This is a genomic window from Micromonospora sp. WMMA1998 (genome assembly GCF_027497375.1).
Lineage (GTDB): Bacteria > Actinomycetota > Actinomycetes > Mycobacteriales > Micromonosporaceae > Micromonospora > Micromonospora sediminicola.
The window spans coordinates 1,849,657-1,907,327 of sequence record NZ_CP114911.1 but is presented as its reverse complement, the minus strand read 5'-3'; the positions used below and the strand labels follow the sequence as shown (position 1 = coordinate 1,907,327).

Annotated in this window: 45 protein-coding genes, 1 tRNA gene and 1 pseudogene (2 of these 47 only partly in view); 20 read left to right on the top strand and 27 right to left on the bottom strand. The window is 73.4% G+C overall.

All coding sequences use genetic code 11. The features are described 5' to 3' along the window. Positions 1–2,314 carry the 3' portion of a glucosidase gene (locus O7600_RS08215; RefSeq protein WP_281593078.1) on the top strand. The gene continues 389 nt to the left of window position 1, outside the view, so 2,314 of the gene's 2,703 nt are visible here — the last part of the coding sequence; the start codon falls outside the window, past its left edge; its stop codon occupies positions 2,312–2,314. Between the two features lie 37 nt (positions 2,315–2,351). Here the strand turns inward: O7600_RS08215 and O7600_RS08210 are convergent, their stop codons facing one another. Beyond that, positions 2,352–3,683, bottom strand: a complete 1,332-nt coding sequence (locus tag O7600_RS08210; RefSeq protein ID WP_281593077.1) for a hypothetical protein — start codon at positions 3,681–3,683, stop codon at positions 2,352–2,354. 199 nt (positions 3,684–3,882) lie between these two features. Here O7600_RS08210 and O7600_RS08205 point away from each other — a divergent pair, with 199 nt between their 5' ends. The 3 genes from O7600_RS08205 to O7600_RS08195 all read left to right on the top strand — a co-directional run bounded on the left by O7600_RS08205 (position 3,883) and on the right by O7600_RS08195 (position 6,438). Further along, positions 3,883–4,557 (top strand): HAD family hydrolase, encoded by a 675-nt coding sequence (locus O7600_RS08205; protein ID WP_281594095.1) that lies wholly within the window; start codon positions 3,883–3,885, stop codon positions 4,555–4,557. 22 nt (positions 4,558–4,579) lie between these two features. Then, positions 4,580–5,365 carry a DUF4184 family protein gene (locus O7600_RS08200; protein WP_281593076.1) on the top strand — a complete coding sequence of 262 codons (786 nt, stop codon included), beginning with the start codon at positions 4,580–4,582 and terminating at the stop codon, positions 5,363–5,365. 377 nt (positions 5,366–5,742) lie between these two features. Then, the gene (locus O7600_RS08195) at positions 5,743–6,438 is read left to right on the top strand and encodes a hypothetical protein (protein ID WP_281593075.1); all 696 of its coding nucleotides are present in this window, start codon (positions 5,743–5,745) and stop codon (positions 6,436–6,438) included. Positions 6,439–6,460: 22 nt separating this feature from the next. Here the strand turns inward: O7600_RS08195 and O7600_RS08190 are convergent, their stop codons facing one another. The 4 genes from O7600_RS08190 to O7600_RS08175 form a co-directional block, all read right to left on the bottom strand. Continuing rightward, entirely contained in the window at positions 6,461–6,742 is a 282-nt protein-coding gene (locus O7600_RS08190) for a hypothetical protein (protein ID WP_281593074.1), read from the bottom strand. 74 nt (positions 6,743–6,816) lie between these two features. Then, complete coding sequence (locus tag O7600_RS08185; protein ID WP_091573520.1) at positions 6,817–7,092, bottom strand: hypothetical protein; 276 nt, start codon at positions 7,090–7,092, stop codon at positions 6,817–6,819. A gap of 47 nt (positions 7,093–7,139) precedes the next feature. Next, positions 7,140–7,571 (bottom strand): hypothetical protein, encoded by a 432-nt coding sequence (locus O7600_RS08180; RefSeq protein WP_091573521.1) that lies wholly within the window; start codon positions 7,569–7,571, stop codon positions 7,140–7,142. A gap of 204 nt (positions 7,572–7,775) precedes the next feature. After that, positions 7,776–8,354: a DsbA family protein gene (locus O7600_RS08175; protein ID WP_281593073.1), complete on the bottom strand. Its 579-nt coding sequence runs from the start codon at positions 8,352–8,354 to the stop codon at positions 7,776–7,778. 208 nt (positions 8,355–8,562) lie between these two features. Between O7600_RS08175 and O7600_RS08170 the strand changes: the two genes are divergently transcribed. From O7600_RS08170 to ugpC, 4 genes are read left to right on the top strand one after another with little or no spacing between them, the layout of a single operon-like run. Continuing rightward, entirely contained in the window at positions 8,563–9,846 is a 1,284-nt protein-coding gene (locus O7600_RS08170; RefSeq protein WP_281593072.1) for an ABC transporter substrate-binding protein, read from the top strand. Next, entirely contained in the window at positions 9,843–10,838 is a 996-nt protein-coding gene (locus O7600_RS08165; RefSeq protein WP_281593071.1) for a sugar ABC transporter permease, read from the top strand. The genes O7600_RS08170 and O7600_RS08165 overlap by 4 nt, the downstream gene beginning before the upstream one ends. Before the next feature lies 1 nt (position 10,839). Next, a complete protein-coding gene (locus tag O7600_RS08160) occupies positions 10,840–11,676 on the top strand; it encodes a carbohydrate ABC transporter permease (protein ID WP_281593070.1) in 837 nt (278 codons plus the stop codon). A gap of 9 nt (positions 11,677–11,685) precedes the next feature. Then, on the top strand, positions 11,686–12,894 hold the full coding sequence (gene ugpC, locus O7600_RS08155; RefSeq protein WP_281593069.1) for a sn-glycerol-3-phosphate ABC transporter ATP-binding protein UgpC: 1,209 nt from the start codon (positions 11,686–11,688) through the stop codon (positions 12,892–12,894). 57 nt (positions 12,895–12,951) lie between these two features. On the opposite strand, the gene O7600_RS08150 is transcribed toward ugpC, so the two are convergent. After that, positions 12,952–14,055, bottom strand: a complete 1,104-nt coding sequence (locus tag O7600_RS08150; RefSeq protein WP_281593068.1) for a winged helix DNA-binding domain-containing protein — start codon at positions 14,053–14,055, stop codon at positions 12,952–12,954. A 381-nt stretch (positions 14,056–14,436) separates the two neighbouring features. Between O7600_RS08150 and wrbA the strand changes: the two genes are divergently transcribed. Next, positions 14,437–15,054, top strand: a complete 618-nt coding sequence (gene wrbA, locus O7600_RS08145) for an NAD(P)H:quinone oxidoreductase (RefSeq protein WP_091573528.1) — start codon at positions 14,437–14,439, stop codon at positions 15,052–15,054. A gap of 72 nt (positions 15,055–15,126) precedes the next feature. On the opposite strand, the gene O7600_RS08140 is transcribed toward wrbA, so the two are convergent. Continuing rightward, entirely contained in the window at positions 15,127–17,046 is a 1,920-nt protein-coding gene (locus O7600_RS08140) for an anthranilate synthase family protein (protein ID WP_281593067.1), read from the bottom strand. 258 nt (positions 17,047–17,304) lie between these two features. On the opposite strand from O7600_RS08140, the gene O7600_RS08135 reads away from it, so the two are divergent. The 3 genes from O7600_RS08135 to O7600_RS08125 all read left to right on the top strand — a co-directional run bounded on the left by O7600_RS08135 (position 17,305) and on the right by O7600_RS08125 (position 21,793). Further along, positions 17,305–18,687 (top strand): FGGY family carbohydrate kinase, encoded by a 1,383-nt coding sequence (locus O7600_RS08135; protein ID WP_281593066.1) that lies wholly within the window; start codon positions 17,305–17,307, stop codon positions 18,685–18,687. 122 nt (positions 18,688–18,809) lie between these two features. After that, positions 18,810–21,374: an ATP-binding protein gene (locus O7600_RS08130; protein WP_281593065.1), complete on the top strand. Its 2,565-nt coding sequence runs from the start codon at positions 18,810–18,812 to the stop codon at positions 21,372–21,374. A 5-nt stretch (positions 21,375–21,379) separates the two neighbouring features. Next, entirely contained in the window at positions 21,380–21,793 is a 414-nt protein-coding gene (locus tag O7600_RS08125; protein ID WP_196806755.1) for a roadblock/LC7 domain-containing protein, read from the top strand. A 68-nt stretch (positions 21,794–21,861) separates the two neighbouring features. Here the strand turns inward: O7600_RS08125 and O7600_RS08120 are convergent, their stop codons facing one another. Beyond that, the gene (locus O7600_RS08120; protein ID WP_281593064.1) at positions 21,862–23,352 is read right to left on the bottom strand and encodes a GH1 family beta-glucosidase; all 1,491 of its coding nucleotides are present in this window, start codon (positions 23,350–23,352) and stop codon (positions 21,862–21,864) included. Positions 23,353–24,191: 839 nt separating this feature from the next. Here O7600_RS08120 and O7600_RS08115 point away from each other — a divergent pair. Beyond that, the gene (locus tag O7600_RS08115; protein ID WP_281594094.1) at positions 24,192–27,089 is read left to right on the top strand and encodes a glycoside hydrolase family 48 protein; all 2,898 of its coding nucleotides are present in this window, start codon (positions 24,192–24,194) and stop codon (positions 27,087–27,089) included. Positions 27,090–27,378: 289 nt separating this feature from the next. On the opposite strand, the gene O7600_RS08110 is transcribed toward O7600_RS08115, so the two are convergent. After that, positions 27,379–28,074, bottom strand: a complete 696-nt coding sequence (locus O7600_RS08110) for a DUF3159 domain-containing protein (protein WP_281593063.1) — start codon at positions 28,072–28,074, stop codon at positions 27,379–27,381. An 86-nt stretch (positions 28,075–28,160) separates the two neighbouring features. On the opposite strand from O7600_RS08110, the gene O7600_RS08105 reads away from it, so the two are divergent. Continuing rightward, a complete protein-coding gene (locus O7600_RS08105) occupies positions 28,161–29,048 on the top strand; it encodes a phosphatase PAP2 family protein (RefSeq protein WP_281593062.1) in 888 nt (295 codons plus the stop codon). An 8-nt stretch (positions 29,049–29,056) separates the two neighbouring features. Continuing rightward, positions 29,057–29,728, top strand: coding sequence for a maleylpyruvate isomerase N-terminal domain-containing protein (locus tag O7600_RS08100; protein WP_281594093.1), 672 nt, complete (start codon positions 29,057–29,059; stop codon positions 29,726–29,728). Between the two features lie 6 nt (positions 29,729–29,734). On the opposite strand, the gene O7600_RS08095 is transcribed toward O7600_RS08100, so the two are convergent. Both O7600_RS08095 and O7600_RS08090 read right to left on the bottom strand, forming a co-directional pair. Beyond that, on the bottom strand, positions 29,735–30,574 hold the full coding sequence (locus tag O7600_RS08095; RefSeq protein WP_281593061.1) for a DUF1028 domain-containing protein: 840 nt from the start codon (positions 30,572–30,574) through the stop codon (positions 29,735–29,737). A 63-nt stretch (positions 30,575–30,637) separates the two neighbouring features. Further along, positions 30,638–31,849 carry a low temperature requirement protein A gene (locus O7600_RS08090; protein ID WP_281593060.1) on the bottom strand — a complete coding sequence of 404 codons (1,212 nt, stop codon included), beginning with the start codon at positions 31,847–31,849 and terminating at the stop codon, positions 30,638–30,640. A gap of 143 nt (positions 31,850–31,992) precedes the next feature. Here O7600_RS08090 and O7600_RS08085 point away from each other — a divergent pair, with 143 nt between their 5' ends. Further along, positions 31,993–32,973: an LLM class F420-dependent oxidoreductase gene (locus O7600_RS08085; RefSeq protein WP_281594092.1), complete on the top strand. Its 981-nt coding sequence runs from the start codon at positions 31,993–31,995 to the stop codon at positions 32,971–32,973. A gap of 1 nt (position 32,974) precedes the next feature. Continuing rightward, positions 32,975–33,775, top strand: a complete 801-nt coding sequence (locus O7600_RS08080; RefSeq protein ID WP_281593059.1) for an SDR family oxidoreductase — start codon at positions 32,975–32,977, stop codon at positions 33,773–33,775. Positions 33,776–34,269: 494 nt separating this feature from the next. Here O7600_RS08080 and O7600_RS08075 read toward each other — a convergent pair whose 3' ends face one another. From O7600_RS08075 to O7600_RS08050, 6 genes and pseudogenes are all read right to left on the bottom strand, one after another. Then, positions 34,270–36,660 carry a DUF3488 and transglutaminase-like domain-containing protein gene (locus tag O7600_RS08075; protein WP_281593058.1) on the bottom strand — a complete coding sequence of 797 codons (2,391 nt, stop codon included), beginning with the start codon at positions 36,658–36,660 and terminating at the stop codon, positions 34,270–34,272. After that, positions 36,654–37,808, bottom strand: a complete 1,155-nt coding sequence (locus O7600_RS08070) for a DUF58 domain-containing protein (protein WP_281593057.1) — start codon at positions 37,806–37,808, stop codon at positions 36,654–36,656. The genes O7600_RS08075 and O7600_RS08070 overlap by 7 nt, the downstream gene beginning before the upstream one ends. 2 nt (positions 37,809–37,810) lie before the next feature. Continuing rightward, a complete protein-coding gene (locus O7600_RS08065) occupies positions 37,811–38,812 on the bottom strand; it encodes a MoxR family ATPase (RefSeq protein WP_281593056.1) in 1,002 nt (333 codons plus the stop codon). Positions 38,813–38,837: 25 nt separating this feature from the next. After that, positions 38,838–41,402, bottom strand: coding sequence for a fibronectin type III domain-containing protein (locus O7600_RS08060; protein WP_281594091.1), 2,565 nt, complete (start codon positions 41,400–41,402; stop codon positions 38,838–38,840). Between the two features lie 205 nt (positions 41,403–41,607). Beyond that, the gene (locus O7600_RS08055; protein WP_281594090.1) at positions 41,608–43,143 is read right to left on the bottom strand and encodes a fibronectin type III domain-containing protein; all 1,536 of its coding nucleotides are present in this window, start codon (positions 43,141–43,143) and stop codon (positions 41,608–41,610) included. Positions 43,144–44,712: 1,569 nt separating this feature from the next. Beyond that, positions 44,713–44,886, bottom strand: a pseudogene (locus O7600_RS08050) (hypothetical protein); the annotation flags it as partial. Between the two features lie 199 nt (positions 44,887–45,085). Between O7600_RS08050 and O7600_RS08045 the strand changes: the two are divergent. Beyond that, positions 45,086–45,169 (top strand) — tRNA-Leu (locus O7600_RS08045). A 612-nt stretch (positions 45,170–45,781) separates the two neighbouring features. Here the strand turns inward: O7600_RS08045 and O7600_RS08040 are convergent. The 9 genes from O7600_RS08040 to pucL form a co-directional block, all read right to left on the bottom strand. Next, the gene (locus O7600_RS08040; RefSeq protein WP_281593055.1) at positions 45,782–46,057 is read right to left on the bottom strand and encodes a hypothetical protein; all 276 of its coding nucleotides are present in this window, start codon (positions 46,055–46,057) and stop codon (positions 45,782–45,784) included. Between the two features lie 18 nt (positions 46,058–46,075). Next, positions 46,076–46,402, bottom strand: a complete 327-nt coding sequence (gene uraH, locus O7600_RS08035) for a hydroxyisourate hydrolase (protein ID WP_281593054.1) — start codon at positions 46,400–46,402, stop codon at positions 46,076–46,078. Then, positions 46,402–46,911, bottom strand: a complete 510-nt coding sequence (gene uraD / locus O7600_RS08030; RefSeq protein WP_281593052.1) for a 2-oxo-4-hydroxy-4-carboxy-5-ureidoimidazoline decarboxylase — start codon at positions 46,909–46,911, stop codon at positions 46,402–46,404. The genes uraH and uraD overlap by 1 nt, the downstream gene beginning before the upstream one ends. Beyond that, entirely contained in the window at positions 46,908–48,335 is a 1,428-nt protein-coding gene (locus O7600_RS08025; protein WP_281593051.1) for a guanine deaminase, read from the bottom strand. The genes uraD and O7600_RS08025 overlap by 4 nt, the downstream gene beginning before the upstream one ends. Beyond that, positions 48,332–49,183: a xanthine dehydrogenase accessory protein XdhC gene (xdhC, locus tag O7600_RS08020; RefSeq protein ID WP_281593050.1), complete on the bottom strand. Its 852-nt coding sequence runs from the start codon at positions 49,181–49,183 to the stop codon at positions 48,332–48,334. Before xdhC ends, O7600_RS08025 begins: the two co-directional genes overlap by 4 nt. After that, positions 49,176–51,569, bottom strand: a complete 2,394-nt coding sequence (gene xdhB, locus O7600_RS08015; RefSeq protein WP_281593049.1) for a xanthine dehydrogenase molybdopterin binding subunit — start codon at positions 51,567–51,569, stop codon at positions 49,176–49,178. Before xdhB ends, xdhC begins: the two co-directional genes overlap by 8 nt. 19 nt (positions 51,570–51,588) lie before the next feature. Beyond that, complete coding sequence (locus tag O7600_RS08010) at positions 51,589–53,148, bottom strand: FAD binding domain-containing protein (RefSeq protein ID WP_281593048.1); 1,560 nt, start codon at positions 53,146–53,148, stop codon at positions 51,589–51,591. A 65-nt stretch (positions 53,149–53,213) separates the two neighbouring features. Further along, positions 53,214–54,551 carry an allantoinase AllB gene (allB, locus tag O7600_RS08005; protein ID WP_091606516.1) on the bottom strand — a complete coding sequence of 446 codons (1,338 nt, stop codon included), beginning with the start codon at positions 54,549–54,551 and terminating at the stop codon, positions 53,214–53,216. An 87-nt stretch (positions 54,552–54,638) separates the two neighbouring features. Then, positions 54,639–55,544: a factor-independent urate hydroxylase gene (gene pucL, locus O7600_RS08000; RefSeq protein WP_091606513.1), complete on the bottom strand. Its 906-nt coding sequence runs from the start codon at positions 55,542–55,544 to the stop codon at positions 54,639–54,641. Positions 55,545–55,931: 387 nt separating this feature from the next. On the opposite strand from pucL, the gene O7600_RS07995 reads away from it, so the two are divergent. Further along, the gene (locus O7600_RS07995) at positions 55,932–56,582 is read left to right on the top strand and encodes a TIGR00730 family Rossman fold protein (RefSeq protein WP_091606509.1); all 651 of its coding nucleotides are present in this window, start codon (positions 55,932–55,934) and stop codon (positions 56,580–56,582) included. Positions 56,583–56,901: 319 nt separating this feature from the next. Here the strand turns inward: O7600_RS07995 and O7600_RS07990 are convergent, their stop codons facing one another. Continuing rightward, positions 56,902–57,546, bottom strand: coding sequence for a 4'-phosphopantetheinyl transferase superfamily protein (locus tag O7600_RS07990; protein WP_281593047.1), 645 nt, complete (start codon positions 57,544–57,546; stop codon positions 56,902–56,904). 122 nt (positions 57,547–57,668) lie between these two features. Here O7600_RS07990 and O7600_RS07985 point away from each other — a divergent pair, with 122 nt between their 5' ends. Beyond that, a protein-coding gene (locus O7600_RS07985; RefSeq protein ID WP_281593046.1) for a non-ribosomal peptide synthetase crosses the window boundary here: on the top strand, positions 57,669–57,671 show its start. 10,491 nt of this gene lie beyond the right edge of the window; 3 of the gene's 10,494 nt are visible here — the first part of the coding sequence; its start codon is at positions 57,669–57,671; its stop codon lies beyond the right edge, outside the window.

Sequence of the window (57,671 nt, the reverse complement as noted above, 5' to 3'; positions counted from 1 at the left end):
CGTCAAGGAGTACTGGTGGTACGAGGACTCCACGCCCACCCACTCCTTCATGCGGTGGCGCTACCACTACCCGCAGGCCGCCTTCCCGTACGACGAGCTGGTCGCGGTGAACGCGCTGCGCGGCCGGGACGACACCGAGTACGAGCTGGTGGACACCGGCATCTTCGACGACGACCGGTACTGGGCGGTCACCGTCGACTACGCCAAGGCGTCGCCGACCGACATGTGCCTCCTGGTCACCGTCGCGAACCGGGGCGACGAGGACGCCACCCTGCACGTGCTGCCCACGCTCTGGTTCCGCAACACCTGGGCCTGGGGGCTGCCCGGCGGCGAGCGGGTCCCGCAGCTGGTCGGGTCCGGCTCCCGGCTGGTCGGCGAGCACTGGGTGCTCGGCCAGCTGCTGCTGGAGGGCGACGGCGACCCGACCCCGCTGCTCTGCGACAACGAGACCAACGCCGAGCGGCTGTGGGGGCTGGCCGGGCGGTCCGCGTACCCGAAGGACGGCATCAACGACCACGTGGTGGCCGGCGCCGACACCGTCAACCCGGGGCGCACCGGCACCAAGGGCGCGCTGCACTACGTGCTCGACGTGCCGGCCGGCGGGCAGCGCCAGATCCGGCTGCGGCTGACCCGCACCGCGCCGCCGCCGGCCGGCGACCCGCCCGCCCCGGCCGACCTGGGCGACGGCTTCGACACCGTGCTCTGGGCCCGGCGGGCCGAGGCCAACCGGTTCTTCGACAGCGTGATCCCGGCCGCCGCCACCGCCGACGAGGCCCTGGTCGCCCGCCAGGCGATCGCCGGGCTGATGTGGGGCAAGCAGTTCTACCACTTCGACGTCAAGCGGTGGCTGGAGGGCGATCCCGGCTCGTCGCCGCCGCCGGCCGGCCGCCGGCACGGGCGCAACAGCGCCTGGTGGCACATGAACAGCTTCGACGTGATCTCCATGCCGGACCCGTGGGAGTACCCCTGGTACGCGGCCTGGGACCTGGCCTTCCACTGCGTGACCATCGCCCGGGTGGACCCGGCCTTCGCCAAGGAACAGCTGCTGCTCCTGCTCCGCGAGTGGTACCTGCACCCCAACGGCCAGATCCCGGCGTACGAGTGGGCGTTCGGGGACGTGAACCCGCCGGTGCACGCCTGGGCCGCGCTGAAGGTGTTCGAGATCGACGGCTCGCGGGACCACGAGTTCCTCGCCCGGGTGATGCACAAGCTGCTGCTCAACTTCACCTGGTGGGTGAACCGGAAGGACACCGGCGGCAACAACGTCTTCGAGGGCGGCTTCCTCGGGCTGGACAACGTCGGCCCGTTCGACCGCTCGGCCGCGCTGCCGGTGGCCGGGGTGCTGGAGCAGTCCGACGGCACCGGCTGGATGGGCATGTACGCGCTCAACCTGCTCGACATGGCGATCGTGCTGGCCGAGCACGACCGGGCCTACGTCGACACCGCGACGAAGTTCTTCGAGCACTTCGCGTACATCGCCGCGGCCGCGTACGACCAGGGGCTGTGGGACGCCGAGGACGCGTTCTTCTACGACGTGCTGCGGCTGGCCGACGGCACGCAGGTGCCGCTGAAGGTGCGCTCGGTGGTCGGGCTGCTGCCGCTGGCGGCGGTCACCCGGCTCACCGCCCGGACCATGCGGCGCCTGCCCGAGCTGGGCGCCCGGCTGCGCTGGTTCCTCACCAACCGTCCCGAGTACGCCGAGGTGATCGGCGCCCGCCGGCTCGGCCCGGACGGACGCCAGCAGCGTCTGCTGTCGATGGTCGGCCCGGAGCAGGTGGTGCGGTTGCTGGCCCGGATGCTCGACACCGACGAGTTCCTCTCCGAGTACGGCCTGCGCACGCTCTCCCGCGCCCACCTGGACAAGCCGTTCACGGTCACGCTCGGCGGGCAGGAGTTCAGCGTCGGCTACGAACCGGCCGAGTCCACCAGCGGGCTGTTCGGCGGCAACTCCAACTGGCGCGGCCCGATCTGGATGCCGACGAACTTCCTGCTGATCAGCGCGCTGCGCGACTACGCCGCGTTCTTCGGCGACGACCTCCAGGTGGAGTATCCGACCCGCTCCGGGGTCAAGCGCACCCTCGACGAGATCGCCGACGACCTGTCGGCCCGGCTGATCTCGCTGTTCACCCGCGACGGCTGGGGCCGACGGCCGATCTACGGCGCCGCGCAGCTGTTCCAGACCCACCCGGACTGGCGGGACCTGATCTGCTTCCCGGAGTACTTCCACGGTGACAACGGCGCCGGTCTGGGCGCGTGGCACCAGACCGGGTGGACGGCGTTGGTCGCCGACCTGATCCTCACGCTGCGCCGCTGAGCGCGGGACGCGCCGGGTCCGGCGCGCCCCGCACCGTCTACGGCAGCGGGAGGAACGCCACCCGGGCGTGGTACTCGCGGGCGAACGTCTCGGTGTCGCTGCCCACCCACAGGCCCCGGTCGGTGGCGTACAGCTCGGCGGTGCCGACGCCCCGCGCCTTGGTCGGGTTCCACGGCAACGCCCGGCCGGTGGTCGGGTGGATCGCGCCGATGCCGGGCCGGGACACCGCGCCCGGTCCGGCGGAGTTGCGGCCCAGGGGGTTGTCGAGCCAGCGCTGGTGCCCGCCCACGTAGACCGCGGCGCCGGTGACCGCCACCGAGAGCAGCGTGTCGCCGCCGGTGTAGTTGGCCCAGGTCGGCTGCTTGCCGGCGGTGGCGGCGCCGAACTCGAACCGGGCCGCCGTGTCGCAGAGCGTGCCGGGGAACGGCCCGCCGGTGGTGACCACCACGAACCAGCTGCCGTCCGGCGCGATGTCGACGCCGCGCAGGTAGGCGGGCATCGTCCTGGCGCACGGCGGCTGGTAGCGGTCGGTGGACCAGCCGGAGAGCGTGGCCCCGGCGGCGGTCAGGTCGGCCACCGCGAGCTGGTGCCGCGCCAGGCCCGCCACCGTGCTGAAGTTGCCGGCGAGGACCAGCTTCCGGCCGTCGGGGGAGACGTCCAGCGCCTCGACCTTGACCGGCGCGGTCGCCCCGGAGCTGGTCACCCGGGGTCCGGCCAGGCGCAGGTCCACCGACGGGTCCGCGGCGCCGGTGGTGGCGTCCACCGCCGCCAGGCCACGCCGGGTCACCCCGCCGACGGTCTGGAACGCGCCGCCGACGACCAGCCGGCCGCCGACCAGGCGTACGTCGTTGACCTGGTTGTTGAGGGCCGGCGGGGTGAACCCGGCGACCCGGGCGCCGGTCGCCGCGTCGATCCGGGCCAGCCGGGACGCGGCCACGCCGCCGACAGTGGTGAACGCGCCCCCGACGTAGAGCGAACGGCCGTCCGGGGCGGCGGCCAGCGCGCGCACCGCGCCGTTGACCCGCGGCCGGAAGGTGGTGTCGATCCGGCCGGTGGTCGCGTCGAGGGCCACCAGCCGGGGCATCGCCAGCTGGGCCGACTGCCCGGAGTTGCGGACCGTGGTGAAGGTGCCGGCGAGGTAGACCCGGTTGCCGACCTGCAGGATCCGGTTCACCGTGCCGTCGAGCGCGTGCGGGGTCCAGTCGACCGGGTCGGCGCCGACCACGGTGGCGTGCGCGGCGTTGACGGCGAGGGCCGGGGCCGTCGGGAGCGCGCCGCCCACGGCGGCGAGCGTGGCAGCCACGGCGACGACCGCGCGTCGCCGGCGACGGGTGCGGGACGGTGGTGCTGGGGCGGATGCGGTCGTCATCGCCGAAGCATCCCGCCCGGGCAGGCGTTCCGCAGTCGGGTAGCCGCCCCGGACCGGCCGCCGAACGGCCGGTCCGGGTGCCCGGCCGGTGGTGGGGCCGGGCCCCGCTCAACTCGGGTGTGGCCCGGGGAGGGCCGGAGTAGGGTGTGCGGGTCCACGAGGGGAGGGTGGTGTGACGCGACCGCGCCGGGAGGCCGCCGTGCTGGTCTTCGACGCCGACGACACGCTCTGGGAGAACAACGTCCTCTTCGAGCGGGTGATCGACGACTTCCTCACCTGGCTCGACCACCCCACCCTGGACCGGACGCAGCTCCGGGCGGTGCTCGACGACATCGAGCGGGCCAACGCCGTGGCGCACGGCTACGGCAGCAAGGTCTTCCTGCGCAGCCTGGGCGAGTGCCTGGAGAAGCTGCGCGAACGTCCGGCCACCGCGCCGGAACGCGCCGAGATCGAGCAGCTCGCGGCGGCGCTGGTCGGGCACCAGGTCGAGCTGATGCCGGGCGTGGCGGAGACGCTGGACGACCTGGCCACCCGCCACGACCTGCTGCTGCTGACCAAGGGGGAGCGGGAGGAGCAGCAGCGCAAGCTCGACGCCTGCGGGCTGCTGCACCACTTCCGGGCGGCGCACATCGTGGCCGAGAAGGACGCGGACACCTACCGGTGGCTGGCCCGCGAGCACGCGTTCGACCCGACGGCGGCGTGGATGATCGGCAACTCCCCGCGCTCGGACATCCTGCCCGCCCGCGCCGCCGGGATGAACGCCGTCTTCATCCCGAACGAGAACACCTGGGTGCTGGAGCACGAGGAACTCGACCCGACCGACCCCGGGGTGATTCGGCTGGCCGCGTTCGGAGACCTGGTCCGGCACTTCTGACCCGGCCGGTAACGTCCGACAGGTGCCGCTCACCTTCCCGTCGCACCTCGCGCCGGTGCTGCCGCTGAAGCGGTGGCGGCCGCACTGGTTCGACGGGGTGGCGCTGGCCACCGGCGCGGTGGCGCCGGACGTCGCCTACCTGTTCAGCGGCACCCGCCTCGACCTCGGCCTGCGCCCGCACACGCTCGGCGGGCTGCTCTGGTGGTGCCTGCCGGTCGCGCTCGCGTACGCCTGGATCGTGCGCCGGGTGGTCGCCGGCATCGCCGCGCACCTGCCCGCGCCGAAGTTCTTCGGCTGGCCGCAGTATGCCGCGTTGGCCGGCGTGCGGCATCCCTGGCAGGTCACCGTCTGCTCGGCCCTGATCGGCGCGTTCAGCCACGTCGCGTGGGACCGGATCAGCCACACCGAGCGCCTGCCCCGCCTGCTCGGCGTCGCGGACTTCCACGCCCTGACCGGGATGTACTGGTGGCAGTTCGCGGACGTGTTCGCCAGCCTCGGCGGCGGCCTGCTGGTGGTCGTCCTGGCGCTGCACGACGCGCGTCGCGGCGCGATCTTCGACGGCGTGCCCCCGCCCGCGCCGCCGACGAACCGGCTCGTGTTCTGGCGGGTGGCCCTGGCGGTCACCGGTCTGGGGGCGCTGCTGCTGCCCGGGCTGCCGGCGGCCACCGTCCCCGCCCCGGCCGGCGTCCGCGTGCTGCACCTGGGGGCGCTGGCCCTCGTCGCCGGCGCGGCGGCGGCCCGGTCCGCACCGCCGCGACGGGCCGATCGCGGTCGGCGTCTCGAAGACGAACAGCGCCCGGTCGGCTGACCCTGTTACGTCGACATGCCGCATTTCGGCATTGACATCAATCACAGCCGCGTGAGTGCGGTCGAAGCTTGTCCGACCTGCGCGGACCTGCCTAACCTGAGCCGGCGTCCACGCCTCGTCGGGGTGAGTCGGGGGCGCACCGGAGTCCGGTGGTGTGAGCACCGTGGAGCTGAGTGCGGGCAGACCGGCTCGCCGTGCGGAGCCCGGCGTGGGCGGCGTGCCACGCCCGTCGCGTTCCCACGGCGTAGACCGTTATCACGCCGGACGGCCGGGGTCAGGGCCGGGGAGTTGCGGACCCGGTCCTGACCCGTCCGGCCGAGCGGATTCCGGGCGGGACGCCTCTGGTGCGCGGGCCGGTCACGGAGCGACACTGAGTCATGACACCTCAGCGCGTACCGCTGCTCGCCGGGCTGGTCGTGCTGCTCGCGGCGGCCTGCACCTCGACCGGCCACGACGGCGCGACCCCGGCGACGTCCGCCGCGGCGCCGCCGGCCACGACCGCCGCCGCAACCCCGCCCGCGGCGACCACCCCGCCCGCCGCGACCGACCCGTCGGCGACCGCCGGTTCCTGGCGGGTGACCTGGGGCTGGGCGGTGCCCGCCTCGCCCGCCCGGGTGAGGCATCCGGTGCGTGTCCCGGTGACCCCGGCCCCGGGCGAACCGCTGCCCGTGCTGGTGTCGGTGCAGACCGGCGACCACCCCGCGGAGGGGTTCAGCCGGATCACCTTCGCCTTCCACGGGCCCACCCCGTCGTACCAGGTCGGCTACGTCCCGCAGGTGGTGACCGAGGGGCGTGGCGCGCCGGTCGCCCTGCCCGGCACGGCGTACCTGTCGGTGCGGTTCGACCCGGCGCAGGCGCACGACGCCCGGGGCGGTGGGACGGCCGACGTGCCGCCGGCGGCGATCGGCTACCCGACGCTGCTCGGGTGGGCGGCGGCCGGCGACTTCGAGGGGCACCTGAGCTTCGGGCTCGGCCTGCGGCCACCGGACGGTGGGCGGTTGCCGGTGCGGCTCGGCGAGTCGACCCGGCCGGACGGCACCCACGTCGTCTCCGTCGACGTCCGGCGGGCCTGACCGCCGGGACACGCGGGTCGGCTCAGGTCTCGATGACGGCGCCTTTCTCGTCGATGCCGTGGGTCCGCCAGTAGACGTCCCACTCGTCGTCGACGTGCCGCGGCACCTTGTCCGGCGGGAAGCGCACGTACGGGGCGGTCGGCTCCTCCCCGTCGGGGAGACAGGCCCGGCCGCCGCCCGGGCCGACCGCGATGACCGGGTACTCACCGTCGGCGCAGATGCTCTCCCGGTAGGAGCACCCGGTGCTGAGCATGAGCCCGCTCAGCCCGACGGTGGCGAGGACGACCACGATTCGAGTTCGCACGCGGAGAATTCTCGTCGCTCCGTGCGCGTCCGCCATCGGTACGCGTACTCACCTTCGCCGGCGGGACCGTCGGCTCAGCCGACCTCGCCCCGGACGATCGCCACCGCGACCCGACAGAACTCGTCCATGTCGGGCTGGAAGCCGGCGGCGATGTCCGGGTGCAGGCCGGCGCGGGTCTCGTCGAGCAACCGACGGCAGACGTCCTCGACCGGCTCGCCCGCGTAGCTGGCACGGACCCGGTCGGCGGCCGCCTGCAGGGCCGAGGTCAGCTGATCCTCCAGCGGGCCGCGCAGCTTCTGCTGCACAGGATCGAGCCCGCTCGGATCGAGCGTGACATGTGGCTCCGACATCGGCGCTCCCTTCGTCGGCGTCCGCGGTACCCCACCGCGGGCGTCGGTCAAACCATCGTCGGTACGGCCGCGACCCGGACCTGGTAGGAGAACTCCTCCGCCGGCTCCTCGGCGTACGACAGCCGGCGGATCTGCCGGTCGTCGGCCCAGAGGGCGACGTCGACCAGCACCCCGAGGTGGGCGAGGCCGATGTTGGCCACCCGCTTCTTGTCCTGCAGCACCGCGCACACCCCGCCGAGCAACGTGCTGGCGTCGGAGGTGCGGTGCCCGGGCGGGCAGCGCAGGGTCAGGTCCACCTCGATCGGACCGGCGAGCGGGGTCCACCCGGTGCGCTGGGCCGCCGTGCAGGCGGCCTGGAGCAGCGCGCGGACCCTCGTCGCCTGCCGGTGCCCGGCGGCGAAGATGGACAGGGCCTCGGTCTTGACCGGGGGCAGGCCGCTCACCTCGAACGTCAGGGCGAGAGCGCGGGTGTCCTGCACGACGGCACCTCCTCGGGGGAATCCTGCCCAACCGGTACGCGAGCGGACGGCAGTTCCCGCGAGAACCAACCGATCGGGCGGGCGGTGGGGGACGGCCGGCGGCGTATCGACATCGGCGGCGACGCGCTGGCTACGGAGCTAGGGAAACGCTAGTCGAGTCGACTGACGCTGGGTAGTCTCCCCGCTCACGGAGTGGGACGGGGGTCAGCGGCGCGCGCGCTTGAGTTCGTGGAACGTCTCCAGCCGCAGCAGCGGCAACATCGAGTCCCAGATCGTCACGGCGTCCTCGACGCCGGGGACCTCGGTCAGGATCGGGCCGTGGATGCCCCGGCGGGCGTCCGGCACCATCAGCACCGGCGAGCCGATGTCCGGGCCGGCCGAGGCGTACGCGAGGGCGTGCGACTCGTGGACCGCCTCGTCCCAGCTGTCGTCGTCGAGCGCCGGCGCCGCGTCGGCCAGGCCGGCCGCGTCCACCGCCGCCGCGACGACGCGGTCGCCGAGCGGGTCGCCGGCGTCGTGGCTGCGCGTGCCCAGCTCCGTGTACAGGCGGCCCGCGTCGTGGTGGCGGCCCTGCGCGCGCAGCGCCTCCACCAGCCGCAGCACCCGCCCGGAGGCCGCCATCGCCTCGGCGTACTCGGGGGCGACCTGTCCGTCGTTGAGGATGGCCAGGCTGAACGCCCGCCACTCGACACCCAGCCCGCGCGCCTCGGCGACGGCGACCAGCCAGCGCGAGGTGCGCCAGGTCCACGGGCAGACCGGATCGAAGAAGAAGGTGGCGTCCATCACCCCAACCTAGGCCGGGGAGCGGCGGGGCGCAGCGCGGCGGTCACCGTCACGTGACCGTGATGTTTCGCTTCGTCGCAGGTCGGGCACGTTCAGCCGCACGAAACGCCCGGGGCGTCGGGCGGCCAGGCCGGTGCCTCGACCGTCTCGCCGTGCGCCGGGGCACGGGTGACCTCCCCGGTTCTTCGCCGAAGAGAGGGGGAGGGTGATGACGACAGTCCCCGACACGGCCGCACGGCGGCCGGTGAGACGCGCGGCGGCTGCGGCCGCCGCGCTGGCGTTGGTGGCCCCGCTGGCCGCCTGCGGGTCCGGCGGCGACGGCGGCACGCCCACGATCAACCTGTACTACCCGCCCGAGCAGAACCTGCAGAAGGTGGTCGACGACTGCAACGCGCAGGCGCAGGGGCGGTACCGGATCTCCTACCGGGTGTTGCCGCGTCAGGCCGACGAGCAGCGGGTGCAGATGGTGCGCCGGCTCGCCGCGCAGGACACCGGCATGGACGTGCTCGGCCTGGACGTCACCTGGACCCAGGAGTTCGCCAGCGCCGAGTGGATCCGGGAGTGGACCGGCCAGGACAAGGCCGAGGTGGAGCAGGGCACGCTCGAGGGCCCGCTGGACACCGCCCGGTACGAGGACAAGCTCTACGCCGCGCCGAAGAACACCAACGTGCAGCTGCTCTGGTACCGGTCCGACCTGGTGTCGCAGCCGCCGAAGACCTGGGACGAGATGATCTCCGCGGCCCAGCAGCTGAAGCAGCAGGGCAAGCCGTACCAGGTGCTCACCATGGGCGCCCAGTACGAGGGGCTGGTCGTCCTCTACAACACGCTGGCCGAGAGCGCCGGCGGGAAGATCCTCAGCGACGACGGCAAGAAGGCGGTGATGGACGCCGGGACCGTGCGCGCGTTGGAGCAGCTCAAGACGTTCGCCACCTCCGGCGTGACCTCGGCGTCGTTCAGCAACGCGGTCGAGGACCCGGTGCGGCTGGAGTTCCAGTCCGGCGGCGGCGCCTTCCAGGTGAACTGGCCGTACGTGTATCCGGCCCTGCAGGAGGCCAACCCGGAGCTGGCGAAGAACGTCAAGTGGGCGCGGGTGCCGGGGATCGAGGCGGGCTCCCCGAGCAAGGTGACCATCGGCGGGATCAACCTGGCGGTCAGCACCTACTCGAAGCACCCGACCGAGTCGTTCGAGGTGGCCCGGTGCCTGCGCAACGCCGAGCACCAGAAGTTCTCCGCGGTCAACGACGGCGTGCCCCCGACCATCGAGGCGGTCTACGACGACCCGGAAATGGACGAGGCGTACCCGATGAAGGAAACCATCCTGGAGGAGCTGAAGGAGCCGGCGGTGCGACCGCTGACGCCCGCGTACCAGAGCATCTCCACGGTGATGTCGGCGATCCTGTCGCCGCCGTCGGCGATCCAGCCCGAGCAGACCGCCGACCGACTGCGCGGGGCGATCGCCGACGCGCTGGAGTCGAAGGGGGTTCTGCCATGAGCGTGAACGCGACCCCGGCCGGCGCCGAGGCCGCCGTCGAGGCGGAGGAGTCGACCGGCCGGCACGCCGCCGTACCGGCCCAGCGGGCCCGGCGCGGCTCCCGCGCCCCGTTGAGCGAGAACAAGCGGGCCGAGCGACGCCTCGGCTGGCTGCTGTGCGCGCCGGCCGCCCTGGTGATGGTGCTGGTCACCGCGTACCCGATCCTCTACTCGGTGTGGCTGTCGTTGCAGCGGTTCGACCTGCGGTTCCCCGACGAGCGGCAGTTCGTCGGCCTGGAGAACTACGTCACCGTGCTCACCAACGACTTCTGGTGGACCGCGTTCGGGGTGACCGCCCTGATCACGGTCGTCACGGTCGCGGTCGAACTGGTGCTCGGCATGGGCCTGGCCCTGATCATGCACCGGACGCTGGTCGGGCGGGGCATCGTGCGCACCGCGGCGCTGATCCCGTACGGCATCGTCACGGTGGTCGCGGCGTTCTCCTGGCGGTACGCCTGGACGCCCGGCACCGGTTACCTGGCGAACCTGTTCGACGGCAGCGCGCCGCTGACCGAGCGGGCCAGCTCGCTGGCGATCATCATGCTGGCGGAGATCTGGAAGACCACCCCGTTCATGGCGCTGCTGCTGATGGCCGGGCTGGCGCTGGTGCCGGAGGACCTGCTCAAGGCGGCCTCCACCGACGGCGCCACCGCGTGGCAGCGGTTCACCAAGGTGATGCTGCCGGTGATGAAGCCGGCGATCCTGGTGGCGCTGCTGTTCCGCACGCTCGACGCGTTCCGGGTCTTCGACAACATCTTCGTGCTCACCAGCGGCGGCAACGAGACCTCGTCGGTGTCGATGCTCGCCTACAACAACCTGATCCGGGGTTTGAACCTCGGTATCGGCTCCACGATGTCGGTGCTGATCTTCATCACCGTGGCGATCATCGCCTTCGTCTTCGTGAAGCTGTTCGGCACCGCTGCCCCCGGCAGCGACGATGGGGAGAGGCGCTGACATGGCCGTGGAAACCACCACACGGGCGAAGCTGCGCTGGGGCGTGCTGGACGTCGTGGTCGTCGTCTTCGCGCTGGTGCCGGTGCTCTGGATCGCCTCGCTGTCGTTCAAGACCCCGGCCACGCTCACCGACGGCAAGTTCTGGCCGCGGGAGTGGACGCTGGAGAACTACCGGACGATCTTCGACACCGACCAGTTCGTCCGGGCGCTGGTCAACTCGATCGGCATCGCGCTGATCGCCACCGTGATCGCGGTGGTGCTCGGCACGATGGCCGCGTACGCGATCTCCCGGCTGGACTTCCCGGGCAAGAAGCTGCTGGTCGGGGTGTCCCTGCTGATCGCGATGTTCCCGCAGGTGTCACTGGTGTCGCCGCTGTTCGAGATCGAGCGTCAACTCGGCCTCTTCGACACCTGGCCCGGCCTGATCCTGCCGTACATCACGTTCGCGCTGCCGCTGGCGATCTACACGCTGTCGGCGTTCTTCAAGCAGATCCCGTGGGACCTGGAGAAGGCGGCGAAGATGGACGGCGCCACCCAGGGGCAGGCGTTCCGGCGGGTGATCGCCCCGCTGGCCGCGCCGGGCGTGTTCACCACGGCCATCCTGGTCTTCATCTTCTGCTGGAACGACTTCCTGTTCGCGATCACGCTCACCTCGACCGAGCAGTCCCGCACGGTCCCGGTGGCGTTGTCGTTCTTCACCGGCGAGTCGCAGTTCGAGGACCCCGCCGGGGCGATCTGCGCGGCCGCCGTGGTGATCACCGTGCCGATCATCCTGTTCGTGCTCTTCTTCCAGCGCCGCATCGTCTCCGGTCTGACCTCCGGCGCAGTCAAGGGATAGGTGGTAACAGTGGCTGACATCGTGCTGGACAAGGTGAGCAAGCGGTTCCCGGACGGGACCACCGCGGTGCGGGACGTCGACCTGGAGATCGCCGACGGCGAGTTCGTCATCCTGGTCGGCCCCTCGGGCTGCGGAAAGTCGACCACCCTCAACATGATCGCCGGGCTGGAGGACATCAGCTCCGGTGAGCTGCGCATCGCGGGGCAGCGGGTCAACGACAAGGCGCCCCGGGACCGGGACATCGCCATGGTCTTCCAGTCGTACGCGCTCTACCCGAACATGACCGTGCGGGAGAACATGGCGTTCCCGCTGCGGTTGGCGAAGATGGACAAGGAGACCATCAACCAGAAGGTCGACGAGGCCGCCAAGGTGCTGGAGCTGACCGCGCTGCTGGACCGCAAGCCGGCCAACCTCTCCGGCGGCCAGCGGCAGCGGGTGGCGATGGGTCGGGCGATCGTCCGCCAGCCCAAGGCGTTCCTGATGGACGAGCCGCTGTCCAACCTGGACGCGAAGCTGCGGGTGCAGATGCGGACCGTCGTGTCCCGGCTGCAGAAGCAGCTCGGCACCACCACGGTCTACGTGACCCACGACCAGACCGAGGCGATGACCCTGGGCGACCGGGTGGTCATCATGCGCGGTGGCGCGGTGCAGCAGGTCGGCCCGCCGCAGGAGCTGTACGACAACCCGCGCAACCTCTTCGTCGCCGGGTTCATCGGCTCGCCGTCGATGAACTTCCTGCACGCCGCGGTGGAGGAGGGGCGGCTGCGCACCGCGTTGGGTGACGTGCCGATCGGCGAGCGGATCCGCCGCGAGCTGGAGGCCGGCGACGCGCCCCGCGAGCTGATCCTCGGCGTCCGGCCGGAGCACTTCGAGGACGCCGCGCTGGTCGACGACGAGACCCGGGCCCGGGGCCTGGAGTTCGAGGCGCCGGTCGACATCGTCGAGTCGATGGGGTCGGACAAGTACGTCTACTTCACCGTCGAGGGGGAGCGGGCCAGCGCCGCCGAGCTGGAGGAACTGGCCGCCGACGCGGGCGCCTCCGACTTCGCCGGGGCCGGGTCGAGCCTGGTGACCCGCCTGTCGGCGGAGTCGTCGGTGCGCGAGGGCGAGACCCGCCGGGTGTGGTTCAACCTGGAGAAGATCCACCTGTTCGACCCGGGCAGCGGCCGCAACCTGACCCTGCACGAGGGCCGGGCAGCCGGCGCGCTCGCCGACTGAGCACGCTCACGCGCACGGGCCGGTGGCGTACGCGCCGCCGGCCCGTGCGCTGCGCCGTCACCAGGAGTGGCGCAGGTCCAGCCCGAGGAAGCGGGCGTAGTCGGTCAGGGCCGCGTCGACCCGGGCGCGCAGCGCGGCGTCGAACGGCACGAGCTGCCGCACCGTCACGGTCACCGCGCTCCGGCCCAGCGTGCGCTTCCAGGTGCCGACCACCCGACCGCCGCGCACCACCGTGGACTGGAACATCCCGTTGTTGCCGGGCACCACGGCGTCGGCGTGCGCCGGGTCGAGCATCAGCGAGCGGTCCTTGAAGCCGAGCAGGTATTCGTCGAAGCCGGGCAGCGTGTGCACGTCGTCGACCGGGGCGCGGGGCGCGTCGAGCAGCGCGGCGTCGACCACCGCCGCCTCGCCGTCGACCTCGACCGGGGCGAGCCGGTCGCCGGCCAGCGCGACGGCCCGGGTGGCGTCGGTGACGGTGAGCCCGCTCCAGCGGGCCAGCTCGTGCCGGGTCACCGGACCGTGGCCGCGTACGTAGCGGTGGGCCAGCATCGCCAGCGCCTCGTCCCGCTCCGGGCGGTGCGGGTCGGGCACCCAGTCGTCGAGCAGCACGAACGTCTGCTCGGCGCCGACGTGCGGGGCGATGCAGGTGATGCCGCGCTGGCTGGCATACCAGAGCAGGTGGTAGCCCCGCTGGCCGGTGGTGTCCAGCCCGGCGTCGCGCAGCGCGGCCAGGCAGTCGGTGCGGCTGAGCCGACCGCCGCCGGACAGCGCCGCGCCGAGCACGTCGCCGGCCTCGTCGCCGTCGGCGACGGTGAGCCCGAGCTGACGCCACCGGCCGGCGACGGCGGCCAGCGCCCGCACGCCGGTCACCGCCAGCATCCAGTGGGCGTCGCGCGCCGGCACCAGGTGCACCGTGCCGCGCATCGGCCAGGTGCGCAGCGCCTCGCGTCGTTCCAGCGCCGCCCGCACGTCGTCCTGGTTGCGGCCGGGCAGGCGTACGCCGAGCGACCACAGCCCGCTGGCGGCGTCCTGCGCCTGCATGGCGCCGAACCACTCGACCACGTCGGCCACGCTCTTCGGCCGGGCGGTGGGGTGTGGGCGTAGCAGCAGGCTGGTCATCCGCAGGGCGAGCGCCTCGGCGCGGCTCAGGCGTAAGGGCACGGGTGGCCTCCCGTGGGCGGGTGGACGGTCAGCATAGGCCCGACGTCAGACAGCACCGGGTGAACCGGACCGCCCCTGATCGCGCTGCGCCGGCCACACTGCCGACACCAGCGCGATCCCCCGTTCAGGTTCCCGGCGCGGGGGCGGCGGTCGGCCGGCGCCGGTGCGACCAGGATCCCCGGTGCGCGCGGCTCGAAGGACGGTCGCCCCCGGAACTTGCGCAAATCTTGAGCCGGATCGCGCTCGGTCCGGACGCCGGTCCGGGTGACGGAGGCCTCCGGCCCGGCCGGTCGGTGGCGGGCGGCGCGGCACGCCCGGCGTTTGACACGACAAGTAACGGGTAGTCGCCGGAGCTGACCCGAATCGAGGAGGAAACGTCTGATGGATGGCCAGGTCAAGGTCGCGGTGATCTACTACAGCGCGACCGGCATCACCTACCAGATGGCGCAGTCGGCGGTCGAGGCGGCCGGGGAGGCCGGCGCCGAGGTGCGCCTGCGCAAGGTGCGTGAGCTGGCGCCCGACGAGGCGATCCGCTCCAACTCGGGCTGGCAGGCGCACCGCCTGGAGACGCAGGACGTGATGGAGGCGCAGCCGGACGACCTCTCCTGGGCGGACGTGGTGATCATGGGCTCCCCGACCCGGTACGGCATGATCGCCGCGCAGCTCAAGCAGTTCATCGACACCACCGGCCCGCTCTGGGCGCAGGGCGCGCTGGCGGACAAGGTGTACACCGGCTTCACCTCGACCGCGACCTCGCACGGCGGCCAGGAGGCGACGCTGCTGTCGCTGTACACGGTCTTCTACCACTGGGGCGGCATCGTGGTGACCCCCGGATACACCGACCCGAGCCAGTTCGTCGCCGGCAACCCCTACGGCGCCTCGCACACCAGCAACAACGGTGAGGTCGCCCCGGACCACGTGGCCCTGGCCGCCACCGCGCTGACCGCCAAGCGGGCCGTGCTGATGGGCGCCGCGCTGAAGAAGGGCATGGCCGGCTGACCGACCCGGGTGGGCGGCCGGTGGCCGGACGAGGGCTCTCGAACCCGTCCGGGCCACCGGCCGTCCTTCGCCCTACCCCCGATCGGCCGCCCCATGCGCGCTCAGCGCCGGCCGGTCCAGCAGATGCCCGAGCAGGTCCGCCAGGACCGCCGTGCCGTCCTGGCTGAGCACCGACTCCGGGTGGAACTGCACCCCGGCGAAGCCCGCGCCGCGCAGCGCGTGCACCGCGCCGTCGCCCGGGTCGCGGGACAGCTCGACCGGGCCGTACGGGCCGGACACCCGGTCGGCGTCGGCGCGGGCGGTGAAGCTGGCGTAGAACCCGACCCGTCGGGTCACCCCGAACACCGGCACGTCCTGCGGCAGCCCCTGGTAGGGCGCGTCCCGGCGGTGCAGCGGCAGCCCGAGCAGCCCGGCCAGTAACTGGTGGCCCAGGCACACCGCCAGGGTCGGGCGGCCCGAGGCCAGCAACTCGGCCAGGAGCGTCCGCAGCGCGGCCATCTTCGGCGCGGTCAGGTCGCGCGGGTCGCCCGGGCCGGGCCCGACCACCACCAGGTCGTACCCGTCGAGCGGGCCCGGGTCCGGCCAGTCGCGCCGGGTGACCGACAGGCCGAGCGCGCCGAGCTGGTGGGCGAGCATCCCGGTGAACGTGTCCTCCCCGTCGACGATGAGCGCCCGGCGGCCGGCCAGCCCGCGCAGCGCGATCGCGCCCGGCTCCCGCTGCTCCAGCCAGAACCGCGCCAGCGGGGTGTTGCGGGCGGCCAGCGCGGCCCGTACCTCCGGGTCGTCGGCGTGGCGGACGGCCGGCTCGACGCCCGGGTGCGGCGCCTCCGGGCCGAGACCCAGCGCGGCCAGCACACCGGCGGCCTTGGCGTGCGTCTCGGCCACCTCGCCGGCGGTGGTGGAGTGCCGGACCAGCGTGGCGCCGACCGGCACCCGCAGCGCGCCCTCGGGTGAGAACTCGGCGGTGCGGATGAGGATCGGCGCGTCCAGCGTCTGCCGGCCCTGCTCGTCGCGGCCGAGCAGGGCGAGCACGCCGGCGTAGTAGCGGCGGCCGGTGCGCTCGTGCCGGGCGATCACCCGGCAGGCGTTCTCCATCGGGCTGCCGGTCACCGTGGGCGCGAACATGGTCTCCCGCAGCACCTCCCGCACGTCCCGGGAACAGCGCCCGGCCAGCAGGTACTCGGTGTGCGCCAGGTGCGCCATCTCCTTCAGGTACGGCCCGACCACCTGCCCGCCGTGCTCGGCGACGACGGCCATCATCTTCAGCTCCTCGTCGAGCACCATGTACAGCTCCTCCACCTCCTTCGGGTCGTGCAGGAAGCGCAGCAGCGCGTCCCGGTCCACGCTCTCGCCCCGGTGCCGGAAGGTGCCGCTGATCGGGTTCATCTCGACCAGGCCGTCGGCGACGCTGACGTGCCGCTCCGGGCTGGCCCCGACCAGGATCCTGGTGCCGGTGTGCACCAGGAACGTCCAGTAGGCGCCGCGCTCGCGCACCAGCAGCCGACGCAGCGCGGCCAGGGCCGTGGCCAGCGGGTCGCCCTCCACGGTGGCCCGCAGGGTGCGGTGGATGACGAAGTTCGCGCCCTCGCCGTGACCGATCTCGTCGGCCAGCACCCGCTCGACGATGGCCGCGTACTCGTCGTCGGCGATGTCGAAGCCGGCGTCGCGGGTGCGCACCGGCGCGTCGGGCAACGCGTCCAGCACCTCGTCGAGCGGTATCCGCCGGTGCCGCTCGACCGCCAGGTATTCCAGCGGCAGGCCGTCGTCCACGCAGTCGAAGCCGCGCTCGGTGATCTGCCGGAACGGCACCAGGGCCAGCGTGCGCGGGCCGGCCGCGCCCTCGGGCACGGGCAGGTCGGCGAGCTGGTCGGCGGTGCGTACCGGACCGGCGAACAGGTCGACGTGGTCGGCGCCCTCACGGCGGACGAGCGCGAAGGGGCCGGGGTCGAGGCCGGCGGCGACAGCGGCGAGCGGGTCGGACGGGCGGGTCATCGGGTCTCCTCGGTGGGCCGGTGGCCGCCGGTGAGGCGGCCCGGGTTGCCGGGGGAGACCGGCGGCCGCCTCGTGGGGCGGCCGCGTGGGGAAGCTACGCGCGGGGGTGGGCCGCCGGGTCGGCGGGCCACCAGCAGTTCGGGTGCGCGGGCATGGCGATCACTGTACGCGATCGGCCGGCGTCGGGGAACCCGATCGCGCGGGAGCGCGTACGGATCTTGGCTTCGCCGCCGGTCCCGCCGGGTAGGTTGACCGGCGATGGACATTCTCGCTCTGGACCTGGGCACCTCCTCGGTACGCGGGCTGGTGCTGGACGCGGACGCCGTGCCGCGCCCGGGCGCGCTGGCCCGCCGCAAGGTGCACCTGGCCACCGGCGACGACGGCACCGGGACGCTGGACGCCGCCACCTACCTGGCGTGCCTGGTCGAGTGCCTGGACGAGCTGGCCGCCGGCGGGCACCTGCGGCGGGTCGGCCTGGTGGCGACGTCCGCGCAGTGGCACTCGGTGCTGCCGCTGGCCGCCGACGGCACACCGTCCGGTCCGGTGCTGACCTGGCTGGACACCCGGGCCGCGCCGCCGGCCGGCGACGGTGGCCCGGCCGACCCGGAGGACTACCACCGGCGTACCGGCACCTGGTGGCACCGCTGTTACTGGTCGGTGCGGCTGCCCTGGCTGCGGGAGCGGTGCGGGGACCGGACGGTGCGGTTCGCCGGGCTGGCCGAGTACGCCCTGGGCGAGCTGCTCGACACGGCGCCGATGTCCCCGTCGCTGGCCTCCGGCACCGGGCTGCTCGACCTGCGGGACCTGGACTGGGACGCGGAGGCGTGCGCGTTGGCCGGCGTCGGTCCGGACCAGCTCCCGCCGCTGGCTCCGCCGGGCTGGCACGGCCGGCTGGGCGCCGGCTACGCGAGGCGCTGGCCGCAGCTGGCCGAGGCGCGCTGGTCCGCGCCGATCGGCGACGGGGCCGCCTCCAACGTCGGGTCCGGCTGCGTCGACCCGTCCCGCGCGGCGGTCACCATCGGCACCTCCGCCGCGGTCCGCATGATCCAGGCGGTGCCGGCCGGCGCGGAGCTGCCGCCGCTGCCCGACCAGCTGTGGCGCTACCGGGTCGACCACGACCACGTCGTCACCGGCGCCGCGTACTCCAGCGGCGGGAACCTGTTCGCCTGGGCCGACCGGGAGCTGCGGCTGCCCAGGGGTGCGGAGCTGGAGGCCGCGCTGCACCGGGCCGCCGCCGACCTGGTCGTGCGGGCCAATCCCCGGTTCGGCGGCGACCGGCCACCCGGAACGGCGCCGGCCGGCTCCGGTGAGCTGCGCGGGCTGAGCTTCGGCACCACCGCCGTCGACATTCTCGCCGGGCTGATGGCCGGCCTGTGCCGGCTCGTCGCCGACGACCTGGCCCAGCTCGAGGCCGGCGTGGGCGAGCCGATGGAGGTGGTGCTCGGCGGCGGGGCGTTGACCGCGTCACCCTGGTGGCGTGGGGCGTTCGCCGACGTGCTCGCCCCGCGTACGGTCCGGTGGCAGCGCAACCCGGAGATCGGGGCGACCGGCGCCGCGCTGGTGGCGCTCGGTCGGGTCGCCGAAGCGGTCGACATCGGCGGCATCGGCCGGACGGACGAGGGCGCCGCGCCGAACACGTGACCCCCCACCCGCCGCGCTGACCGTCCTGCTCATGCCGCCCGGGCGGCCGTTGACACCGCCTCCGGGCCTGGTTGGATGGACTCCGCTCCCCGCCGTGGTGGAGTCGGAACGAGGAGGCAAGTGTGGGCGCAGCTCCCGACCCGGCCCGCGGTGCGGCCCCGCCGCCGCACCGGCGGCGCTCGGGGTTCCGGCTGCGGGACTGGCGGATGGGCACCAAGCTCGCCACCGTCCTGGTGATCCCCACGCTGGCGTTCCTCGTCCTGGCCGGCATCCAGACCCGGGGGCTGGTCGGGCAGACCACGGCGCTGAGCGACTTCGCCCAGCAGGTCGGCATCGGCCGGCAGATCACCGCCGCGGTGGACCGGCTCCAGCAGGAGCGGGACCGTTCCGCCGGCGAGCTGGCGGCGTTGCGCCGCGCCGGCACCGGCGCCGACCGGGACGCCGCGGTCGCCGCGTTACGGCCGCTGCAGGAGGCCACCGACCGGGCGGTGGACGAGCTGCGTGTCGCGGCCGAGCCGCTGGCCGACGCCGACGCCGCCTGGCGGGTCTCCTACTCCGAGGCGCTGGAGGCGTACGACCAGGTGGTGAACATCCGGGCGGCGGTGCCGCCCGCGGTGCTCTCCAGCGACACCGTGCTCAGCAACTACCACCGGGCCGTGGCGGCGCTGCTCAACCTGCTGGCCGAGCCGTCGCCCGGCGACGACCAGCAGGCGTTGACCGAGTCCGTGCTGCGCTACGTGCAGCTGTCCCGGGTCAAGGAGCTGTCCTCCCGGATCCGCGGCGAGCTGTACGCGGCGTCCCGCGCCGGACGGTACGAGCAGGACGACCAGGTGACCCTGAGCGACCTGCGGGCCCAGCAGCTCACCGCGCTGGGCGCGTTCCGGGTCGCGGCGACCGCCGAGCAGGTCCGGCGCTACGACCGGACCTCGGTCGACCCGGCCTTCGTCACGGCGACCCGGCTGGAGGAGCGGACGCTGCCCACCGGCGCGGCGGAGCCCGCGCTGCTGTCCGCGCCGCAGTGGTGGGCGGCCAGCGAGCAGCGGCAGGAGCTGTTCCGCCAGTTGGAGGGTGAGCTGCTCGACGACGCGGTGCGCCGGGCCGACGACGCCAGCGCCCGGCAGCTGCGCGAGACGCTGCTGGTCGCCGGCGGCATCGTCTCGGTGCTCCTGGTCGCCGTGCTGATCTCGCTGCTGGTCGGCCGGTCCGTCGCCCGGGCGATGCGGCAGCTGCGCGGCCAGGCGCTGCGCATCGCGCAGGTGGAGCTGCCGCTCACGCTGGAGCGACTGCGCACGGTGGACCGGCCGGTGGGCGCGATCGACGTGCCACCGGCGGTGGTCGACTCGCAGGACGAGATCGGCGAGCTGGCGGAGGCGTTCGTGGCGGTGCACCGCAGTGCCGTCGACGTCGCGGTCGAGCAGGCGATGATGCGCCGCAACGTCAACGCCATGTTCGTCAACCTGGCCCGGCGCAGCCAGGTGCTGGTCGAGCGGCAGCTGGAGCTGCTCGACGACCTGGAACGCGAGGAGAGCGACCCGGAGCAGCTGGAGAACCTGTTCAAGCTCGACCACCTCGCCGCCCGCATGCGCCGCAACGACGAGAGCCTGCTGGTGCTCGCCGGCACCGAGTCCACGCGACGGTGGAACCGCCCGGTCGGGCTGGGCGCGGTGCTGCTCGCGGCGAGCGCGGAGATCGAGCAGTACCAGCGGGTCCGCCACCAGAACCGCACCGACCTGCACGTGGTCGGGCACGCCGTGGGCGACCTGGTGCACCTGTTCGCCGAGCTGCTGGAGAACGCCACCGCGTTCTCCCGCCCGGAGACCGTGGTGCGGGTGGTGGTCGAGGCGGACGGCCCGGGTGCGCTGGTGGAGATCGTCGACCTGGGGCTCGGCATGAGTCCGGGCGCGCTGGCCGAGGCGAACGCCGTGCTGGCCGAGCCGCCGGCCGCCGACGTGGGCGCCTCGGAGCGGATGGGCCTGTTCGTGGTGAGCCACCTGGGTGCCCGGCACGGCGTGCGGGTGCAGTTGCGCCCCGGCCGGGAGGGCCTGGTCACCCGGGTCCGGATCCCGGCCCACCTGCTGGCCGAAGCCCCCGCCCCCGGGCTGGAGCCGCCCGCTCCGGCGCGCATGCTGACCAGCCAGGTGGCCGCGGCGTCCCGGGCGCTGGGCGCGGCCACCGCCGAGCTGCCGGTGGCCGGGCGGCATCCGGTGCCCCAGCCGGTCCCGCCGGCGGCTCTGCCGGTGTCGCCGCTGACCGGCCGGCCGCTCGGTGACGTGGCGGAGGCCGCGCCGACCGGACCGCCGGCACCCGCCGGCCCGCCCGCCGCGGTGCCCCGACCCCGTCCGGTGCCCGGCCGGGCCGAGGACGTGCTCACCCCGGGGGCCGCGGCGGCGGCGGGCGGCGGCTGGTTCAGCCGGCAGGGACCGACGTCGTCGGTGCTCGGTGTGACGCCGGCGCCGGCGCCGACGCCGGTGACCGGGGGGACCAACGAGCGGGGTCTGCCGGTACGCGTGCCGATGGCCCAGCTCACCTCGGTCACCTCGGCCGCCCGCCCCGCCGTGCGGCAGGAGCCGGACCCCGAGGCGGTCGGCGGTATGCTGTCCCGCTTCTACGGCGGGGTGCGGCGGGCCGAGGCCGAGGAGACCACCGAGATGTATCTGCCGCGCGACGAAGGGGGACGACGACAGTGACGACGTTGAGCCAGGAGGCACGGGACCTGAGCTGGCTGGTGAACGCGTTCGCCGAGCGGGTCCCCGGGGTGGCGCACGCCGTGGTGGTGTCCTCCGACGGGCTGCTGGTGGCGATCTCCGCGCACCTGCCGCGCGACCACGCCGACAAGCTCGCCGCCGTGACCTCGGGCCTGATGAGCATCACCGCGGGCGCGGCGCAGATGTTCGACGGCGACGTCGTCAAGCAGACAGTGGTCGAGATGGGGCGGGGCTACTTCCTCGTCATGCAGATCCGGGACGGCTCGATCCTGGCGACGCTGGCCGGTGCGGACGCCGACATCGGCGTGGTCGGCTACGAGATGGCCCGGCTGGCCAAGCAGGCCGGCGAGATGCTCACCCCGGCGCTGCGCGCCGAGCTCCAGCAGGCGCTGCCGCGCTGAGCGGCCATCACGCGCTGCCGCGCTGAGCGCGGGTGCCCGGCCGGCGGGTGCCGGCCGGGCCGTCCCGGTCAGAGTCCGTTGCGGCGGATCACCTCGCGGTACCAGTGGGCGCTGCGCTTGAGCACCCGCCGCTGGCTCGCGTAGTCCACGTAGACCAGACCCCAGCGCTGGTCGTAGCCCTCGGCCCACTCGAAGTTGTCCAGCAGCGACCACACGTGGTAGCTCTCCAGCGGCACGCCGTCGCGCACCGCCCGGTGGGCGGCGGCGAAGTGGTCGCGCAGGAAGCTGACCCGGCCGGCATCGTCGACGGTGCCGTCCGGACCGGGGGTGTCCGGGCAGGGCAGGCCGTTCTCGGTGATGGTGATCGGCACCCGCCCGTAGTCGCGGGTGACCCGGGTCAGGATGTCGTACATGCCCTCGGGGTAGATCTGCTGCCACTCGGCCTCCGAGGTGGGCCACTTCCGCACGGTCCCGCCGCCGCCGGTGACGTAGATCGGGGTGTAGTACTGCACCGCGAGCAGGTCGACCGGGCTGGAGATGATCTTCAGGTCGCCGTCCCGGACACCGCGGACCATCCGGCTGTCCGGTCCGAGGTCGGCCAGCACGTCCTGCGGGTACGCGCCCGTGAAGACGGAGTCGAGGTAGAGGCGGTTCTCGTAGCCGTCGTAGAGGCGGGTCGCGGCGGCCGCCTCGGCGCTGTCGTCGGCCGGGTAGCAGGGGTGCAGGTTGAGCGCCGGGCCGATCCGGCCGGACGCGCCGGAGGCACGCAACGCCTGCACGGCGAGGCCGTGGGCGAGCTGGAGGTGGTGCGCCACCAGGTAGGCCGCCGCCTCGTCCTGGTGGCCGGGTGCGTGGTGACCCCAGATGTAGCCGTTCTGCACCACGGTCTTCGGCTCGTTGATCGTCAGCCACGCCGGCACCCGGTCGCCGAGCGCCCGGAAGACGGCGTCGGCGTAGTCGGCGAAGCGCTCGGCGGTGTCGCGGTTCTCCCAGCCGCCGTCGTCCTGCAACGCCTGCGGCAGGTCCCAGTGGAACAGCGTGGCCATCGGCGCGATGCCGCGCTCGTGCAGCCCGTCCAGCAGCCGGCGGTAGAAGTCCAGCCCGCGCTGGTTGGGGCGGCCCGACCCGTCGGCCTGGATCCGGGGCCAGGAGATGGAGAACCGGTAGCTGCGCAGCCCCAGCTCGCGCATCAGGTCGAGGTCCTGGGCGTACCGGTGGTAGTGGTCGGCCGCGACGTCGCCGGTGTCACCGTTGCGGGTGCGCCCCGGGGTGTGGCTGAAGGTGTCCCAGACGGACTCGCCCCGCCCGTCCTCCTTGGCCGCCCCCTCGATCTGGTACGCCGAGGTCGCCGCGCCCCAGCCGAAGCCGTCCGGGAACCGCAGCCCGCCGTCCGGTTCGGCGTCGGTGGTGCGCTCGGGTGGGCTGTCGCATCCGGCGACGGAGACGGCGGCGGCGGTCCCGGCCAGGGTGGCGCCGGCGAGCCCGGTCCGAGCCGCGCCGGCGGCGGTGGCGGACAGGGCGGCGCGGCGGAGCAGGCGCCGTCGGGTGAGTAACGACATGGGACTTCTCCTCGAAGTGACGGGCCGCCCTGAGGCCGGGAGCGCTCCCAGCATAGGCCAGGGGCGGCCGGCCTCGATCCGGCGGTCGCGGCGGGAGGCGGCGCGGCCGGCGGGCGGCCGGAGGTGGGGTAGGCGGGTGTCGCTCGGGGGCTGGGGCGAGCGGCGAGGGTGGGGCAGATAGCGAGAAAGGCCGTCCGGGTGGCGTGTCGCGCCTGTCCCGTCGGCCTCTTTTGCCGTCGACAACGGGGGTTTAGTGTGGGGACGGGGGAGGGCAACCCCCGTCCCCACCGGTGATGCACACACGCACGAAGTGGAATTGGCGTCCGTCGTGCGTGTCGCGCGGGAGCCGGGCCACGCGAGTGGCTCTGGTTCCACCTCCCTCCGTCTGGCGGGTGATGGCCGGCGGCGGTGTCCGGGCTGGTCCGCCGTCGGCCACAGGGCCGACGCGTCGGGCACGGGTGTCCCCGACGATCCAGTACTTACATCTCCGTCGATGGAAGCGCTCCCATCGGCGATGCTGCGACTGTAACGCCCGTCACGGCTTTGGAAAAGCCCCTAAACGAGATCGAAACATGGACGTGGGTATCTGCCCTGGCCGTTGTGGTGGGAGCGCTTCCATGTCACACTCTCGACACACGCGACGTTGGAGCCAGCTCGCGAGCACGGGCCGCCGAGGGCACCCGGTGACGAACCGGTGCGGCGCCCGATCCCCGGCACGGCCGGGACGACCCCTTTCCGGACGCCTCCGTCCCCCCGCGTACGCCCGTCGACGCGTGGAGGCGCCCCGCCGGGACCCCGGTCCCGGCCCGGTCCGAGGAGACACCGCCCACATGAGACTTCTGGCCAGACGTCGCCGCACGGCGATGGTCGCCGCCACCGCCCTCGCCATCGGCGGGGTGGCCCTGCCCGCGAGCAGCGCGCAGGCCGCACCGGCCTGCGACGTGACCTACGCGACGAGCGACTGGAACACCGGCTTCACCGCCACCGTCACCATCAAGAACCTGGGTGACGCCCTGAACAACTGGTCGCTGAAGTTCGCCTTCCCGAACAGCAGCCAGCGGGTCACCCAGGGCTGGTCGGCGAAGTGGAGCCAGTCCGGCAGCGAGGTCACCGCGACCAACGAGTCGTGGAACGGCAGCCTGCCCACCGGCGCGTCCACCAGCATCGGCTTCAACGGCAGCTACAGCGGCAGCAACCCGAAGCCCACCGCCTTCACGCTCAACGGCGTCGCCTGCAACGGCGCCACCACCAACCAGCCGCCGACGGTCTCCCTCGGCGTGCCGGCCGGCCCGTTCGAGGCGCCGGCGGACGTCCCGCTGACCGCGACCGCCAGCGACCCCGACGGGACCATCAGCAAAGTCGAGTTCTACCGCAACGGCCTGCTGGTCAACACCGACACCACCGCACCGTACGGCTACGACCTGCTCGACCTGCCGGCCGGCAGCTACACCGTGCAGGCCAAGGCGTACGACAACGCCGGCGGCAGCGCGACCGCGGAGAAGTCGTTCACGGTCAGTGCGGCCACCGGGCCGAAGCTGGTCGCCACCCCGTCGGCGGTGAGCGTCGAGGAGGGCGGCAGCGCCACGGTCCGGTACACCCTCAGCGCGGCGCCCAGCGCCAACGTCCCGGTGACCCTCGCCGTCACCGGGGACAGCGACATCACCGTCTCGCCGGCCACGCTGACGCTCACCCCGAGCAACTGGAGCACCGGCGTCACCGCCACCGTCTCCGCCGCGGAGGACGCCGACGCCGCCGGCGGCACCGCCACGGTGACCGCGTCGGCCACCGGCTTCGCCCCGGTCGCGGTGGTCGCCACCGAGGTCGACAACGACACCCCGGGCGGCGACAACGCCTACATCAAGAAGTTCCTCGACCAGTACGGCAAGATCAAGAACTCGGGTTACTTCAGCCCCGAGGGCGTGCCGTACCACTCGATCGAGACGCTGATCGTCGAGGCGCCCGACCACGGGCACGAGACCACGTCCGAGGCGTTCAGCTTCTGGCTCTGGCTGGAGGCGCAGTACGGCCGGGTCACCCAGAACTGGGCCCCGTTCAACAACGCCTGGACCGTCATGGAGAAGTACATCATCCCCAGCCACGCGGACCAGGCCACGGCGGGCGCGCCGGGCACCCCGCAGTACGCGGCCGAGCACAACCTGCCCAGCCAGTACCCGTCGGCGCTGGAGGCCAGCGTCCCGGTCGGCCAGGACCCGCTGCGCTCGGAGCTGCAGTCCACCTACGGCACCGGTGACATCTACGGCATGCACTGGCTGCTCGACGTCGACAACACCTACGGCTTCGGCCGGTGCGGCGACGGCACCACCAAACCCGCGTACATCAACACGTTCCAGCGGGGCACCCAGGAGTCGGTGTGGGAGACCGTGCCGCAGCCGTCCTGCGACACGTTCAAGCACGGCGGCCCGAACGGCTACCTGGACCTGTTCGTCAAGGAGTCCAACGCCCCGGCCAAGCAGTGGAAGTACACCAACGCGCCGGACGCCGACGCGCGCGCCGTGCAGGCCGCGTACTGGGCGCTGACCTGGGCCAAGGCGCAGGGCAAGGAGGCCGACGTGGCGGCCACCGTGGCCAAGGCCGCGAAGATGGGCGACTACCTGCGCTACGCGCTGTTCGACAAGTACTTCAAGAAGATCGGCAACTGCGTCGGGGCGTCCACCTGCCCGGCCGGCAGCGGCCGCGACTCGGCGCACTACCTGCTCTCCTGGTACTACGCCTGGGGTGGCGCGTACGACGCCTCGCAGAACTGGTCGTGGCGGATCGGCTCCAGCCACAACCACTTCGGCTACCAGAACCCGTTCGCGGCGTGGGCGATGACCAACGTCGCCGAGCTGAAGCCGAAGTCGCCGACCGCGGTCTCCGACTGGCAGAAGAGCCTGGACCGGCAGCTGGAGTTCTACACCTGGCTACAGTCCGCCGAGGGCGGCATCGCCGGTGGCGCCACCAACAGCTGGGACGGCAGCTACGCCCAGCCGCCGGCCGGCACCGCCACCTTCTACGGCATGTTCTACGACGTCGACCCGGTCTACAACGACCCGCCGTCCAACCAGTGGTTCGGCATGCAGGCGTGGTCGATGCAGCGCATCGCCGAGCTGTACCTGCAGACCGGCAACGCCAAGGCCAAGGCGCTGCTGGACAAGTGGGTGCCGTGGGCGATCGCCAACACCACGACCGGCGCCAACTGGTCGATCCCGTCGGACATGAAGTGGACCGGCCAACCGGCCAACTGGAACCCGACCAGCCCGCAGCCGAACACCAACCTGCACGTCGAGGTGACGGTCAAGGGCCAGGACGTCGGCGTCGCCGCCGCCTACGCCCGCACGCTCATCGCGTACGCGGCCAAGTCCGGCAACACGGCGGCGAAGAACACCGCCAAGGGTCTGCTGGACGCGCTGTCGGCGGCCGCCGACAGCAAGGGCGTCTCGATGCCGGAGAAGCGCGGCGACTACAAGCGCTTCGACGACGTCTACAACGCCGCCGACGGTCAGGGCCTCTACGTGCCCTCCGGCTGGACCGGGAAGATGCCCAACGGCGACGCGATCGCCAGCGGCAAGAGCTTCCTGGACATCCGCTCGTTCTACAAGAACGACCCGGACTGGCCCAAGGTGCAGGCGTACCTGGACGGCGGTGCGGAGCCGGTCTTCAACTACCACCGGTTCTGGGCCCAGGCGGACGTCGCGATGGCGTACGCCGACTACGGCACCTACTTCCCGCAGGGATGAGGTAACTCCTCCTCCGTGGGCGGGGTCCGCCCCGCCCACGGAGGAGGCCGCCGGCGGCCGATGGGGGAACGGAGCGGCCGGGTCGGCGGACGGCCTGACGCCCACGGTCAGGCCGGGTGGGCCGGCCGTCCGGACGACGCAGCGGACGGACCGGCCCACCACTCCGCCCGGGGACCACCCATGGCGCGAAAAGGCACCGAAAAATCAGCGCTCCACGGGATCACATCCGCGGCGCGGACGGAGTACCGTATTTCACGGAGAGGCCGCTCCCCCCGTGGCGGCCTCTCCACTACTTCTCCGGGGCCGTCGCCGGCTTCCCGTCCGGCTCGGGCGCGACCACCGGGTGTCGTGGCCCCGGGTGTCCGGGCGGCAGCGACCGGCTGACCACCACCCAGCTCGCCGCGAGCGCCGCCGCGATCAGCGGCCAGGTCAGCGCCGCCCGCGTCACGGTCAGCGCCACCACCCGCCCGTCCAGCCAGAGCGGCACGAAGACCGCCACCCGCAGCACGTAGGTGGCCGTCCACACCCAGCTGCCCCGGCCGTACGCCCGCAGCAACGCCGGGTCGCGGCGCCACCGGGCCCGCTGGCGCAACGCCACCCCGACCACCACGCCGAGCAGCGGCCAGCGCACCACGATGCTGACCGCCCAGACCAGCGCGCTGGCCGCGTTTGAGGCGATCTGGAGCAGGAAGAAGTCGGCGGCCCGGCCGGTGCGCACCGCGATCAGCGCGGCCACGCAGACCGCGAGCAGACCGACCAGGACCGAGCGCGGGCGGTCGCCGCGCCGCCACCGCCAACCGGCCACGGCGGCGCCGGTCAGCACCGCGGCGAGCACGCCTCCCCCCAGCCCGCCGAGCACCCAGCCGAGCCCGAACGCGAGCGGGGGCAGCGTCGCGTCCACCGCGCCCCGCCGCCCGCCGAGCAGGTCGGCCAGCGACTCCGGGCGCGGCTCGGCGGGCCGTTCCCGTTCCGCTCCGCCGGTCACCTGCCACCTCCTTCGATCGCCCGCCTCAACCTACGCCGGGATCCGGGGCGCTCCCGCGCGCGCCGGACCGGGCCGACCGCTAAGTTGTGCGGGTGCGGGAGACGGCGAGGGGTTGGACGGCGGTCTGGTTGGTCGTACTGGCCCTGACCCAGACAGCGATGTTCGTGCTGGTGTGGCGGTTCGCCGTGCACACCGAGCTGGGCCAGTGGCTGGACACGGTCGCGTTGACCGGCAACCGGATCGGCCAGGACCGCATCGACGGTCCGGTGGACACGCTCCTCAACGCCATGTCGGTGGTGTCGCTGCTGGTCGCGACCGCGGTGATCGGCTTCATCGCGTTGATCCGCGGTCGCAAGGCGCTCGCGGTGACCGCCACACTGCTCATCGCCGGGGCGAACGTGAGTACCCAGCTGCTCAAGTACTACCTGGCCCGACCGGACTTCGGCATCGACCCGGAACGGGCCGCCGCCGGCAACAGCCTGCCCAGCGGGCACACCGCGGTGGCCGCGTCGGTGGCGATCGCGCTGATCCTGGTGCTGCCGCGGCAGGTGCGGGTGGCCGGCGCGTTCCTCGGCGCCGGGTACGCGGCCGCCGCCGGGGTCGCCACGCTCTCCGCCGGCTGGCACCGGCCCAGCGACGCGGTCGCCGCGTACCTCGTGGTGGGCGCGTGGGCCGCGGCGGCCGGGCTGGTGCTGCTGTTCTTCCAACGGGAGCAGGCAGTGGTGGAGCCGGGCGACGCGCACCGGCTGGGCGCCGCCGTGCTCGGCGTCGCCGGCGCGGTGGCCCTGCTGGGCTCCGCGCTGGCGCTGTCCTGGCTGGTCGACCGTTCCACCGTCGCCGTCGAGGAGCTCGGCCGCCGTCCGCTCTTCATCGGGTACGCGGGCAGCGCGGCCGGCATCGCCGGCACGATCGCCGTGGTGGCCGCGCTGGTGCTCGCCGTGGTGCACCGGCTGGTGCCCCGGTGGAAGGGCTGAGCACGCCGGTGGAACCGGTGCGGGCGGCGTTCCGGGACGAGTGCGCCCGGCTGGAGCGGGTGGTGCACGGCCTCGACGAGGCGGCGCTGGACCGGCCCACACCGTGCCCGCCCTGGCTGGTGCGGGACCTGCTCGCGCACGTGGTCACCGGGGTCGGGCGGCTCGCCGGAATGCTCGCCGAGCCCGCGCCACCTCGCGCCGAGGTGGACGCGGCCGGCTACTTCGGCGCGGCCAAGTTCAGCCCGCCGGTCGACCGGGAGCGGATCGACGGGGCACGGCGGGCCGCCCGGAAACTGCCCGGCGTGACCGAGGTGGCGCGGGAGTTCGGCCGGGCCTGGCGGGCCACCGACACGGCGGTGGCCGACGCGCCCGCCGGCCGGGTGGTGCGGACCCGGCACGGTGACGCGATAGCGGTGGACGAGTTCCTGCGTACCCGGGTGGTGGAGGTCGCGGTGCACGGCCTGGACCTGGCCGACGCGCTCGACCGGTCGCCCTGGACCACGCCGACCGCGGCGGCCGTGGTCGTCGACGTGCTCACCGGCGGGCGGCCGGTGCCGGCCCGGCTCGGCTGGGACGCGCTCACCGTGCTGCGCAAGGCCACCGGCCGGCTGCCGGTGACCGACGCCGAGCGGACGGCGCTGGCGGAGGCCGGTATCCGCCGGCTGGCGTTCGGCGGCTGACGCCGCTCAGGCCGCCGCGGCACGCCGCAGGTGCTCCAGCACGATCGGGTCGATCCGGCCGGGCACGAACCGTTCCTCCAGGTTCTCCAGGCCGGACCAGGCGGCGAGCGCGTCGTCCAGGCCCGCCGGGCCGACCGGGTGACCGGCGGCGGCGAGCAGGTCCGCCACCTCGACGGCGAGCGGGCCGGTCAGGTCGCGCAGGGTGGCCGGGTCGGGGCGACCGAAGATCATGGTGTGGATGCCGAGCAGGCGACCCAGCTCGGCGACCGGGTCCGGGTGGTCGTCCACCCGCAGGTCGACCAGTTCGTCGCCGGTGCCGGCGTAGCCGCCGTGCCGCTGCACCACGAACAGGGCGGCGCTCTGCTTGCCGCGTCGGTCGCCGCCGGCCCGGTCGCCGGCGGTGAGCGCGGCGAACAGCCGCTGCGGGAACGGCAGATCGGTGCCGGTGAGCCAGGCGTCGCGCAGCGCGTCGATCACCTGCGGGCCGGTCAGGATGTTGCCCTGCGCGGCCCAGCCGTCGCCGGCCTGCCCGCCGGCCCACGGGTGGCAGCGCGGCCCGGTCCAGGTGGCCCCGGCGCCGGTCGCCCCGACCACGCCGAGCTGCCGGTCGTCGCGTCCCGGGTCGGCGGCCACCAGACCGGCCACCACGTCCACGGCGGGGACGCCGGTGCGCAGCAGGGCGAGCGCCTGCGCCCGGTAGGCGAGGTTGGCGTGCGCCTGCGTGGCCACCGCCCCGACCAGCGCCTCGGCGGCCGGCACCAACGCCCCGGCGGCGAGGAACCGGCTGGCCACGGCCACGCCGTAGAGCTGCCCGTCGGCGGATCGGGCGACGAGCGAGAAGGTCACGCGCGGATCGTAGCCCGCGGGTGGGGGCGTCGTCCCGCACCGACCGAAGCGCGTGGGCGACGGTCAGAACGGCGGCGCGGCGGCCTCCGGCGGGCGGCCCCAGGCGCGGCGGGCGTCGGCCACCGCCACGGCGGCCAGCACCACCACCGCGACGGCCGAGGCGAGCAGCGGCGCGACGTGCAGCAGCAGCGGCACCGGCAGCAGCAACGCGGCGATCGCGACCAGCCGGGACGGGGAGACCCGGCCGAACACCTCGTACTCGAAGCGTGCCCGGCCGGCCAGGTAGAGCGCCGGGCCGCCGAGGATCATGGCCAGCCACGGCAGCTCGTTGTGCCCCGTGGGGTGTTCGATGACCAGCTCGTAGCCGATCGCGGTGGCCACCACGCCGACCACCATGACCAGGTGGGTGTCGGCGGCGGAGCGGCCGATGGTGGCGGGGTGACGGGCCCCGGTCACCGCCTCGCCGAGGATCTGACCGGCCCGCTGCACGTAGATCCGCCACAGCAGGATCGTGGTGGCCAGCGCGAACGCGAACGCGGTGGTGCCCGCCGCGCCGGTCGGCACCCGGGTGTAGGTCAGGCCGGCCACCAGGATCGTCTCCCCGAGCGCGACCAGGTAGAACTGCTGGTACCGCTCGGCCAGGTGCCCACCGTGGATGTCCCACCGGGAGACGGTCGAACGGCCGAGCCCCGGCACCGGCCAGCCGAACCGGTTCCCGAGGTACTCGATCACCAGCGCGACGCTCCACAGCACCACCCGGGGATCGGTGGGCAGTAGCGCGCCGGCCAGCCAGAACACCCCCGCCACGCAGTACGTGATCAGCATGCGCAGCTTCAACCGGCGGTACTGCAGCCGGCGCAGCACCATCAGCAGGATCGCCGAGCGGACCACGTGCGCCACCACGTACGCGATGGCGAACGTCAGGCCGGTCGCGCCGAACGCGCGGGGGATCGCCGCACCCATCACCATCGCCGACACCAGCGCGGTGATCACGATGATCTGCAACCAGAGGTGGTACGGGTCGTAGCGGCTGGTGGTCCAGGCGGTGCCCTGCCAGAGCATCCAGAGCGCGATCAGCAGCAGCAGCGTCTTGCCGCCACCGGTCACCGCCGACCAGTTCGTCTGGTTGCCCTCCAACGCCAGGTCCTGGAAGGCCCGCGCCGAGATCCGGGTCAGCGCGAAGACGTAGACCAGGTCGAAGAAGAGTTCCAGGAAGGTGGCTCTGTCCCCGTCGCCGTCCTCCGAGCGCAGCGCGGCGGGCTCGGCGATCCTCACCGCCGTCCTCCGCCCTCGTCCACGTCCACCCGGCAGTCGTAACACCCTCGCCCGGGAGTGCGGTGCGGATCGGTCGTTTCACCCCTGATCTTGCTCCCGGCCGTGCCGGCGGGCACGATCGACGGGTGACGAACCGATGGGGCATGACCGTACCGCTGGGCGGCATCCCGCTCGCCGACCACGCCGCCGTCTACGCGGCCCTCGACCACGCCGGGTTCACCGACGTCTGGTCGTCGGAGGTGGCCGGGACCGACGCGTTCACCCCGCTCGCGCTCGCCGCCGCCTGGGCACCCCGGCTCCGCCTCGGCACCGCGATCACCCCGGCCTTCACCCGGGGCCCGGGGCTGCTCGCGATGAGCGCCGCCGCCCTGGCCGAGGCCGCCCCGGGCCGGTTCGCGCTCGGCGTCGGCGCCTCGTCGCCGGTGGTGGTGCGGGACTGGAACGCGGTGGCGTACGACGAGCCGTTCAAGCGGACCCGGGACGTGCTGCGCTTCCTGCGGGCCGCGTTGCGCGGCGAGACCGTCGACGGGGCGTTCGACACGTTCGCGGTCCGGCGGTTCACGCTGGAGCGTCCGCCGGCCGTGCCGCCGCCGGTCCTGCTGGCCGCGCTGCGCCCCGGCATGCTGCGACTCGCCGCCGCCGAGGCCGACGGGGTGATCCTCAACTGGCTCGCCGCCGAGGACGTGCCGACCGCCGTCGCCGAGCTGGGCGAGCGCCGTCCCGGCTTCGAGGTCGCCGCGCGGATCTTCGTCTGCCCCACCGAGGACGCCGGGTACGCCCGCGCCCTGGGCCGCCGCCTGATCACCGGCTACCTCACCGTGCCCGCGTACGCCGCCTTCCACCGCTGGCTGGGTCGGCAGGAGACGCTGGGCCCGATGTGGCGGGCGTGGGAGGCGGGGGACCGCCGGGGCGCCGCCGCCGCGATCCCGGACGAGGTGGTCGACGCGCTCGTGCTGCACGGCTCGCCCGAGCAGTGCGTGGCCGGCGCCCGCCGGTACGCCGCCCACGGCGTCGACGTGCCGGTGCTGGCGGTGCTGCCCACCCCGGAGACGACCGAGGGCGGAGCGGACGCCTGGGCCGGTCTGCTGCCCCGGCTCGGAACCGGTGCGACGGAGGTGGCCTGAGATGAACCTGACCGACCGGGTGGTCGTGATCACCGGTGGGGCCGGCGGGATCGGCGCGGCGCTGGGCCGACGGTTCGCCGCCGAGGGCGCCGCCGCCGTCGTGCTGGCCGACCTGGCCGCCGACGCGGCCCGCGCGGCGGCCGAGGCGATCGGCCCGGTGGCGTCCGGGGTCGGGCTCGACGTCACCGACGAGGCGGCGGTACGCGCGCTGGTCGACGAGACCGAGCGCCACCACGGCCGGATCGACCTGTTCTGCGCCAACGCCGGTGTCGCCACCGGCGGCGGCATCGACGCGCCGGACGCCGACTGGGACCGGGCCTGGCGGGTGAACGTGCTCGGTCACCTGCACAGCGCCCGGGCCGTGCTGCCCGGCATGCTGCGCCGGGGGCAGGGCCACCTGCTGCTCACCTGCTCGGCCGCCGGGGTGCTGACCGCGGTCGGGGACGCCCCGTACACCGCCACCAAGCACGCGGCGGTCGGCTTCGCCGAGTGGCTGGCCGTCACCTACCGCGACGCCGGCATCCGGGTCAGCGCGCTCTGCCCGCAGGGCGTGGACACGCCGATGCTCGCCGACGGCCTCGCCGAGGGTCACCTGGGCGCCCGGGTGATCGCCGCGTCCGGCGCGATCCTCACCCCGGACCAGGTCGCCGACACCGTCGTCGCCGGGCTGGCCGAGGAGCGGTTCCTGATCCTGCCGCACCCGGAGGTGGCCGACTACGCCCGCCGCCGCGCCGAGGACCCGGACGGCTGGCAGGCCGGATTGCGCAAGCTCGTCCGCAAGCTGCGCGCCGCCGACCGCTGACCGAGGTGCCGGTCCGGGCAGGGGCGGGCGGCGCCGGTGTCGGTGTCGCACGCGCTGCCCGGCCCCGCGCCCGTCGACGGTGTCGCTTCGGGCGCAGTCACTCGGCGCCGGGAGCCCGCGCGGCCTTCCAGTGCCGCCGGAACCGTTCGCCGGTCCGGCGGACGTGCCGGTGCCGCCCCGGCTCGTGTCTCGTGACGCTGCCTTTCGAGCTGAGTCGTCGGTGATATCGCGTCGAGGCGGTCCAGGCCCTGCGGATCCCGAGCCGTCGAGATCGTTCGGTCGGCACGGGCGCGCGCCGTGGGCATCGGCGCGACCCGTCCGGCAGGGCTGAGTCGGTCTGAGCTCGTCGACCGGCACGGGGGTGCGCCGTGGGCATCGGCGCGACATCGTCCGGCAGGGCTGAGTCGTTACTGATATCAGCTCGAAAGGCATCCGCGACGCTTGCCGTCACCCCGCACCCTGCCGCTCGCGCCGGCACGTCCGCGGGCGGTCGGTCAGCGGCGCCAGCGCAGCGGACCTGGGTGCACCATCCATCGCAGCCGTGCCCAGCGGGACCGGGCCGCGCGCAACGCCGTGACGTACCCGGTGGACACCTCCACCGCCCGGTCGGCCTGCTCCGCGTCGACGCTGCCCGGCGCGAAGGCGACCCGGTTCACCAGGTCCGCCAGCTCGCCCACCCCGCCGTCCGCACCACCATCCGCACCACCGTCCGGCCGGGCTGCGCCGCTCAAGCCCGCGCCGCTCACGCCCGCGCCGCTCAAGCCCGCGCCGCTCAAGCCCGCGCCGCTCACGCCCGCGCCGCTCACGCCCGCGCCGCTCACGCCCGCGCCGCTCACGCCCGCGCCGGCCCTCGGCCCAGCCGAAGCCCGGGCCGCCGCGAGCGTGGCCCGGGCCTGCTCGGCGACCTCCTCCGCCGCCAGGTCGTCCCCCACGGGCCGGCCGGCCAGCCGCAGCGCGTCGGTCAGCTCCCGCCAGGCGCTGGTCACCCGCCGGCCCGGATCGCCCCGGTCCAGCCGGGACCGACTCAGCCGGCGGCGCATCGTGGCCAGGACCGCCAACACCGCACCGACCAGCAGCACCAGGCCACCGACGCCGCCGCCGACCAGCACCGGCGTACGCGGGCCCCGGTCCTGCCGGTCCGGCGCGGGTGCGGCGGCCGGGGGAGTGGCGGAGGGCTCCTCGGTCGGCGCCGGCACCTCCGACGGCGGCGGGTCCTCCGGTTTCGGCCGGAAGTCCTCCTCCACCGGGCGGGGCTCGGAGTCCGGGCGCGGCATCGGGTCGAACGGCACCCAGCCGACGCCCTCGAACAGCACCTCCGGCCAGGCGTACGCGTCGGCGGCCCGCACCGGCCCGTCGGCCTTCGGTTCGAATCCGACCACCACCCGGGTGGGCAGGCCGGCGAGTCGACCGAGCACCGCGAACGCGGCGGCGAACTGCTCCGACGTGCCCCGCTGCCCGCCGCCGTTGCGCGGCCCGAACAGGAAGAACGTCAGGTTGGGGTAGGCGTGGCCGCTCGGCGCGTCGGCGGTCACCCGGTAGTGCTCGGCCAGGAACGTGGCGATCGCGTCGGCCCGCGCGTACGGGGCGCCGTTCTCCTCGGCGAGCTGGGTGGCCAGCCGCCGCAGCTGTTCCGGCGCCCCGTCCGGCACCCGCAGCACCCGGGCCACCGCGTCGCCGGCCGGCACGTTGGCGGTGGTGACCAGATTCAGGTCCGGGCGCTCCCGCACCGAGGACACGTCGTACCGCAGCCCCGGGGCCAGTCCCTCCGGCCGGATCACCGTGCCGGTCTCCGGGTCGTAGGCGACCCGCGCGCCGGTCACCTCGCGCGGCGTGGGCACCGCCGGCAGCAGCCGTCCGGTCAGGTCGCCCACCGTGATCTCCTGGCGGACCGTGTCGGTGGTCGCGCCGGCCGCCGGCTCGGCGGCGGGCAGGACCCGCCCCGCGTTGCGGTACGTGGCCCCGACCCGCCAGGTCACCCCGTCGTAGTCGCTGAGCACCGCCAGCCGGATCCGCGGCGGCCCGCCGTCGCCCGCGCCGGCGAGGGTACGCACGTCGAGCAGCCGCTGGTCCGGGTTCAACGCCCAGCCCGAGATCCGGATCAGCGGATTCTCGTCCAGCGACTCGACCTGCGGCGGCTCCACGTAGCGGCGCGGATCGACCGGACGGTCCTCCACCTGACCCGCCACCACCGGTGCGAGCAGCGCGGCGAGCCCCACCACGACGGCCAGCCCGGCGGCGGTCGCGGCGACCAGCCGTAGCCGCACCGCCGCGCGTACCGCCGGGTCGAGGCCCGCCACCGGGTCGCCGGCGGCCGGGTCGGCCCGCCGGCCCGGCACGGCCAGGCCGGCGGCGGCGACGGCCGCGAACAGCACCGTCGGCCCGACCGCCGGCTCCGCGTTCGGCCCCACCACGTAGAGCACGCCGCCGTAGAGCAGCACCGGCGGCAAATGGCCCAGCAGCACCCGCCCGGCCCGCAGCGCCACCTCGGCGGCGGTCAGCCCGGCCAGCCAGGCGGCCACCACCGGGACCAGCACGGTGTCCGGCGCCGGCTCGACCGGGATCATCGCGGTGAGCAGCCGGGGGATCGCGTTGCGCGCGGCGTCCACGGCCACCTCGCCGAGCCCGCCGGGCAGCGCCGCGTGACTGGCGGCCAGCCGCAGCGACAGCAGCGTCCAGCCGGTCAGCGCGGCCACCGACAGGGGCGCCACCAACCAGGACGGCAGTCGCCGGGCGGCCACGCTGACCAGCACCGAGCCGACCGCCGAGCCGACCATCAGCCGGGTCAGCAGCGGGTCCGCGTACACCCGGCCCAGCACCACACCGGACAGCGCGACCAGCACGACCAGCGCCGCCGGCACCGACGCGGCGCGCAGCCACCTCACCACCGGCGGATCCCGTCCCACTCGGCGGCGAACGCCGCGCCGTCCGCCGCGTCCAGCACCACCAGGCCCGTCGCACCGGCCGCCGTCGGCCCGGCGGTGCCGAACACACCGACCACGACCGACGGGTACGCGCCGCGCAGCGCGCCGACGTGGCCGAGTTCGTCGCGGCCGCCCGGCCCGGTGAGGAACACCAGCGTGTCGCCGAGCCGGTCGCGGCGCAGCCGGGCGGTCGCGGCCGGCAGCACGTCCGCCCCGCCGTCGGTCAGCTCGACCGCGGCGAGGCTGTCCAGCGGCCCGGCCGCCCCGGCGGGCTCGGCCTCGGCGGGCGCGACCAGCAGCAACCGCACCGGCAGGTCCTCGCGCACCGCGGCGGCCACCACCGACGCGGCCGCCTCGCACGCCGACTCGAACGACTCCGCCACGCCCGCGACCCGTTCCGGGTGTGCGGCGGACCGGTTGTCCAGCACCACCACGAGCCGCGGCAGACTGGTGTCCACGTTCTCCCGCACCATCAGCTCGCCCACCCGGGCGCTGGTCCGCCAGTGCACCCGGCGCAGCTCGTCGCCGACAACGTACTCCCGCAACGAGTCGAACGTGATCGAACCGTGCGGCACGCTGTCGGTGCGCCCGTCCAGGCTGCGTCCCGCGCCGGTGGGCACCGCGGACAGCGGATGGATCCGCGGGTGCACCCAGACCGGGACCGTGTCGCCGTAGCCGCGGGCCAGCGCCACCAGGCCGAGCGGGTCGCGGCGGACGACCCGCAGCGGCCCCACCGGCACCACTCCGCGCCGCTGCGTCGGCACCGCATAGCGCACCAGCGTGTCCCGCCCCGGGCGCAGCCGCAGCAGCGGCACCGGCACCAGCGCGCCGGCGCAGCGGTCCTCGGCCACCAGGTTCGCCGCCCGCAGCCGGCCGGTGTTGCGGACCGTCAGCTCCATCGCCGCCGGCTCGCCGCGGGCCACCCGGTCCGGGTCGGCCCGACGCTCGACGGTCAACCGGGGCCGCCACGCGGCGGTCACCCCGGCGTAGCCCACCGCCACGGCCGCCGCCGCGCCGAGCACCGTCAGCTCCGGGTACGCGTACCGGAAGCCGACACCGAGCAGCACCAGGGCGGCGACGAGCAGCCCGACCCCCCGGGCGGTGATCCCCACGCTCAGCCGTGCACCGGGGCGGGCTGGCCGGACGGCAGCGGCACCGGCACCGGCACCGAGGCGACCGCCTGGCGCAGCACCTCGGCCGGCGTGACGCCCCGCACCTGCGCGTCCGGGGTGAGCAGCAGGCGGTGCGCGAAGACCGGCTCGACCAGCGCCTTCAGGTCCTCCGGCATGATCCAGCCCCGACCGTCGATCAGCGCGTACGCGCACGCCGCCCGGGTCAACGCGATCACCCCACGCGGGCTCACCCCGACCCGCACCTGCGGATGGGTCCGGGTGGCCGCGGCCAGCCGCACCGCGTACGCGTAGAGCGGCTCGGCGATGTGCACCCGCCGGGCCATCTTCACCATCTCGCCGACGGTGGCGGTGTCCGTGACCGCGGTGAGCGAGTCGGGGGAGCGGACCGTGGCGCCGCGCAGCACCTCCACCTCGACCGCCTCGTCCGGGTAGCCGACGGAGAGCTTCACCAGGAACCGGTCGAGCTGAGCCTCGGGCAGCCGGTAGGTGCCGTCCATCTCCACCGGGTTCTGCGTGGCCACCACCAGGAACGGCTGCGGCACCGGATGGCGTACGCCGTCCACGGTGACCGTCCGTTCCTCCATCACCTCCAGCAGCGCCGACTGGGTCTTCGGCGAGGCACGGTTGATCTCGTCGGCGATGACGATGTTCGCGAAGACCGGCCCGGGGTGGAACTCGAACCCGCGGCTGGCCTGGTTGAAGATCGTCACACCGGACACGTCGGAGGGAAGCAGGTCGGGCGTGAACTGGATGCGCCGCCACTGCCCCTTCACGGTCGCCGCCACCGCCCGCGCGAGCGTGGTCTTGCCGACCCCGGGCACGTCCTCCAGCAGCACGTGCCCCTGCGCGAACAGCGCGGTCAACGCCAGCCGGACCACCTGCGGCTTGCCCAGCACGACCGCGTTGACGTTGTCGGCCAGCCGGGCGGCGAGGGCGGCGAAGCCCTGCACCTCCGGCTGGCTGAGCGGTTCGTGCGTGTTCACGGTGTGCCTTTCGGTCCGGGCGAGGTCAGCAGGTGGGCAGCACGTTGAGGTTGTCGCCGCCCTCCAGGTTGAGCCACGCCCACGGGATGTAGGTCCTGCCCTTGTAGTCGACCTGGACCCACCAGGTGCTCCGCTTGTCGTTGTTGTAGATCCAGGCGTCGACGTCCTCGCCCTTGGCCTTGCAGTACGTGCGCAGCCGCGTACCGTCCGGCACCCAGCCCGCCTGTCGATCGTCGTCCTGCCGGGTGACCTCGAAGATCTCGTTGCCGTTGCGACCCGGCACGTCCTTGTTGCAGTACGTCCGCTGGTCCCCGTCCGGGCCGTTCTTGCAGGTGGCGATGCCGTACACCGGGTCGGTGGTCTGGGCGCGGGAGGCCGTGCCCCTGCCGGCGGCGTTGGACGCGGTCAGCGTCACCGTGTAGGCCGTGCCCGGCGTCAACCCGGTCACCCGCAGGCCGGAGCAGCTCCCACTGGCCGTCTTCCCGCCGGTCGCCGCCGTGCAGGTGGCCTTTCCTCCGCCCGCGTCCACGGTGAACGTCACCGTCACCGAGGTGGCGTCCGCCGACGAGCCGGTCACCGTGATCCGGGGCGCGGCCACGGTACGCGCGGTGGTGCTGGCCTCCGGGCCGTCGCCGGCCTCGTTGACCGCCTTGACCTTCACTGTCACGTTCTGGCCGTTGCCGAGCCCGCCCACGGTGGCCCGTACGTCGGTCACCTCGACGGTCTTGCCGCCGGCCTGCACCACGTACTTCGTCACCGGGCGGCCGTTCTCCACCGCCGGCGACCACTGCACCGCGATCGTGCCGGGCTGGTCGGCGACCGTGGACGCGCGCAGCTCGGTCGGCGCCTTCGGCACGGTGAACGGCACCACCGTGTTGCTCACCGGCGACGCCTTCGACCCGGCGCCCTTCTCGCTGACCGCGGTCACCGTGAACGCGTACTGGGTGCCGTACTCCAGCGCGCCGGCCGGCACCACCAGCTCGGTCTTCGGCGACTCGCCGGCCGGGGCGCTCGCGCCGGCCGAGGTCGCGGTCACCGCGTACTTCGTGACCTTGTTGCCCTGGCCGTCGGCCTCGGGCCAGCTCACCCGGACCGTACCGTCCGGCCGGGCCTCGGCGGTCACCGAGGCCGGCGGGTCGGGCACCTCGGCGGTCGGCACGACCGGGTTGCTGCGGCGCGCCGGCCCGTCGCCCTTGGCGTTCACCGCGTGCACCGAGAACGTGTACGTCTCACCGTTGGTCAGGCCGGTGACCTCCAACGCGCGCTGGTTCGCGCCCACCTGGTGGGTCTGACCGCCGCCCTCCACCACGTACCGGGTGATCTCGGCGCCGTTGGACGCGGCGGCCTGCCAGCTCACCCGCGCCGACGCGTTGCCCGCGGCGGCGGTGACCGCCTTCGGCGCGCCCGGCTTGCCCACCTTTGGCTTCTTCGGCGGGGGCGGCGGCGGGGGAACCGGCGGCGGGTCGCCGCCGAGCACGTCGTTGGCGTACTTGTTGACCTCGCGGACCCGGTTGCGGTCGTCCACCACCTGGGCGGTGGACGAGTCCGGCGGGTTGATGAACAGGTGGTTCTCCCGGACCTCCAGCTCCACCGGGCCGGGCCGACCGGAACCCTTGATCGTCTCGACCAGCTGGCCGGCCGCGTCGAACGAGTAGACCGCGCCGGTGCTCTCGTCGGCGCAGTAGAACCGGCCCGCCCAGGCCACCGCCGGGCTGAGCCGCGCGCCCGCCCCGGGCACCGTGAACCGCTTCACCTCGGCGCCGTCGCGGACCACGTGCACCGACCGGTCACCAGGGACGTTGACCGGCACCTGCGGCCCGCTGGTCCGCGGCGGCAGGTTGCCCGGCGCGGTCATGGTCAGGCCGGCCCGCTGCGTCCGGCCGCCGACCACGGTCACCAGCGACGCGGACGTGCGGTCCAGCACCGCCACACCCTCGTCCAGCGTGGACACCACCAGCTCGTGCGCGGGTTCGGCCACCTCGTGGGTCTCGACCCGCTTCGGGCTGAGCCCGGCCGGCGGGGCGGCGCCGGGGGTGTCCGGCAGGTCGGCGGCCGTGATCGCCGAGACGGTGCCCTCGCTCGGCACCGCGATCCACAGCTTGCCGGCGCCGTCGAACGTCCCGCCGGCGATGCCCGGCGGGTAGCGGACCGGCTCGCCCACCGGCGTCAGCGCCCGCGGGTCGAGCTGCCGGACGATGCCCTGCACCGCGTCCACCACGAACGCCGCGTCCTCGTGCAGCGCCACGCTGACCCCGAACCCCGGCGCGGTCGGCGTGCTGGCGGTGATCTGCAACGTCGCCAGGTCCAGCGAGCTGACCTGGCCGGTGTTGAGGTCGCGCAGGATCAGCAGCCGGTCGGTCTGGGCGACCTGCATCTGGTGCCGCCGCCCGCCGGGCACCTCCATCCGGGTGTCCACCCGGGCGGTGACACCGTTGACCCGGGCCAGCTCGCTGCGGGTGGTGCTCCACAACCAGGAGGACGCGTCGTAGTTGGCCACCGCGTTGTCGGCGGCACCCAGCCCGAGCACGGTCAGCCCCATCGCGGCCAGCAACGCGGCCACGGTGCCGATGGTCACCAGGCCGCCGCGCATCCGCGACCGGGGGCGGGCCGTCTCCGGTCCGGTGCTCGTGACGTCCTCGATGGTGGTCACTGCCGGCTGCCTCCCCGCGTCGGTGGGGGAGGGCGCCGCGCGTGGTCGACCCTCCCCAGAGCCGGGAGCCATCATAGGTGCCGGCAGGGGCCGGTGAAACCCGCACCGTCTCCCTGTGGACACCGAGCGTGTCCTCGGTGCCCCGTCACTTCGGCGTGGCGCCGCCATCGCGGTCCGTGCACACCTGACCGGACGTGGCGTACGAATCGGTCGAGTAGACCGCCAGCACGGTGAAGCAGTAGTCCAGCCGCGCCCTCAATCCGTTCACCGTGTAGCTGGTCTGCCCGGGGTCCACGGTGGCCATCACCCCGAGCTTCTGTCCGGCCTGGCCACCCGCCACGACGAACGGCACCCCGCCGTTCGTCGGGTCGGTCCAGGTGACCGTGATCGTGGTGGTGTCGTCCCGCAACCGCAGCTCACCGGGCGGCGGCCCGGTCACCTTCGGCTTCGGCGCGCTCGGCGCCGGCGCCGGTGGCGCCGCGTCCCGGTTCAGCCACACCGCGCCCGCGCCGACCGCGACCACCACCGCCAGCACCGCGCCGCCGGCCACCAGGGCCAGCGTCGTCCGGTTCCGGCCGCCCGACTCCGGCTCCTCCGCCTGCGGGTACGCGGCCGGCTGGTGGAACGCCGGCGGCACCGCCGGCCAGGAGCCCTGCTCCGGGTACGCGGGCTGCTCCGGGTACGCGGGCCGGTCCGGATACGTGGGGTGGTCCGGACGGGCCGGCTCGGGGAAGTCGAGCAGTCCGTCGTAGACCGGCAGGGACCGCCCCTCGTCCGGCGTCTCCCCGGGGTCGGCAGGCTCCGTCCCGGGCCCCGGCGTCGGCTCGTCGATCGGCTCGGGCTCCGGGCCGGCGGGCCGGTCCACCGGTTGGGGCGGCGCGACGCTGCTCCACGGTGGAGCGGTCATCCCCCAGGGTGGCACCGGTGACCCACTGACCGGGGAGGCGCTGATCGGGGCCGCGCTGACCGGCATGCCACTGACCGGGTACGCCGCCGGTCCGCTGACCGGGTGTCCGGGTGGTCCGCTGACCGGGAAGGTCGGTGGTGCGCTGACGGGTTGTCCGGGTGGTCCGCTGACCGGGAAGGTGGGTGGTGCGCTGACGGGTTGTCCGGGTGGTCCGCTGACCGGGAACGTGGGTGGTGCGCTGACGGGTTGTGCCGGTGGTCCGCTCACGGGATGGGTCGGTGGTGCGCCGACCGGCGGGACGGGCGGCTCGGCCGGCGGGCGCACGGGGGCGGTCGGCCCGGCGGCAAGCGGTGCACTGGCCGGCGCCCCGGTGGTCGGCGGGCCGCTCACCGGCGCGTCACCTCCCGGCGGCGCGCTGACCGGGAATCCACTCACCGCCGCCGCGCTCACCGGCGCCGCGCTCACCGGCGCCGCGCTGACCGACGGTGCGGTGGGGGGTGGTGCGCTGACCGGTCGGCCGCCGGCGGGCGGCGCCTCGGCCGGCGGCGTGTTCGAGGGCGTACCGCCGGTGGGACGCGCGTCCGGGCGGGCCGCACCGGGCGCGGCCGCCGCGCGCTCCGCCTCTTCGCGCAGCAGCGGACCGATCTGCTGCACCTGGACGGTCGGCTTGTCCCAGCCCGGGCCGCCGGAAACGGGTGGCGTCGGGCCGACGTCCGGGTGGCCGACCGCGGTCGGGTCCGGGCGCTCCGTCGTGTGCTGGTCCGCAACGGGCACCGGCACTGCCGGCGGTGAGGGAACGGCCGGGCGGGGCATGGAGTCCGGCGAGGTCAGGGCCGGTGGTGCGGAGACCGGGGCAGGAGCCGGTGTCGCCCCACCGGGTGCCGGATCGGCGGCGGTCGGCGGTGGCACCGTGGCGTGCGACGTGGGGGCGGGCGCCGTCGGAACCGGAGGCGCCGAGACGGGTGCGGAGAACTGCGGCGCCGGGGCGGGTGGAGCGGAGGCGGGTGCGGGGACCGGCCGCCCCGGGGCGGGTGGGGCGGCGACCGGCGGGGCGGCGGGCACGGCCGGCGGTGGCGGGAGGACGCCGCCTGCCGGCGGGCCCGAGGTCGGTGCCGGCGGCATCGGGGTGACGGCGGGTGAAGGCGGCGGGACCGGCACGACAGGTGGCGCCGGCAGCCGCGACGGCGATGGCGCGGGAGCGGTGGTGCCGGGGTTCGGCCCCGCGTCGGGTCGTGCCGGCGTGCGCGGGGGTGGCGGGATGACCGGGGCCGGTGGCAGGGCGGAGGCCGAGGTGACCGGTGCCGGTGGCACGGGCGGTACCGAGACGGGATGCAGCGGGCCGCGCGGCGCGTACCCGTGAGGGGCGTCGGCCGGCGCCGGGCCGGACGCCGGCGTCGTCCGCCAGGTGGCGGGTGCGGCCGGCGGCCCCGAGACCGAAGGCGCGGGCGGAACGCTCGGTGGGTAGGCCGCCGGCCGTGCACCGGGAGGGGGAGGGATGGTCGGGGGCACACCGCCGGTCGGGTCGTGGCCAGCGGCTCCCGCGTCGGTGGTCCGCCCGGCCTGGTGGGCCGGTGCGACGCCGTGGCCCGGTGGCACCGCGGTGACGCCGGGCGCCGGCGGCGCAACCGTCGGCGGCACCGGCGTGACACCGGGCGCCGGTGGCCCGGTCATCGGCGGTGCCGGCGGGACGCCGGTGGTCGGCGGCACGGGTGCCACCGGCGGTGGAGCCCAGGGGCTCGACGCTCGGGCCGGTGCGGTGGATCCGACCGGAGGGGCCGAGATCGGGATGGCCGGCGGGGGCGGCAGTGTGCCGCGGGTGAGCGCGGTGGCTGCCGGCGGCGGGGCGGGAGGCGTCACCGGACCGGGCGGGGGGGACGGCCACGGCGCCCGGGACGTCGGCCGCGGCTGCGGAGCCCACTCGGCACCCGGTACCGGTGGCACGGTCGGCGCCGCAGGAGCGGCTCGCGGCGGGGCGGGCGGGGTGATCGCCGGCAGCGACACGGTGGGCCCGGACAGCGCCGGATCGGGGCGCGGGCCGGTAGCGGCGGCGGAGCCGCCGGCAGGTGGGCCGTAGCCGGCGGGAGCGGCGGCGGAGCCGCCGAGGTAGTGCCGGGCCGCGCGTACCGCAGGGTGGTCCGGACCGAGCACGGCGGGCCCGGCGGTGGCGACGCGGCTGTAGTTGCGGCGGGCCTCGTGCCGGTTGCCCAACTCCTCGGCCACGCCGGCCAGGTCGAAGCTGAGCGCGAGCATCAGCGGGTCGGCGTCGCCGCGGCGGCGCTCACCGGCCGCGTACGCCTCTTCGAGCGTCCGGCGGGCGGCGGCCGGGTCGTCGGCCTCGCGGTGCAGCCGGGCCAGCAGGTGACCGGTGGTCAGGACGTCCTGGTGGTCCTCGCCGTACGCCGGTCGGGCCGCGGTGATCGCGTCGGCGAGCAGCCGGCGGGCGCCGGTCAGGTCGCCCGCGGCGCGCAGCGCGAGGGCCTGGTGTTGAGCGGCGGTCAACGGGGACGGGTGGGACACGTGAGCAATGCTGCCCGGAATCGTCCTTCGCGCGCTACCCGCCCGCTGGTGGACGGCTTTGACCTGGGCAAACGTGGGACGCTGGCGGTGATGTGCATGATCGTTCCGGGCCGTGTACAGTAATGCCCCGTGCGGCCCGACGGGCCGGCTGATCCGGTGAGAAGATCACCTCGGCCGACCGGGTAGGCTGTACGTGCAGGTCCGGGTGGCGGAATGGCAGACGCGCTAGCTTGAGGTGCTAGTGCCCGTATAGGGCGTGGGGGTTCAAGTCCCCCCTCGGACACGAACCGAATCCCAACGGTGCGTGGCAAGATCGACATTTGCCCGCACCGTTTGTGATTCCGGGTCGTAGGTCAGGTGCAACCCGAGGCTGCGGTAGACCTCCAGCTTGTGTTCCGGCTCGGCGTCCCGCAGGGCGTCCACGAGGTCTCCGAGCTCCTCGACAATGGCGATGATCTGATCCTCGTTGAGGCGAGCGGGTATGCGGGGTTCTTCTTCGGCTGGCGCTTGGTGGCGTTGCTCGGCGCGTTGCCGTTCTGCCTGGGTTTCTCGCCGCGCTCGCCAAGACCAGCCAAGATCCCGATCACTGCCACTGGATCCCGATCGCACTATTTGCGGCCGCCGACCAGGACCACAACGCCGGCGCCTGGGTTGCCTCTGCCGACATGGCCACCATCGCTGGTCTCGCCCATCTCGCCCATCTCGCCTACGCGCCACGACCCGAAGCCCTCGAGGAGCACAGCTACCTCATCGAGGCGGCAAGACCCGCTGTTCGCGGGCGTACAGCTTCACGAGGTCGTGCGGGTGCCGTCCGCTGCGTCACGCCGAGCAACGTGCTACTTGGTGCCACCCACAGGCACTTGTTGGGCGGCCGCCGCAGGCGCTGCCAGATCGCTCAGGGTGACTGCTCGGTCTCCGGCTGACGGTCGGTGTCGCCGCGAGGACGCTCGTCGCCCGCGACGAGGTAGCGACTTGCGCCGTCGCTTAGGAGCACGCCGAGCATCCACGACAGACCCGCGACGAACGCGAGATCAAAGGTCGCAACTCGTGTGAAGTGGCCGAGGGCCCAGCTGATCGCAGCAATTATTCCTGCTGGCCATGTCAGCCAGAACGATCGCACCGGAGTAGTCGTGAAGCCCACGGAACCTCCTGAGTTGTAGGTGTCGTTCATGACGACCATCCGCGCCCATCAGCTCCCCCGGTAGGTCGAGTAGCCGAACGGCCCGAGCAGCAGTGGTACGTGATGGTGCGCCCCTTTGTTGACGACCTGGAAGGTGACCACGATCTCGGGGTAGAAGGTATGGACGCCGCGATCGACGAAGTACCGCCCAGTGTCGAACCGGAGTCGGTGTACGCCCGCTTGGGGTGCGTACAGCTCGCGGACGCGCCCGTCGGCGTCGGTACAAGCCCGGGCGAGGTGCTGCCACGCGTCGCCATGACAGCGCTCGACGACGACCGCGAGTTCCGGCGCGGGGAGGCCGGTGGTGATGTCCAATACGTGAGTCGAGAGACTCATCAGCCCTCCGATCGCAGGAGTTTGCCCAGCCGGAGGCGGTTGATCGCGGCCAGGTCTGTGAGCGCTACCCGGCGCTCGGTCGCCGGGTCGTTCGCTAACCGGGAGCGGCAGATGGCGAGCAGCTCCGCCGCTGATCGTCCGTTCGCGTAAACCAGGTACAGGTGCCCGAAGCGCTCTTCGTAGGCCGCGTTGGCCTGGCCGAGACTCGTCAGCAGCTCCTCGTCCGCGGTGCCGACTCCTGCCTGCTCTCGCCGCGACCACTGTCCACCGCTGCCGCTCGTTGGCTTGCCGATCTGTGGGTGACCGGCCAACGCCTCGGCAAAGCCGGCCTCGTCGAGCATGGCGGTGCCGGCGTCGGAGGCCGCACAGAGCTCGTCCTCATTGGCGTAGGGCCGCCCGACGATGACCTCGGTCACCCATGCCTCTGCCGAGCAGCACCGGCGTAGGGCCGACCGGAGGCGCTCGTCTTCGGGCGCGGTGTTTAACCGATCCAGACTCCAGGTCGTCATCGGCTCACGCCACCGTCGGTGCCGGCTCGACTGCGATGACGCGTCCGCTCGTCGCTGTCGGTGCGCTGGGCTGCCTTGTTCGCCGCAAAAATGGTCAGGTTGCCGACGGGGCGAGGGCGTAGGGTGCGAGCGTCGATGGCTTTGGCCCTGACCGGTGCTCCGTCTATCCACACCTGCCCCAGGTCGTCCGCCGTGGCCAGCGCAAATACCTTCGCAAGTGCATCCTCTGGTCCGTTCGAGTGGCGTATGCCAATCTCCAGGACCGTGCCCGGACGGGGTCGTATCCAGATCGCGTCGAACCGCCTGCCGGCGCTCAGGTCGCCGATTTGGTCCCGCAGGCCCAGGGCCTGTGCCCCCGCCGCCGTGGCCATGTGCAACAGATGGGCAGCAGTGAGTGGCACGCCGTCCGCGCCGCGCAAACGTTGCAGGAGGTACGTCTGCAGCCCTTCTTTGAGAAGCGAGAAGCCGGTGCCCGCACCCACGTCGCAGCCGAGTGCCACAAGGACGCCGTGGGCGAGGTGGCGGTTGAGCGGGAACATGCCGCTGCCCAGCGCCGCGTTGCTCGTCGGGCAGTGCGCCACGCTGGCCTGGGCCTCGGCCAGCCGGGTCAGCTCGGTGTCAGTCGAATGCACGTTGTGTGCGAAGACGCTCTGTCGGCCGACCAGTCCGTGCCGGTCGTAGCAGTCCAGGTAGTTGGTGGTGCCGGACAGTCGCCGGACCGTGGCGACCTCGTCGAGGTTCTCGTTCAGGTGCGACGTGAACCAGCTGCCCACCACATCCCGGTGCAACTCCCCGCATGACGCGAGCAGTTCGTCGCTGCACGACAACGCGAACCGGGGGGTCACCGCGTACCGACTGCGTCCGACGCCGTGCCAGCGCCGTGCCAGCTCGCGGCCTTCGTCGTAACTGCGCTCTGCGGACGTGTGCAGCTCCGGCCGCAGCATCCGGTCACCGACGACCAGGCCGCTGGTGATCCGTAGGCCGTGCCCCGCGGCCGCCTGGAACAGTGCGTCCACCGCCGGCGCGAAGTGCGAGCCGAAAACCAGAGCGGTGGTCGTGCCTGCCGAGGTGAGGGCCGAGACGAACTCGCCGGCTACCACGCGCGCGTAGTCGATCTCGGCGATCCGTGCCTCCTCGGGCAGCGCGCAGCGTTCCAACCATTCCAGCAACGGCATCCCGAGCGCACCGATGACGCGGACCTGCGGGAAGTGCACATGGGCGTCCACCAGGCCGGGTAGCAGGACTCCATCGGAGAGCTCGACCAGCTGTGCCTCCGGGTGTCGGGAGCGCAGCGTGGCAAAGGCATCCCGCTCGACGATCCGCCCGTCCTCGACGAGCAGCCCCGCATCGCCGTCACAGCGGAGCGCGCCGCCGCGGAACGGGTCGTCGGGAGTGTCGACGACCTGAGCGCGGTAGAGGGTCATGGCCGGGCCGCCGAGGGAGCGCGGTCGTCGGCCATCGCCTGGTGATGTTCCATCCTGCCCAGGAGATCGGCGGCGACGCTGACGGCGATCGTCGCGGGCTCCTTGCCGTGGATGTCGGCGAGCCCGATGGGCGTGGTGATGCGGGCGATGGCCGTGGCGTCGTGGCCCTGTGCGGCGAGTTCGGTGCGGAACCGGGCCCACTTGCCCGCCGAACCGATGAGGCCGATGGTGCCGAATTCACCGCCGCGCAGCATCGCGTCGCAGAGGGAGAGGTCCTCCGCATGGTCGTGCGTCATGATCAACGCGTAGGTGCCTGTGGGCAGCTCGCCGAGCACGGTCTCCGGCAGCACTGCCACCCGGTGGACGTGCACCCGGGCCACCGCATCGGAGAAGACCGCCAACCGGTCCTCGGTGAGCTGCTCCGGGCGGGTGTCGATGAGATGTAGGTCGATATCATGCCGAGCCAGGACACGAGCCAGCTCCAGGCCCACGTGCCCTACGCCGAAGACAGCCACCACCGGCGCCACGGGTAGCGATTCGAGCAACACCGTGACGGTCCCTCCGCAGCACTGCACCCCGTGCTCGTAGGGCGCTTTGTCGGACAGCGCGAGCGTGAACAGCTCGGGCGTCGGGCCGCCTGCGGCCAGCAGCGTACGGGCCCGGTCGATCGCGACCGCTTCCAGCTTGCCGCCGCCGATCGAGCCCCACGTCTGCGTTTCGCTCACCACGAGCTTCGCGCCGGCCGCGCGAGGGGCATGGCCGCGGACCGTCACGAGCGTGACGAGTACACCGGGCTCACGGACGCTGCGCAGGTGCGCCACCGCTGCCAGCCAGGTTCCCTCAGACATGACTCACCGTCCGCAGGGCCCGCTCCGGCGTCGGGTGCCCGGCGTTCGCCGCCCCACCCGGAGCGAGGTCCGCGTCCGCCGTGGGGCCGTGCCCGCCGCACGCCCGGGCCCGCTCGATCGCCCAGAAGACCACCTCGGGGGTGGCCGGCGAGGCGAGGTCGATGCTGATGCCGGCGGGCCCGAACGCGGCCGCCGCCTGGCGCAGGGCCTCGCGCACGGAGAAGGCGAGCATCAGCGGCGGCTCGCCCACCGCCTTGGCGCCGTAGACCGCCCCCTCCTCGGCCGCGTCGGCCAACATCGTCACATTGAAGACCTCCGGCATCTCCGAGAAGCTGGGCAGCTTGTACGCGCTGGCCCCTCGCGTGGCCAGCTGGCCGCGCGCGGCTCCCGTGCCGGTGTTCCAACGGAGGTCCTCCAGGGTCAACCAGCCCGCGCCCTGTACGAACCCGCCCTCGATCTGTCCGATGTCGATGAGCGGTGACAGGCTGTTCCCGACGTCGTGCACGATGTCCACCCGTCGCGTTCGGTACGTGCCCGTGAACCCGTCGACTTCGACCTCGGCGGCGGCCACCCCGTACGCGAAGTACTTGAACGGCGAGCCCTGCATCGCCGCTGAGTCCCAGTACAGCCCCTCGGTGCGGTAGAAACCCGCCGCGAACAGTTGCACCCGCTGGAAGTACGCGGTCCGCACCAGATCGTTCCACTCGACGCCGGTAGGGGCCCCGGTACCCCGCGCCACACCGTCGACGATGCTGATGTCGGCGGCGTTCAGCCCCAGCATGGTGGCGGCCACCCGGGTCAGCCGCTCGCGAAGCTGTTCGCAGGCCTGCCTGACCGCGCCACCGTTGAGGTCGGCACCGCAGCTCGCTGCGGTCGCCGAGGTGTTGGGCACCTTGTCGGTACGTGTGGGCGCCAGCCGCACCCGGCCCAGTGGAATGCCCAGCTCGGTTGCTGCTACCTGCAGCATCTTGGTGTGCAGGCCCTGACCCATCTCGGTGCCGCCATGGTTGATCAGCACCGACCCGTCCCGGTACACGTGCACGAGTGCGCCGGCCTGGTTGAACGCGGTGAGGTTGAACGAGATGCCGAACTTGACCGGCGTGACGGCCAGGCCACGTTTGGCATGCGGATGTGCGGCGTTGAAGGCCGCGACCTCCCGCTGCCGGGCGGCAATGTCACCGGTGTCGACGACCTGACGCCAGAGCCTGTCCAGCCGTTCCGGGTGCCGGACCAACTGGCCGTACGGCGTGGTCTGCCCGCGGCGGTAGAAGTTGCGTCGGCGCAGTTCCATCGGGTCGATGCCGAGCAGTGGGGCGCAGCGGCCGAGGATGTCCTCGATGACCAGCATCCCCTGCGGGCCCCCGAAGCCCCGGAAGGCAGTGCTGGATGTCTTGTGGGTGCGCACGATGCGGCCGTTGAGTCGTACATGTGGCAACCAGTACGCGTTGTCAACGTGGCACAGCGCGCGGGCCAGCACCGGCTCGGACAGGTCGAGGCTCCAGCCGCCGTCCGAGGTCAGGGTCGCTTCGAGCGCGAGCAGCCGGCCCGCCGCATCGAACCCGACCCGCCACTCGACGAGAAACCCGTGCCTCTTGCCCGACATGGTCAGGTCCTGGGCGCGGGTCAGGCGCACCCGTACCGGGCGGCCGGTGCACGTCGCGCCCAGCGCGGCGATGGCAGCGAGGCCGTGTGGCTGCATCTCCTTGCCGCCGAAGCCGCCGCCCATGCGCAGGCACTGGACGGTCACCTCGTTGCTGGCCCGGCCCAGCACGTGGGCGACTATCTCCTGGGTCTCCGAGGGGTGCTGGGTACTGCTCTGCACGAAGACCTGCCCGGCTTCGTCGACGTGGGCCAGCGAGCTGTGCGTCTCCAGGTAGAAGTGCTCCTGCCCGGCGATTTCGAGTTCCCCACCGAAGACGTGCACGGCGTCGGCCAGACCGGTCTCGACGTCGCCCCGCACCAGTTGCGGCATGGCGCCCTGGAAACTGTCGGCGGCGATCGCCTCCCGCACGGTCACGTAGGAGGGCAACGGCTCCGTCTCGACCTCCACGGCGGCCGCGCCCACACGTGCCGCCTCGTACGTCTCGGCGAGCACCCAACAGACGGCGTGGCCGAAGAACATGACTTCCTCGGGGAACAATGGCTCGTCCTGCTTGATCCCGGCGTCGTTCACTCCGGGCACATCGGCGGCCGTGAGCACCCGGACGACACCTGGCACGCGGAGCGCCGGGGCGACTCGCAGCGCGGTGACCCGGGCGTGCGCCTGGGGCACCTGTACCGGGTGGGCGTGCAGCACATCCTTGGTACGAGGGATCAGGTCGTCGGTGAACTGTGCCGCACCGGTGACGTGCAGCCGCGCACTCTCGTGCGGGACCGCTGCACCCACCGCGGGACTCTCCGGCCTCTCAGACAGCGCGCTCATTCCGTGGCCTCCTCTCGGCCTGGTGCTCGGTGGCCGCGGCGATCCGTCCGCCGGGGACTGCGGCGATCTCGTACGGGGCCGGGTTCTCGGCGTAGAGCTTGAGTAGGCTCTGGCCGAGCATCGCGGCTCGATACTCGGCGCTGGACCGGTGGTCGTCCTGCGGTGTGCCCTCGCGGCGCAAAGACCGAGCGGCGGCAGCGACGGTGGCTGCGGACCAGGGGTTGCCCTCCAGCGCCGCCTCGGTCGCCCGGGCCCGGATCGGTGTGGCCGCCACCCCACCCAGGCCGATGCGTGCGCGGGTGACCGTTCCACCGACGACGTCGAGGGCGAAGCCGACGGCGACGCTGGTGACGTCGTCGAACCGCCGCTTCGCAATCTTGTGGAAGGCGACGAGGCCGGCGAGCGGGCGTGGGATCCGCACTGCCCGGATCAGCTCGTCGGAGCGACGAACGCTGCGCCGATACCCGGTGAAGTAGTCCGCCAGCGGCACCCTGCGTTCGCCGTCGACGCTGACCAGGATGACCTCGGCGGCAAGCGCGAGCAACACCGGCGCGGTGTCGCCCACCGGGGATCCGGTGCCCAGGTTGCCGCCAATGGTGGCTCTGTTGCGGATGAGCCTGGAGGCGAAGAGGGGGAACATGTGGGCGAGCAGCGGCACCCGGCCCGCGAGGCGGCGCTCGATCTCGCTGAGGGTCAGTCCGGCACCGACCTCGATGCTCTCCGGCGTGATCATCAGCTTCCGCAGCTCCGCGAGGCGGTCGATCGCGAGGACCGACTCGGCCCGGGCGCCCTGCAGGTTCACCTGCACACCCCAATCGGTGGAGCCGGCCACCACGGTGGCAGTGGGCTGCTCGCGAAGCCGTCGCAGGGCGTCGGGCAGCGAGGCCGGCCGGACGAACTCCCGGCCCCCGTGCCGCAGCCGAACGGGCCGGGGCGGCGCCGTGGGCGCCTGCTGGCGTTGCACAAGCTGGTCGTCGGGCACCGGTGGACCGAGTGCGAACGCGGCGTCGCGAATCGGCCGGTATCCGGTGCAGCGGCACAGGTTGCCGCTGAGGGCGTCCAGGTCGAAGCCGTTGGGCCCCTTGTCGTGTCCGGTCACGTCGCCGTCCGGGGACGCCCGTCTTCCGGCCCGGTAGTACTCGGCAGCCATGCTGCAGACGAAGCCGGGTGTGCAGTAGCCACACTGCGATCCACCGCGGACGGCCATCTCGTGCTGGACCGGGTGCAGGCGGTCGGGGCTGCCCAGCCCCTCGGCAGTGCGGATCTCCTGGGCATCCAGGGCGGCGACCGGCAACAGGCATGCGTTGACCGCCACCCATTCGGTGGGCGAATCAAAGCCGGGTCGGGCGACGAGCACCGCGCAAGCGCCGCACTCACCCTCTCCGCAACCCTCCTTGCAGCCGGTGAGGCCTCGTCCACGCAGCCATTCCAGCGCCGTGGTGTGTGGCGTGACATCCCCGAGTGGAGTGATCCGGCCGTTGACCGTGATGTCGCCGCCGCTCCGCGTGGTGTCGTCAGGCAGCGGGGGCGTGTCGGTCGACACCGCTCGGCCCGCGGTCGGCTCCTGCCGACCGGGTAGGTCCGGTCGGAATGCATGGTGCGTCCCGGTCATCTTCTTCCCCTCATCAACAGCTTCCCGAGCGGCTGTCCCTCCGTACGTACGCGCCGCCCGCGAAGCCAGGTCTGCCGGACGATGCCGGCCAGCCGTCGACCCGAGTACGCCGTCAGCTGGTGACGGTGCAGTAGGCTCGCCGGATCGACCACGAAATCGGCGTCCGGGGCGAAAACACACAGATCCGCGTCGGCGCCGGCGGCGATGCGACCCTTGTACGGCAGCCCGACGCGCTCGGCTGGGCGCTGCGCCATCCAACGCGTCACGTCGGCCAGCGAGTGCCCGCGCGAGCGGGCCGCCGTCCATACCACCGGCAGTCCCAGCTGCAGGCCCGCGATGCCACCCCACGCTTTGCCGAAGTCGCCGTGTTCGAGCAGCTTGAGCTCGGGCGTACAGGGTGAGTGGTCCGAGACGACCATGTCGATGTCTCCGGCGGCGAGCGCCTGCCACAACCGGTCCTGGTTGCCGCCGTCGCGGATCGGCGGGCAGCACTTGAACTGGGTCGCTCCATCCGGGATATCGGTATCGGACAACGTCAGGTAGTGCGGGCAGGTCTCCACCGAGACATCGACACCGGCAGCCCTGGCTGCGGTGAGCCCTGACAGCGCGTGGGCGCTGGACAGGTGCAGGACGTGGGCCCGGCCACCGGTCGCGCGCGCGGCGTTGATCACCTGGTCGATCGCGCGATCCTCGGCCCGGTGCGGGCGGGAACGCAGGAAGGCCGCGTACTCCGGCCCGGTGGGGCGTGGCGCCAGTGCGACCACCTCGGCGTCCTCGGCGTGCACGATCAGCATCGCACCGAGGCGAGCCGTCTCTGCCATCGTCGCGACGAACTCCGCAGCGTCCAGCGGTGGAAACTCCGGCACCCCGGAGTCGAGCAGGAAGCACTTGAAGCCGAAGACTCCGCCGTCGTGCAGGGCCGCCAGATCGGTGATGTTGCCCGGCACTGCCCCGCCCCAGAAGCCCACGTCGACGTAGGTCTGGCCGCGGGCGCAGCCCTGCTTGGTGGCCAGCGCGGTGGGCGTGGTCGTCGGTGGAATGCTGTTGAGCGGCATGTCCACGATGGTGGTCACTCCGCCGGCTGCGGCTGCCCGGGTCGCGCTGGCATAGCCTTCCCACTCGGTACGACCGGGCTCGTTGACGTGCACATGGGTGTCGACCAGGCCCGGCAGAAGCACCTCGTCATCAGCGAGAGTGATCGACTCCTGGGCTTCCAGCTTCGCGTCGAGTGGTGCCACGACGGCGATGCGCCCGTCACGCACACCGATCACACCCGCGGTCTCGGTGCCCTCGATGACCACGCGTCGACTGCGAAGGACGAGATCCAGCATCATGATCGCGCCTCGTCGGGCCGTCCGGCGATCAGCGGACAACAGATGGCGAGGCGGTGACGCCCGGAGTCGGCCATGTCGCTCGTCAGTTCACAGGAAGGACGGCACGGCGAGCCAGGCGTCGCCCGGCTCGGGCGCGTCGTCGCGGGTCACGGCGGCCTCGATGAGCCCGTACGGCCGGTCGGTGGCGGTGAACACCTCGCCGCTGTTCTCCAGGCCGAATCGGGCGAGGTCAACGGGGAAGTGATGCTTGTTGGGTGCGGAGAAGCGGATCTCGGCCACCTCTTCGTGAGCCTTGAGCACGTGCGCTCCCATCAGATAGAGGGTCTCCTGTAGCGCCCGGCTGTAGGTGGTGGCGAAGGTCTCCAGCAGCGACGCACTGATGGCGCCGTACGTCGAGTTCCAGTCGACCTCGGTACCCGCGTACCGCCACCTCGCGACGAGCGAGGTGGCGAGGATGCGGTCGTCGGTCTCCTGCAACGTCGTGTATTCGTCCCGGAGGAAACCCTTGAACTCCGAACCGGTCGACTTGAGCAGGACCAGGTCACGTAGGCCGGAAACCACGCGGACCAGCTGCTCGGCGTTCCGCCCGGAGAGCGTGACCACGGTCGTCCGGACGGCTCCGCCGCGGCGGAGGAACGCGTGGTCGTGGCCGGCCCCGTCGACGTCGATTCGGTCCCAGGCGTACTGCTCGACGCGGACCTGGGCGCCGGACGCCTTGGGGGACGCCTCGATCAGCCGTTGGCCGACCGCGATCGCGTAGTCCTCGGGAGACGTGACGCCGTGCTTCTTGGCGTACACGAAGGCGGTGTTCTTCTGGGTGTCGGTCGGTAGCACATCCCGCTGGTCTCCCTCGACGTGCGCCGCGGCGAAGTCACCGCGTAACGCCGTGGAGACGTTCAGATCCCAGATCTCGTGTCGCGGGTTGTCCCGGTAGATGCGCACTACGCGGTTCTCGGCCTTGCCGTACTGGTCGAAGCTGAGCACGGTACCCATGACGTCCCTCCTACGTGTCGGTCGGTCGTCCTGTCGATGTCCGCATCGTGGTGGCCGTCCAGCCGGTGGCCGTCCAGCCGGTGGCCGTCCAGCCGGTGGCCGTCCCCGATCAGCTCCCCACCCGGGGCGCGGATCGGGTGCGAGCCGCCGGATCCCGTCTCGTGCTGATGCCGACGGCAACGAGGCAGGGCCAACGCGTAGGAGTCGAGGCGATCCCCAAGTGGATCTCCACCGCGCCCGAGAGGGACGGGGCTCGTGGACGTCGGGTTTCCTTCATCGTGGGATCACCGTCCACCGCTGACCTGTCGCCGCCCTATCGGCGATCTCTTGTCGTCCTGCTCGCCGTCGATATCTTCGTGATAGACGCGGCGTCCCCAATGCAGTGTCATGAGCCTGCGAGTCATGTCGGCGGCGCCGACCGAGCCTGATCCCCGAGGCGCTGCGGCGCGTCCCCTGACCATCTGTGTCTTCTGCGGCGCCCGGCCGGGCCGGCGGGCGGCCGACACCGAGGCGGCCCGGCACCTGGGTCTGCTGATCGGCCGACGCGGTCACCGGTTGCTCTACGGCGGTGGTGGTTCGGGGCTCATGGGCGAGGTGGCGTGGTCCGCGCAGCGGCACGGTGCGCCCGTGACCGGGGTCATTCCCACGTTCCTGGTCGAGAAGGAGCGAGGCATCGCGGCACCACCGCAGCAGACGGTGGTCACCTCGACGCTGGGCGAGCGCAAGGTGGCGTTCCTCACCCAGGCCGACGCGTTCGTCGCCCTGCCCGGCGGGTTCGGGACTCTCGACGAGGTGCTGGAGGTGATAAGCCTCAACCAGCTGAAAGTGTTGACCAAGCCGATCGTGCTGGTCAACACCGACGGGTTCTGGGATCGGTTCCTCGGAATGGCGCAGGAGCTGACCGACTGGGGCTTCACCGATCCCGACCTCGGCTCGCTCTGCTCGGTGACCGGCACCACGGAGGACGCGCTGCGGTGCGTGGAGAGGCACGCGAACCACACCGCGGGACTGGCCGCCGTCGACGCGGAGCGGCTCTGAGCCGAGTTCATCGGTTGCCGAGTCCCATAGGCGGGTCGTGACCCACTCTTCGTACCTCGACGGTCCGCGCATGCTGCACGACAGCGACACCGCCGACCGAGGTGCGACCGACCGCTCGGGTGGCCGCCCGGCGGCACCTCGGCCGCCGCCAGGTCACCTGCCGCGAGGGCCGTGTCACGGGCAGCCGCCGGGTCGGCCCAGGTGTCTGTTCAACGGACGTCCGCCGCCGGCGCCCACTGTCGATCACTGCGTACCGGAGCGTTCAGAGGTCGACCGGCCGCCCGTTCGGGGCGTCCGTCGAGCGGGCGGGGTGGGCTTGTCAATCGCCTGACCCGACCGCCACCGCGGTCAGGATCAACCGGTCGGTCGCCAGGAAGCGTCCGGAGAACCGGGACCGCGGTCCGTCGACGAGCAGTTGCGCGCTGAACCGGCCCGCAGTGGGGTCGATGGTCAGCCGGGCGTCCGGCAGTCCGAGCCACCGTCCGGTCAGCGGAAACCACGCCTTGTACACCGCTTCCTTCGCGCTGAACAGCAGCCGGTCCCAATGCGTCCGAGGATGGGCACTGCGCAGGTCGCGCAGCATGTCGGCCTCGCCGGGCGCGACGATGTAGTCCTGGGTTCCGGCCGGCAGTGTCTGGTGCGGCTCGGCGTCGATGCCAACCGACATCAGGTCGGCCGAGCGCGCGACGGCGGCCGCTCGGTAGCCGGTGCAGTGCGTGATGCTGCCGACCACCCCGGTCAGCCAGACCGGCGCCCGTTCGGCACCGATCCGGATCGGTGCCGGAGCCACACCGAGCCGCCGCAGGGCTTCGCGCGCGCAGCGGCGGGCGGTGACGAACTCCCGGCGCCGGAGGTCGACGACGTTCGCCACCAGGTCCTCCTCGCCAGGGAACACCGGCTCGCCGGGTATGTCGGAGAACGCCTCAGCGGTGCGTACGGCGGCCGGGAGCAGAGTCGCGAGCATCGACCAGAGTCTACGGCCTGAGCGCGGTGGACACCCCCTATCGTCCACGTATCCCGGACCGGCGCCTCCAACCGGTAACGGCGGGACAGCGGGCCGATAGGCGACCGGCCGAGAGTCGGCCCATG

Bases quoted from the DNA above. Each gene is read 5' to 3' on its own strand.
- O7600_RS08080 (WP_281593059.1), top strand. From the start codon at position 32,975: ATGAACCTGACCGACCGGGTGGTCGTGATCACCGGTGGGGCCGGCGGG.
- O7600_RS07995 (WP_091606509.1), top strand. From the start codon at position 55,932: ATGAGCCTGCGAGTCATGTCGGCGGCGCCGACCGAGCCTGATCCCCGA.
- allB (WP_091606516.1), bottom strand. From the start codon at position 54,551: ATGATGCTGGATCTCGTCCTTCGCAGTCGACGCGTGGTCATCGAGGGC.
- O7600_RS08040 (WP_281593055.1), bottom strand. From the start codon at position 46,057: ATGAACGACACCTACAACTCAGGAGGTTCCGTGGGCTTCACGACTACT.
- O7600_RS08060 (WP_281594091.1), bottom strand. From the start codon at position 41,402: ATGCGCGGCGGCCTGGTGACCATCGGCACCGTGGCCGCGTTGCTGGCC.
- O7600_RS08210 (WP_281593077.1), bottom strand. From the start codon at position 3,683: ATGACGACCGCATCCGCCCCAGCACCACCGTCCCGCACCCGTCGCCGG.
- O7600_RS08175 (WP_281593073.1), bottom strand. From the start codon at position 8,354: ATGGACGCCACCTTCTTCTTCGATCCGGTCTGCCCGTGGACCTGGCGC.
- xdhC (WP_281593050.1), bottom strand. From the start codon at position 49,183: ATGTCTGAGGGAACCTGGCTGGCAGCGGTGGCGCACCTGCGCAGCGTC.
- uraH (WP_281593054.1), bottom strand. From the start codon at position 46,402: ATGAGTCTCTCGACTCACGTATTGGACATCACCACCGGCCTCCCCGCG.
- O7600_RS07990 (WP_281593047.1), bottom strand. From the start codon at position 57,546: ATGCTCGCGACTCTGCTCCCGGCCGCCGTACGCACCGCTGAGGCGTTC.
- O7600_RS08085 (WP_281594092.1), top strand. From the start codon at position 31,993: ATGACCGTACCGCTGGGCGGCATCCCGCTCGCCGACCACGCCGCCGTC.
- O7600_RS08140 (WP_281593067.1), bottom strand. From the start codon at position 17,046: ATGACCCGCCCGTCCGACCCGCTCGCCGCTGTCGCCGCCGGCCTCGAC.
- O7600_RS08120 (WP_281593064.1), bottom strand. From the start codon at position 23,352: ATGTCGTTACTCACCCGACGGCGCCTGCTCCGCCGCGCCGCCCTGTCC.
- O7600_RS08170 (WP_281593072.1), top strand. From the start codon at position 8,563: ATGACGACAGTCCCCGACACGGCCGCACGGCGGCCGGTGAGACGCGCG.
- uraD (WP_281593052.1), bottom strand. From the start codon at position 46,911: ATGACGACCTGGAGTCTGGATCGGTTAAACACCGCGCCCGAAGACGAG.
- wrbA (WP_091573528.1), top strand. From the start codon at position 14,437: ATGGATGGCCAGGTCAAGGTCGCGGTGATCTACTACAGCGCGACCGGC.
- pucL (WP_091606513.1), bottom strand. From the start codon at position 55,544: ATGGGTACCGTGCTCAGCTTCGACCAGTACGGCAAGGCCGAGAACCGC.
- O7600_RS08025 (WP_281593051.1), bottom strand. From the start codon at position 48,335: ATGACCCTCTACCGCGCTCAGGTCGTCGACACTCCCGACGACCCGTTC.
- O7600_RS08135 (WP_281593066.1), top strand. From the start codon at position 17,305: ATGGACATTCTCGCTCTGGACCTGGGCACCTCCTCGGTACGCGGGCTG.
- O7600_RS08195 (WP_281593075.1), top strand. From the start codon at position 5,743: ATGACACCTCAGCGCGTACCGCTGCTCGCCGGGCTGGTCGTGCTGCTC.
- O7600_RS08160 (WP_281593070.1), top strand. From the start codon at position 10,840: ATGGCCGTGGAAACCACCACACGGGCGAAGCTGCGCTGGGGCGTGCTG.
- O7600_RS08165 (WP_281593071.1), top strand. From the start codon at position 9,843: ATGAGCGTGAACGCGACCCCGGCCGGCGCCGAGGCCGCCGTCGAGGCG.
- O7600_RS08185 (WP_091573520.1), bottom strand. From the start codon at position 7,092: ATGTCGGAGCCACATGTCACGCTCGATCCGAGCGGGCTCGATCCTGTG.